The following is a 56,483-nucleotide window of genomic DNA, read 5'->3' as shown; positions in this document are numbered from 1 at the left end:
CGAGCCGGGCCACGGAGAGCCGATCGGATCGGCAGGCAAAGACGTTGGCGACCTGCGCCAGAACGATGCCGGCAAACGTCACGGTTGTCGCCTCTTTATACAATGGAGAGGCCCAATCTAGCGGGGCTCCCCAGGTCCATCCGTTGGCGAACAGATAGAGAAAGAATCCGCCCATTGCCAGCACAGCTGAATTCAAGCCGAGGAAGAAATAGGTTCTCATGAGGAGCCGCCCGGTGAGCAACCGTTCAGTCCGTGGGCGTGGGGGAACATTCATAATGCCAGGCTGCGGGGGATCGGCCCCGAGCGCGATGGCCGGCACCATATCGGTTCCGAGGTCAACCGCGAGCACTTGCGGGATCGTGAGCGCCAACGGCAGGCCAAAAAATCCGTACCCCAGATAGGGGACGACTTCAGGCACATTACTCACGAGCACATAGGTGGCGAATTTGCGGATGTTTTCGTAGACCGTGCGCCCTTCTTCAATGGCATTCACGATGGTGGCGAAATTGTCGTCCAGCAGAATGATGTCCGCGGTTTCTTTGGCCACGTCCGTGCCGGCGATGCCCATGGCCACGCCGATATTGGCTTTCTTGAGGGCGGGCGCATCATTCACCCCGTCTCCGGTGACGGCGACGACTTCGCCCATGTCTTTCAGCGCCGAGACCACACGCAATTTGTGCCGGGGGGCCATGCGGGCGAACACCGGGTCTAGTTCTCCGGATCGAGACGGGGTCAGCATTTGGCGGAGATGGTCGTCGCTCATCTTGTCGAGCTGTGCGCCCTCGATGACCGGGACGAAGCCGGTCGGCTGCTGTGCGGCCTGGTCCGGCATGAGGCCGATCTTGCGGGCAATGGCCAGCGCTGTGAGCGGGTGATCGCCGGTAATCATGATGACACGGATGCCGGCTCGCCGGCAGATGGCGATGGCATCCGGGACTTCCCGGTGGGGCGGGTCCATCATGGCCACGAGTCCGAGGAATGTCAGCCCCTCTTCGATCGTGTCCACTTCGATCTGCTCAGGCTGGTGGGCGACATCGCGCATGGCCACGGCGAGGACGCGATAGGCCTGCTCCGCAAACGACCGGCTCTGGCTCAGAATGCGCGCGCGCTCATCGGGCGTCATCGGCACGGCCGTTCCATGAATCAGGGCGTGGGTGCAGAGGCCCAGCACCGATTCCGGAGCGCCTTTGGTGAAGGCGACCAGCCGGCCTTCGGACCAGTGCAGGGTGCTCATGCGTTTGCGGTCCGCATCGAAGGCGAGCTCGCCCATGCGGCGCAAGGGCGGCCGGTGGGCCAGCCCATGCTCGACGGCAAATTCCAAGAGCGCGACTTCCGTTGGATCGCCGGTGACGACGAATCGCCCATCGGACCGACGGACCCGCTTGGCGTTGTGGCAATGCAGGAGCGCGTCGAAGAAGGATTGCCACTGCTCGGCGTCGGTGGTGCTGACCATGCGGCCTCTGGTGAAGAAACAGCCTTCTCGCGATTCGATCACAAGCCCGTCGGCATAAAATCGATCCACCTTCATCCGGTTTTCCGTGAGCGTGCCGGTTTTGTCCGTGCAAATCACCGTGGTGCAGCCCAGGGTTTCGACGGAGGATAAATGTTTGATTAAGGCGTTGCGCTTGGCCATGCGCTGGCTGCTCATGGCGAGGGAGAGGGTGACCGTGGGCAGAAGGCCTTCGGGTACATTGGCGACGATGATGCCGATGCCGAAGATGGCGCTGATCCAGAAGCCGAGGCCCGTCCATAGCCCGATCCCGAAAAATGTCGCTCCCATTGCCAGCGAAATGGCGGCGACGATGCGGGTGACCTTGATGATCTCTTTCTGGAGTGGACTGAGGCTCGTCTCGACGGTGGTGGTGAGATGGGCGATCTTGCCGAATTCCGAACGCATCCCGGTGGCGAAGACCACCGCGCGGCCGTGCCCGGAGAGGATGGTGGTGCCGGCGAAGACCAGGTTCGGGAGTTCGAGCCAGTGCCCATCCTCCGCGGATTCGGCGGTCCGGCGTTTCGGTTTCGACTCTCCGGTCAGGGCGGCGTTGTCCACGCGCATGCCTGTCGCCTCAATGAGCCGCGCGTCAGCCGGCACCCGTTCGCCTTCTTCCAAGATGAGCAAGTCGCCGGGCACGATCTCATTTCGTGACACTTCCACGGATTGCCCGCCTCTCGCCACCCAGGCTTTGTCCGGCAGCAGGCGGCGGAGCGCCTGAACGGCGTGCTCCGCTTTGTACTCCTGCAAGAAGGCGAACACAGCGTTGATGATGATGACGCCGAGGATGGCCCAGCCCAGCGTGGCCATGCCCTCGTGCGGCCGCATCATATCGGCCGCAAAAGAAAGGCCGGCGGCGATCCAGAGCAGGACGGCGAGGAAGTGGGTGAAATGGCCGGCGAGGCCGCGGAGGAGCGAGTAGCGGTCCGGTTCGAGCAGGACGTTCCGTCCGTAGTGAGCCAGCCGCTGGCGAGCTTCGTCAGGAGAGAGACCGCCGGTGCCGGTTTCCAGGCGGCGTAACACGTCCTCGGCCGGGAGCCGGTTGATGTCGAGATACCGGAAATCAGGCACGCGTTCCTCTCACGATCAGGACCGAGCAGGGCGCATGGCGCAGCAGGCTCTCGGAGACGCTTCCGAGGTGGAGCCGCTCGCTCTTGGTCAACTCGCGCGACCCGATGACCAGCAGATCATCATGGTGGGCCTCCACCTGTTTCACGATGGTGTCGATTACGTGGTTCATCCGGACGGCGGCCGTCACGGCAATCCCCTCTTTGAGGAAATCCTCCCGCAGCGCGTTGACCAGCGTGAGGGCACGGTCCATTCCCGGTTTCGTCAACGCAGCCAGTTGCGAGTCGGATACGTATTGCGCGGCCAAGTCGCTCACCGGACTCTCCACCGACGAGAGAATGGTGACGGTGGCAGTTTCGGGGAGAATGTGTGTCCGCAGGAAGCGCGCGGCGGTGCGGGAATGTTTTGAGTGATCGACGGCGAGCGTGACCCGTCCGAATGTCGGCGTGGGCCGTTTTACGACCAGAATCGGACAGGGCGCGATCGCAGCCACCTGCCGGGAGGTGCTTCCCAGCAAAAAGCCCCGGATGTCGCTCAGTCCCCGCGACCCCATGAGGATGAGGTCTGCTTTCACCCGCCGCGCCTGCCGCACAATGGTCGACGCCAGCCCGCCGTGGGCGAGGATACGCTGAAACTTGGTGCGGGGGGCGGTGGCGGCCTGTCCGAGCGCGACACGAGCCGCGCGCTCTGCTTCGCGGAGGAGGAGGCCTCCGGCTTTTTCCATCGCCGCCAGGGCCCGCCGTTCTGCCACCGGATTGTTTCCCTTGTCGGTTCGAAGAGACACCGTATCCACGGCATGGAGGAGCGTGACCGCCTGGGGTTTCCGGCTGGCGAGTGCTTCAAGAGCCTGCACGCCCCACTCCGAGTATTCCGACCCGTCTACCGCACAGAGAATTCGCATGGCCGATGCCTCCCCTTTCAGTGGATGATCACACGCTAGCAGGTATCGAATCTGCATTGGGTATGCCTGTGATCTCTGGAAGACATTGCGGGAGATTCCCTCTGTTTTAAGGGGCATAGCGGACGGGCGCGGTCCGATTGCTTGTGAGGTGCGGCGTTTTGCAGCAGCGGGGAATTTGTGACTGTGGTGATTAGCGTCAGTCTTTCACGGGTCTATTGCGGTCGAGGTGCCAGGCCTGTTGTTGTTCGAGAAAATACGAAGAAATCTGAGCGCGCGCCTATGGCACCTACCTTGCGAGATCATTTGAAGAAGGAGGAGCAGATATGAAGAAGGCCATCTTGTGTGCTCTGGTGCTTGCCGTGGGTGTGGGTGGAGATCTGAGCCTAGCGGATGGAGGACCTACCATTCGTATGAGTGAGTCGGGCGAAGCCATCGAGTTGACCTATCAGGTCGATGGCAAGGTGCTGCAGCACACAATTCCTCTGTATCGAGCAGGGGCTGTTCGCTATTTTAGCGCCGGTGTTGGCCTAGAAGAACGGGCGGCCCACTATCCGCCGTTTCCGTTGAAGCTGGTATTTACGGCGGGGGGGAAGCCCTTTCTCGCCGGCGTGTCGGTCACGATTCAGCCGGTCAAAGGGGGAGCGGCGGTGACGATCCCTGAGGAACAGGTCGCGGGACCGTGGCTCTTTGTCGATCTGGCCCCAGGGCAGTATGATGTGACCGCCGCGTATGGCGGCAGTCAACAAGTGCTCATGGGCCTCACGGTCGAGGCGAGAAAACAAAAGACCGTCTATGTGCGGTGGAAGGAAGATCGCGGGCTGGGCAGGACATTGCCGGGGGAGTGAGTGCGGAGCGCCGGGGCCAGGGGATCATCGATGGGATTGAGATGAAGGAGGGGTGGGGGTATGCCGACAAAGAAACCGACGGGACGCACGAAGACCAAAAAGGCCACGGACTATGGCCCCATGACCGTCAAGCAGGTGATGGAAAAACGAGTCCAGTTTGCCCATCTGGAAACGAAGGGCGATGTGATGGCGTCGCTCATGATCGAAGGGTTCGGCGCCGTGCCGGTGATCGATAAGCAACGCACGCTGATCGGAATTGTCAGCGAGCATGACCTGTTGGCGGCGATGGACGACGGCCGTCTCCTGGGCGAACTCACGGCCGGGGACGTGATGACGGCCAACCCCTATTCCGTTCGTCCGGAAACGACGCTGGCGACGCTGGTGCATGTCTTGCGGGCGAGCGATCTGGTGCGGGTCCCGGTGGTGGATGCCAAGGACCGGCTGGTGGGGATTATCGCCCGGCGCGATATTTTGCGAATGTATGTAGGGGGCAGTGCCACCCGTAGAAAAAAGTGAGGGAGCGGCCATGCGACAAACAGAATATTTCTTGGCCCCGTGCGATCCCAAGACCCTGACCGTCGGGCAGTTGATGCAGGACGCGGTGACGCGCATCACGCCGCGCACCGATGCGTCGACGATGGCCCATTTAATGACCCATCGCAATTTCGGCAGCCTGCCGGTGGTGGACGAGGAGGGGACCCTTGTTGGTATTGTCAGCGAATACGACCTGCTCCAGGCCATGATCGAGGGGCGGGACTTGCGGAAGATCCTGGCCACGGAAATCATGTCGGCTCATCCCGTGACCGTGACGGAAGATCAAACTCTCGTCCAAGTGGCCGATCTCTTCCAGGATCGCTATCTCACGCGTGTACCAGTGGTGCGGAACAGCAAGCTGGTGGGCGTTCTCGCCCGGCGGGATCTGCTGTTTGGGTATACGAAAGCGTTGCAGCATTGGTCCTAGCCGGCTGCTGAACATGACCGTCAGCGGCGTTCTCGCCTCGAAAGCATCCTCAACGTACCCGAGAGGGTACGCCTCCGGTGCTTTCTTCGGCTGCGGCCTTGCTGGCGATCATGTTGACCAGCCGTGGAAGGCCGGTTTCTTTTGCATTCTCAGGTTTGCACTGAATCTATCTGGCCGCGTGTTCCTGTGGAGGAGTATTGTCACGACTCTGGCTCTGATCGCAGGGCTATTCGGTTCTCCCGAGATCGCTCAAGCGGAACCTCTTAAGAAGCATCCAGGCCCGTGCGCCCTCGTCTATCCGAGCGATTCGACAGTCGAGTGGGACTGCCGGACCTTGCGGCCGGGTGAAACCCTGGAAAGTCTGTTTGGCGATCGTTGGAACGATGTGGCCCGGTTCAACCGGATCGACCGGCGGCACGCGCGCGCCGGCGTGGCGCTCAAAATCCCCAGGCGGATCGAGGAGGTGGCCGCGTTTACCCCGCTGCCGGTACTCTATTCCGCCGCGGAGCAGGACGAGCAGTTCGTGCTGATCGACCTCACGGAACAGTTTCTCGGCGCCTATGAGTATGGCGCGCTGCGATTTGCCCTCCCCATCGCATCCGGCAACGGGCACAATGAAACCCCGGCCGGCATATTTCGCCTGACGGCGGCACGCCGGACCCATCAATCCAATCGCTATACGATCGAGGGCACGGATCGGCCCTACCCGATGCACCACGCACTCCGGTTTTACATCAACCGGGAAGGGGTGTCCTACTGGATTCACGGGCGGGATCTGCCTGGCTATCCCGCCTCGCACGGCTGCATCGGGCTCTACGATGAACCGATGCAGCAGGAGCAGTATGGGGTTCCGAAAGATCCGGAGCTGAACGATGCGAGACGGTTGTACGAGTGGGTGCTTGGCGGTGAGGCCGAGGCCGCCGAGGCGGTCATGCTTCCGCGGGGGCCGGTGGTCCACATCACAGGCGCAGCGCCGGCGAGCGAGCCGTAGAACCCGTGTGATGACGGGCAGCCGGATGAGCGAGGACAGGGGCTGGAGAGACCTACCGTGGAAGGCGGTATGGCTGCGACGATTGATTCCCGCCATTTGGCTCTGGGCGCCCATTTCGGCTCCTGGCATACTGTGTGCCATGGAAGAGGGGGCCTGTCATACGGTGCTCGTGATCGATGATGACGCGCACACGCGGGCGCTGTTCCAGGCGACCCTCGAAGAGGCTGGGTACCGGGTTTTGGTTGCCGGAGGCGGGCTAGAGGGCGTGGAACTATTCCAGGCTCAGGCGGTGGATCTCGTTGTGGTCGACATCTTTATGCCGGAGATGGATGGGCTGGAGCTGATCCGGCGTCTGCGTGCCTCCCATGCGGCCTGCAAGATCATGGCAATGTCCGGCGGTGTCGGGGAGTGGGATTATCTTGAAGTCGCGAAGCGGCTGGGCGCCAATCAGACGCTCAGGAAACCGTGCTCTTCCCGCGAGTTGCTGGAAGCCGTCCGTGGCCAGTTGATCGCGGCGCAGAAGGAGTGATCCGGCTCTTTGCATTTCGTCCACGCTCTCGTCTCATGTTTTCTCCACGCATTGGTCTTCTCCCTGTGGTTCTGGTTCCGGCATTCCGCTTGTCCGGCAGGCGATCCCTGCGCGGGCGTGGCCTTGTCCATGACGGTTGACAGGCCATCGTTCCCTGGTAGGGATTCGCGGCTAGGGCTATTAATCCGGGTCAATCGGCTCTTTCCGTGCTGCGTCGATACTAGTCATACTACGTAACATGACTGAGACGGCTCCTCGCACTCTGCTCGTGATCGACGATGAAGCGCAAATTCGGATGCTCTTCCGGACCGCACTGGAAGCCGTTGGGTATCATGTCCTGACGGCCGAGCATGGGCAGCATGCCCTGAATCTCTTGCTGCATCATGCGGTGGATTTGATTCTCGTGGACGTCTATATGCCTGGCATGGACGGCTTGGAATTGATTCCTCGTCTGCGCGCGTCCCAGCCTGCCAGCAAGATCATCGCGATGTCCGGCGGAACAGGCGAGTGGGACGCGCTCGATGTCGCCACGGACCTCGGGGCCGACCAGACGCTCAGAAAACCATTCAGCCCGCGGGAATTGCTCGACGCGATCAGTGCGCAATTGACGGCGAATAAAATAGATGGACGGTTCTAGGATTTGGGCGCCGTGCCGGTTTCATGGCTCGGTGATGATATGCCCGCCGGTCCGTTCTTCTCCTTCCCCCCATTCGGCAACCGCCTGCGCCATCTCGGCGAGCCGTTGAGCGGCACGGCCGAAGACCGTATCGAGCGGATATTCCCCGTCGATGGCGCGTTCGCCGGCCGGGACGCCGGTGAGCAGTTCCAGGGCCTCTTCCACGGTATTCACCGCATAGACCGCAAAGTGCCCGGACTCCACCGCCTCCACCACATCGCGGCGAATGGCCAGGTGCTTCGTGTTGCGGGCTGGGATGATCACGCCCTGCTTGCCCGTGAGGCCGCGCCGCGAGCAGGACTCGAAGAACCCTTCAATCTTTTCGTTTACGCCGCCGATGGGCTGCACTTCGCCCAATTGATTGACGGAACCGGTGACGGCCAGCCATTGGCGGATTGGCAGGTCGGCCAGGCTCGACAGAATCGCCGTGAGCTCAGCGACGGCCGCGCTGTCTCCTTCGATCTCAGAGTAGGTTTGCTCGAAGGTAAGCGAGGCGCTCATGGCGAAAGGATGCAGCCCGGCAAACTTGCCGGCCAGATAGCCGGCCAGGGTCATGACCCCTTTGCTGTGGATGTGGCCGGCCAATTCGGCTTCCCGCTGAATGTCGATGACGCCTTTGGTGCCCACATAGGTGCGGGCCGTGATGCGGGTGGGCCGTCCAAACGCGTAGTCGCCGAGTTGGTGGACGGAGAGTCCGTTCACCTGGCCGACGACCTCGCCGTCGAGCGCGACCATCAGGGTGCCTTCTTTGATGTCATCCTGGATCCAGTGCTCAGCCAGATTGGAGCGGTGGCGTTTGTGCGTGACCGCGGCGTCGACGTCCCCCCGGGTCACAAACGAATGGTTTTCTTTTCTGGCCCAGTAGCCGGCTTCGCGGATGAGATCGCTGACCAGGCTGAACCGCAGCGACAGCCGGTCGTGCCGGTCGGCGAACCGGAATCCTTGCCGGATGACTTCCGCGACGGCATCCGCGCCGAAGTGCGGCAGCCCCTCTTCACGGCAGATCTTGGCGATGAACCGGGCATATTGCCTGTCCTGCCGCTCGCTGCGGACCACTTCGGTGTCGAAATCCGCCTTCACCTTGAAGAGCTTGCCGAAGTCTTCTTCATAGGCCTGGAGCAGGTGGTAGACCATCGGAGGGCCGACCATGATGACTTTCACATTGACGGGGATCGGCTCGGGTCTGAGCCCCGCGGTCGAGAAGCCATAGAACTCGCCGGGGTCTTCAATCTTGACTTCACCGGTCTTGATCACCCGCTTCAAGGCGTCCCAGGAGAACGGCTGGCGGAGCGCATCCATGGCGTTCACGATCAAGTAGCCGCCGTTCGCCATGAGGACCGCGCCCGCGCGAATCTCGGTAAAGTCGGTATACATGACGCCCAGGTGCGCCCGCCGTTCGATTTTGCCGATCAAGTTGGTATAGGTCGGATGCGATTCGTCGATGACCGGCGCGCCCCCCATCGGATCGTGCTCGACAATGAGGTTGACGAGATAGCGCGTCATGTCGGGCCGGCGGGGTTCCAAGCCGGGAAGGGGGAGATGCGGTCCTTCCTGCGGGAGGAAGTCTTTGTAGTGGTGGACGATGTCCTGCTGCACCCGCTCTAAATACGCGGCGGCGGCCGCCAGATCCTGGTAGGTCCGCCGCAACGTTTCGTAGCGGCCTTCCAAGACATTGGTCACGACCTGGCGGTCGAGGTGGCGCTGCTGGTGCTCGGCCTCTTTATCCAGCGCATGGATGCGGACGTGAAATTCGCGGATTTCGCCTTCGAGCACCTTGCGCCGCTCCGTCAGCTCCTGCTGCTCCTGGTCGGTCATCGCCTCCATTTCCTCGTCCGTCATGGGATGGCCCGCTTTGAGCGGGACAATGCCGAAGCCGACCGGAGTTTCCTCAAAGACGAACCCCTGTTTCTGGCTCAGGTCCGTCAATTCGCGAAAGTGCGCTTTCTTCTTCGATTCGATCTCGTCGTGCAGCTTGGCTTTGGCATCGAGGTATTTCTTGCTGTCAAACGCCAGCGGAATATCCCGCCGCAGTCCGTCGATGAATGCGGCCATTTCCCGCTTGAACGAGGCGCCTTGCCCGGCCGGCAGTGCGAGGCAGGAGGGGCGCGAGGGATCTTGGAAATTGTTCACATAGCACCAGTCGGAAGGAGCCGGCGCGCCCTGCGCCATGCGTTTCACCATTTGGCGAACGAGCGTGCCTTTACCGGTGCCTGTAGGGCCAGACACATAGAGGTTGAATCCGGGGCTCTTCATGTGCAGGCCGAATTCCAGGGCTTCGACTGCCCGTTCCTGCCCAATGATTTCGGTGAGGGGCTCCAACTCGCCCGTGTCCTCGAAACCGAAGTGGCCGGGATCGATCAGGGGAGAGAGCATCGATACCGGCACTTTGAATTTGTCCGTGGTCATTTATTGGCCTTTGGCTGCCATGGGAGGTGGAAGGGTGACGACGGTGGCTTGCGGGCCTTTTTTGCCTTGCTCAAGGTTGAAGACGACTTCCATCCCGTCCTCCAGCTGCTCGAAGGTCAGGCCTTGCAGCGCATGCTCATGAAAGTACACTTCTCCGCCTCCGTCTTGGAGGATGAAGCCGTAGCCCTCTTGCAGGAAGAGCTTGCAGATCACCCCGCGTTCGGGAGGGATGGGCTCTGTGCGTATCTCGGTGTGGGCTTGTTTCTCACGAGACTTGCGGAGTTCGATCGCGACGGCTTGGAAGGCGGCCCTGATCGCTTCTTCGAAGGTCTTGTCTTCCTTACGGGCCGTCAACGTCTGGCGGCCTGGAAGGGTTACGAGCACGAGCGCTTCGGCCACGTTGTCGAGTTTCTTGTGATGGCGGTTTTTCGTGAGCGTGACGCGCCCATGGGTCAGATCGTCGTGGTTGCGTTGCAGGTCTGCCATGCGGGCTTCGATTTCGGTCTTCCATCGCGGGGTCATTTCGATATTGCGGCTTTCGATTTTGAGATCCATCTGGTTCCTCCTATCTGGCCACGAGTTTCTTCCACGCCCTAAGATCAGCAAGCGATGTGCCTGCCATAGCGGAAGGCGAGAGGCGCGAGGCAAGGGGCTTGGGGCGTGAAGATTCTGACCTCTTGCCACTGGCCCAGTGCCTCTTGCCTGCGGCTCAGTGACGCATTTCGCCCCAGAGATCTTTCGGTGACTGAAGCTCAATGCGCCAGTCGTACAGGGGCACGGGGGGTGGGGCTAGAGGCGAGAGGTACGGAGAAGGCAAATTCTAGAAGAATTTCTTTCCCCCCTCTCGCCCCTCGCCTCGTGCTCCTCGCCTGGCCTGCCTAGGAACATGACTTGCGTGCAAAGATCTAACATGCCGGCGTTGAAGAGACGGTCCCTTGAGCGGTACCTCCAGACCCGTTTCGGCCCTGAGGTCGCGCTGGTGTCCTGCGAGGTGATCGGCAAGGCCAGCTCGAAGGGGGCCCAGAAACAATATGGCTATGGGACGCCAGTTAAGGTCACGTTCCGTGTCGGACCCCGCTTGCAGTCGGCGGTGCTTGAGACGATGAAGCCCGGGCCCTTCGGGCATGAGCACATGGCTGATCGCGCGCAGGCCATGTTGTGGGATTACGAGTCCTATGGCCGGCTTCCCCGCCATGTGAAGGCCCTCGACGTGGGCGCGTTCACCGGCCGGCACGAATTGCTCTCGGTGGCAGGGGCGCGGGAGTTTTTCGTCCTGAACCAATGGACGGAGGGCGCGAGTTATCATCTCGATCTTGAACGGCTTGCCAAGGGCAGGGCGCTGCGCAAGCTGGATCGGGAGCGCACCGTGGCACTTGCGCAGTATCTCGCCCAGATCCATGCGCGCAAGAAGCGGGATGCCGATCTGTATCGCCGCCGTCTCCGTGAGTTGCTCGGTCACGGCGAATGCATCATGGGCTTGACCGACAGTTACCCCAAGCGATTCGGCTTTATCACGGAAGACGTGTTGCGGTCGGTCGAGGAATCCTGCAACCGCTGGCGTTGGCGTCTGCGTGGGAAGGCTCGCCGATTGTCGCAGGTGCATGGCGATTTCCATCCCTGGAACGTGCTCTTTCAAAAGGGCGTGAACTTTGCGGTGCTCGATCGCTCGCGCGGAGAGTGGGGCGAGCCGGCCGACGATGTGACGTCGATGACCGTGAACTATCTCTTTTACTCGCTCTGCCGCTGGGGGAAGATGCAGGGGCCGTTTGAGGTGCTCTTTCGCTTGTTCTGGGATACGTATGAGGAGGCGAGCAAGGACGAAGAGATCACCGCCTGCGCCGCGCCATTTTTCGCGTTTCGCGGCTTGGTGCTGGCCAGCCCCGTCTGGTATCCGAAATTGCCGATCCAGGTTCGCCGTACGATCTTTACATTCATGGACAACGTGCTGGCAGCCCCGCGGTTCGACCCGTCGAAGGTGAATGAGTATTGTGCCGCATCGCGGCAGGTGTGAGGCAAGAGGCACGTGGCGAGCGTGAAATTAACGATATCCCTAGCCCCTAGCCGCGCACCTCTAGCCAGGCGGGTCATGAAATGACACGACATCAGCCGTTTGCCATCTGGCTCACCGGCCTGCCCGCGTCGGGCAAGAGCAGCATCGTGCGTGAATTGCGGCCGAGGCTGGAAGCGCTCGGATTATCGGTGGAGGTGTTGGAGTCGGATGACGTGCGGCGCGTGCTGACGCCGACGGCCACCTATTCGGAAGCGGAGCGGGATCTCTTCTATCGCGCCATGGCCTTCATGGGGGCGAAGCTCGTGGCCCATGGCGTGACGGTCATCTTCGATGCGACGGCCACCAGACGGGCCTATCGCGATTTCGGCCGCAGCATGATCCAGCGGTTTGTCGAGGTGGCCGTCGTCTGTCCGCTCGAAACCTGCATGCAGCGCGACTACAAAGGCACCTACCAGCGCGGGCAGCGCGGAGAATCCCTCACCGTCCCAGGGTTGCAAGAACCCTACGAAGTCCCCCTCCATCCCGACCTCACCATCGATACGACGAAGGTCCCGGCGAATGAAGCCGCGGAGATGATCTTGAAGATGGTGCAGGGGAAGTTTTTGAGTAGGTGAGACGTCGCTATCTCGCCGTTGCCCCTTCTCGTGGAAGATACCGCCCAAACCATTTCTCCGCATGTTCCGCCACTTGCTCCAGCGTGCCGGGCTCTTCGAAGAGGTGCGTCGCGCCGGAGACGATGATGAGCTTCTTTTCGCAGGTGAGCAGTTCGTAGGCGGATTGGTTCATCTCAATCACCGGTTCGTCCCAACCGCCGACAATGAGGAGCGTCGGCGCGGTGACTGCTGCGAGATAGGGTTCGGCCAAGTCGGGCCGTCCGCCTCGGGAGACCACGGCGTGGATGTTCGAGGGATCTCTCGCCGCGGCTTGCAGCGCCGCGCCGGCTCCGGTGCTGGCCCCGAAGTAGCCGATCCCCAGGTCCTTCGTGCGAGCCTCTTCTGCCAGCCAGGCTTTGGCCAGCAACAACCGGTCGGCCAGCAGATCGATATCGAAGACTTTGCTCCGATCGTCCGCTTCGTCCGGCGTCAGTAAGTCGAGCAGCAGGGTGGCGAGGCCGTGCCGCTGGAGATGGCGGGCGACGAAGTTGTTGCGCGGGCTGAACCGGCCGCTGCCGCTCCCGTGCGCAAACACGACCACGCCGTGCGGATGGTCTGGAAGCCCGAGTACTCCCTCAAGAGAGACCCGGCCTCGCAGGATCCGTACGGCATGTTCGTGTGGAGCGGTCATCGCGTGCTTTCTTTCTTAAGAGTGGTGCAGGGAGCCGGACGGCTCAATTCCTGCGGCAAGAGGGTCTGTTCATCGACACAGGCGCGGTCGAGTTGGGCCTGTGTCAGTCCGGTCACGGAGGTCAGTGTTGCGCCCCGCAAGTTTGCGCGATACAGGTCTGCGGCCTCCAGCCTGGCGCCGGTTAGATCGGCTCCGGCCAGCGCCGCATCCTGGAGGCTGGCGTCCTGGAGATTGGCGTGCGCCAGATTGGCGCGGGTGAAATTCGAGCCGCTCAGATTCGCGGCGACGAAATTGGCCGATTCCAGATTGGCGTCGCTGAATTGCGCCTGCCGGAGGGACGCTTTCGGCGCATAGACTTCAGAGAGATCGGCTTGCGAGAAGTTGGGGCGTGATCCCCGTGCTCCGATCAAGACCGCCCGGTACAAGTGCGCGTCACGGAAGTCGGCTCCATCGAGGTGGGCGTGATAGAGAATGGCCATCCGGAGCTTGGCCGACTGTAGATTGGTGTTGACCAGCCGTGCCCCTTCCATGTTGGCCCCTTCCAAATCGGCTTGCTGCACACTCGCTTTCTGTAGGTTGGTGTAGCGCATATCCGCTCCGCGCAGGATGGCTTCTCGCAGATTCGCCTCGCGCAAATTCGCTTCATCCAGGTAGGCGCTTTCCAGGTCGGCTTCGATCAGGCGAGCCTGGTCGAGCCGCGCACTGTCGAGCAAGGCGCCTTGGAGATTGGCCTGGGTCATGTTGGCGTTGGTGAGGATGGTGCGGCGCAGATCGGCTCCCATCAGATCGGTTCCCACGAGGGTCGCGCGCTGCAGGGTGGCGCCATAGAAATAACTGTCCACGAAGTTGGCGTCGGTTAGATCGGCGGAGGAGAGGTCGGCGCCTTCGAAATGGGCGCGCTCGAACGTGGACTCTGCCATGCGGGCGCCGGCCAAGGTGGCGTCGTAGAGCGCGGCTTCGTCGCCGATTGCACGGAGCAGGGTTGCTCCGGACAACCGGGCATGCCGGAGGTCGGCCCCGGAGAGATTGCCGTCTTCCAAAATGGCGCCGGTCAGATCGGCTCCGGCCAGACTGGCCTGGCTCAGGTTGCTCTGAGAGAGTTTGGCTTGCCGGAGATTCGCCCCTTCGAGCTGGGCTCGCTCCAGATCGGCCCCGGTCAATGCCGCCTGGTGCAGGCCGGCTTGGCAGAGGTCGGCGCGGTGATAGTCTTGGTTGTTTCGTTGCTCCAGCCATTGCCCATGTGATCCGAGGAGCGCGCGCAAGGTCTTGGCCGGAACGGGTTTGTGCTTATATGGACTGCTGCAAGGTCCCGCATGGGTGGCGGCCGGATGGGTTTGTCCGGCGTGAGTAATGCCGCCGGAGCCGATGGTCAGCCCGAGAATCAGCAGGGTCTGGAGGATAGCCGCACGTGAACTGGCTTGCGTCATCTGGTGTCTCCTTGAGAAGTGAAATTCATCGGTGCGTGACCATGCCATATTTAGAGAGAACGGTCCACGGTTCCGGCAAGTTCCTGTAACTGCGGCGAGATCCGCACCTCGTAGGACGGGGCCTCCTCCAGAGTTGTGAGCGGAGCGGGGAGTTGCGCGAGTTGTGCCGCCACCCGTTGGCGGATGCCGGCCAATGCGGGCGCGGGCGCGAGGCGGCGGCCTGCTGTCATCACAGGCTGAAGCAGCGGGACGCCTTCGGCCTTGTCCTCCAGTGTGGTGACTAGATCGTATTCCCATCCGCCATCGTGACGGCAGTGGCGGTAGACCTGCTTGCGGCCCGGCCAGGTGGCTTTGCCTTCCGAGCGTTTGCGGCAGGGGCGGCTGGCATATTCCTGGAGTTTGTAGGCGCAGTCCAGTGAAGGGGCGTCGGCGGAGGTGGTCATGGCCGTCCCGACGGCAAAGCCGTCGATCGGCGCACGGGTGCCGATCAATGCTTTCACGCGATATTCGTCGAGATTGCCGCTGGCGAGGATCTGTGCGTGAGGCAAGCCTCCCTCGTCAAGAATGCGGCGAACCTTCCTGGCATGGTTGGCCAGGTCTCCGCTGTCTAATCGGACGCCTTTCACTGTGATGCCCTTGGATGTGAGTACGGGCGCCAATGCCACGACTTTGTGCGCGGCGGCTTCCGTGTCATAGGTGTCGATGAGGAGGACGACATTGTCCGGCTGGGCGTGAGCAAAGTGCTCGAAGGCGAGCGTTTCATCCCGGTGCGCCTGTACGAAGGAATGGGCCATGGTGCCGTAGAGGGGGATGTCAAAGGCCATGCCCGCCAGGACGGTCGCGGTGCCGGAGAAGCCGGCCAGATAGCTGGCCCGTGCCGCGAACAGGCCGGCTTCGGCGCCATGCGCCCGCCGCAGGCCAAAGTCGATGAGCGGTTTTCCCTCCGAGATCAGCACTGACCGTGCGGCTTTCGAGGCGATCATGGTTTGGAAGTTCAGAAGATTCATGACGCGGGTCTCGATGAGCTGTGCCTGCGGCAGCGGCGCGACGATCCGGAGAACCGGCTCCTGCGGGAAGAAGACCGTTCCTTCCGGCATGGCCTCCACATCGCCGGTGAAGCGCAGCGTTTCCAGGTAGCGCAGGAGGCCCGCGCTGAACCGTCCCGTCTGTTTCAGCCAGGAGAGTTCTTCCGGCGTGACCTGCAATTCCGAGAGAAAGTCCAGAACCTGCTCGAGACCGGCGGCGACCAGGAAGTTCCGGTGGGGAGGCAGTTTGCGGACGAAGAACTCGAACACCGCCGTCTCCTGCATGTGCTGGTCATGGTAGGCCTGCGCCATGGTGAGCTGGTACAGATCGGTCATCAGTGCGCTGGTTGAGGGGTTCATGCGGCCAGCATCTCCACCCGGACCGGCGCCGCTCCCAGACGGATCATCTCCTCTTCGGCATGACGGCCGTCCTCTTGCTGGAGGTTCACCGCCTTGATGCCGTCTGTCAGCAAGCACACGTCATAGCCCAATCTCCTGGCGTCTTTCACCGTGTTCAGCACGCAATAATCGGTTGCCAGGCCGCCGATGAAGAGCCGCCGCACGCCGATGGCCTGGAGGTGGCGGTGCAGCGGGGTCTCCTGAAACGCCGAGTAGGCCTCGCGGCTGGCGTCGATGGCTTTGTAGATCATGACGGCTGATACGGGCGCATCGAAGGTTGGTGGCGGCAGCGAGCCGGGCGAACCGGCCACGCAGTGCACGGGCCACAGCCCTCCCTGCGCCTGAAACGAACAATGATTGGGCGGGTGCCAATCGCGTGTCAGAAACACAGGGAGACCCCGAGCCTGGAACCGGCGCATGTAGGTCAGCAGGGTGGGAATGATGGCGTCTCCGCCGCTGATCCCGAGGGCGCCGCCGGGCAGGAAGTCGTTCTGGATATCGGCAATCAGCAGGGCATCGTGAGGGGTGAGGGCGATCATGCAAGTATAACGTGCAATATGGCGGTGTGGCGATTGCGGGGCTCGGAGTTTCCCGAGTTCTCCGGGTTTGGCATTTCACCGATACACGAGATCACTCAATCGCACGGTGCCTCAGCGTCCCTGCTGTGAGAGGAGGCGAATGTAGGCGAGGACGTCCTGCATTTCGCCGTCGGTGAGCTGCCCTCTCCAGGCGTGCATGGGACTGAAGACAACGCCGTGTTCGATGGTGCGCAGCAATTCCTCATCCGATTTCAAGAACGACCGGAACCGCTGGAAGTTCGCGGGGGCGACCTTGAGTGCGGCGGCCGATGGCCCGTCTCCCCATCCGCTGGGGCCGTGACAGGCCGCGCAGTGCCGCTGGTAGATGGCTTTCCCTCTGTCCATGTCGGCGGGAAAGTCCTCTGCTGCCGTGTACCCCGGCATCAAGACGATTCCCCAAAGGGCGATTGCGAGCATGTAGGGCATCAGGCGCATGATCAACTCTTCTTGGTGGTGTGAGCGATAAAGGAGGTGAAGATCTGTTTCAGATTGGTGCTGCCGCACTTCGGACACTGCAGACCGCCTTGTTCGTGTTCTTTCAGCGTCACGACGATCAGCGATTCCTTGCCGCAGTCCAGGCATGTGTAGTCGTACATCGGCGTCATCACAGACCCTCCTCAGTGAAACACCAACAGGGGGCACGGAGCATGATGAAGCACGGCGTGCGACACGCTGCCCAGCACCATGCGGGTCAGTCCGTGTCTGCCGCGGGAGCCCATCATCACCAGATCGGCCTGTAGCGCTACGGCTTCCCGGAGAATGGCTTCCACGGGCGCGCCCAGCACCGCCTTGCTCTGAACGGGGTATCCCATCTGGGCCAGTTGGGAGGCGACGGTCTGAGTGAAGGCCTCGGCGCTTGTGAGCGACTGGCTCTCCAATTGCTTCGCCGCCGCAGCATCCACCGGCCAGGGCGGCGTGGTCTGCGGGAGCACGGTCAGAAGGGTGATCGGCACCGATTCACGAAATGGTTTATGCCGCAAGAACAGCAAGGCGCGCTCCGCGTCCTGGGAGCCCTGCAAGGGGAGCAGGACATGCTTCAGGGCTTTCATGAAGCAGGGCAGAATGAGCGTGGCACAAGGCGAAAACGTCAGGACCCGGTGGGACACGCTTCCCATCAACCGTTCCTTGATCGGGCCGAGGCCCCGCGCCCCGACGAGGACGAGATCGATCTGATGCGTGGCGGCATAGTCCACGATCCGGTCGGCGGGGGAGCCGATCGCCAGTTGTTTGGTCGCGGGACCGGTCTCCATCGGCAGGAGCGAGACGATCCGATCCAACAGCCGGTTGCCGTCTTCCCGCATGGTTTGCTCGACCGTGGCGTACAACTCCTGGGCGACTTCCGGCACCATCATCGGATAGGCCGGTGTAGGCACGTCTAATACATGCAGAACGTGCAGCTCCTCGGCGCGGGAGAGATAGGCCAGCGCCCGCACCGCCTCGTACGATTGGTCCGACCCATCGACAGCCAGCAGCACTTTCATAAGGAGCCTCTCTTAGCGACAGTCCGTCGGGCAAAAGAACAGGAGATAGATCCCGATCGCGAATCCGAGTCCGATCGCTCCTATCAGCAGCCATTGGGTGCGCGTCATGTTCTACTCCCCTTATTGTGTTAGGTGAGCAAGTCCAGTGCCGGTCTTGTGTCTGGTTAGGTAAGGGATGAAGAGCACAACACAATGGGTTTTTTGCGTCTCTTGCGCGGCACTCCTCACGCGTCCTGTCGCCTTCTGCTACAGGCCGCGATTCTCCACTGTAGCAGGGCTCCCCCAATTGAGCTGAAGAACGGATGGCGTATGGCTGATGGCAGGATGAGAAAGACATAAACTGCCGGGTCTATGCGGGATCATCCGCTACCGATCAGGTTCTCATGCCGTGGCACTGCCCTTGCGATGATGGGGAGTGACTATGTATGGCGCACCGTTCTCATCCCTTTTGGTTCCGGTCGATTTTTCGCCCTGCTCGGAAGAGGCGTTTCGTGTGGCCTGTGATCTCGCTCGCCTCTGTGAGGCCAAGGTGTTGGTGGCGCATGTGATCGATATGGGCGCCGTGGAGACCCTCAACAAGCTGGGCTTGCTGGCGGTGCCGTCCGATGCCGCGGCGCAAAAGCGCCGGCTTCGCCACTATGCCCGTCTCCATGTTCGGCGACTGCTGGAATCGGATGCGGCCAAAGGGATTGCGATGAAGCGGGTGGTATTGGAAGGAGTGCCGTTCGTCGAGATTGCCAAACTGGCGCGGGTGGAAAAGGTCGATCTGGTGGTGATGGGCAGTTATGGAGGGCGGTCGGGCAGCGTCGATAAGATTTTCTTCGGCAGTACCGCAGAGAAAGTCGTGCGAACAGCCGGTTGCCCGGTGCTGACGGTGCCGTTGCCGGTCAAGGCACGGCCCTGAAGGACGGGCATGAGGCAGGGAGAATAAGGAGGCCATGATGAAACAAGGGCGTCATTCGCTGGGTTGGGTCATCGTTGTGAGCGTGACCTGGGCCTTATGGGGCGGGGTGGATCTGCCGCTCTGGTCACAGTCGGAGCAGGTGGTCGAGGTGACGATCAAGGATTTTAAGTTTATGACGAAGCAGGGGACGCTCCGGCTCGGGGTTCCGACCGTGATCAAGGTCAAAAACGAGGATGCCGAACGCCATGATTTCGGCTCGACGATGTTTGAAGGGATTCCCGCGCAAGTGGAACGGGAGGGCGTGGTGGTCTATGGGCGAGGGGTGGGGGGGGTGTTTCTCGATGCGAAGCGGGACGCGGCGATCCGGTTCAACATGTCCCGTCCCGGCCGCCATGAGTTCCGCTGCTCCATTCATCCCAACATGACGGGCGAGTTATTGTTATTGAATGTGGAGGCAGTGTGAGCACAGATATCGAACGGCCGCATATTGTGTTTGCGACCGATTTCTCGCCTTGGGCTGCTCAGGCGGAGGCGTATGCCCTGTGTCTGGCCTCCACCTGGCGGGCCTCGCTGACGGTGGTGACGGTGCTGGAATTTCAACCGGGTATGAATCCGGAGTATGAGGTCAACCGCTTGTACTTGGACGAGCTGATGAAGTCGGCGAAGAAGGAGCTGGCCGCTCTGACCGAGCGGGCTGCCGCGCGCGGGATCGCCGTGCAGACGAGGATGGCCACAGGGATTCCCAGCGAAGAAATTCTGGGCGCCGCCCGTGCGGAGGATGCGGACGTGATTGTGATGGGGACCAAGGGCAAGACGGGGCTGGCCCACGTGCTGCTGGGCAGTACGGCGGAGCGGGTGATCCGGTCGGCCTCCTGTCCGGTTCTGGCGGTGCGGGCGGAACTGTCCGACGGGACTCTCGTCGATCCTCATCCTTGTGCCGGAGTCAGTGTGCGCCGGATTCTGGTTCCGGTGGATTTCTCCGATTGTTCGCTCGAGGCGCTGGAGTATGCGGCGTGGCTGGCGCAGCGGTCGGGGGCATCGCTGTCGCTGCTTCACGTGCTGGAACCGATTTCCTATGGGCTGGACTTTACGCTGTCGCATGAGCCCAAGCGGGAAGAGATGCGCGCGCGGGTGACGCAGCGGCTGGCCGGTTTTGTGGAGGCGCTGGCCGGGGCGAAGATTGCCGCCGATTCGCATGTGCGGGGAGGGCTTCCCGCCGATTCCATTCTGGACAGCGCCCGGACGCTGCCGGCGGATGTCATCGTGATGGGCACGCATGGCCGCCGGGGCTTGTCCCATCTGCTGAGCGGCAGTGTGACCGAAGCCGTGCTGCGGCAATCGCGTTGCCCTGTCATGACCGTGCGCAGTCCGAAATATGCGGCCGGTCATCGCCGCGTGATTCCCGTGTCATCGTGAGCGGTTGGAATGTGCCACAAGGAGGTGTCTCATGACAGCGATGGCGAAAAAACAGAGCGGCTCGTCTGCGGCGAGGGCGGCACGGAGGCCGGGCGCGGGGAAGCCGATTGAATTGCCCGATGGGATGCGGGATCGCATTGCCCAGAAGGCCTATGAACTGTGGGAGGAACGCGGGCGCCGGGCGGGACGCGATCTGGAAGATTGGCTCGATGCCGAAGCCATCGTGATGGAAGAAATTCATGAAGCTCGCGAATGAATCGGCAGCCGGCCTCTGGGCGCCCTTGCCTCCCGGGCTGGACGGGCTGATCGCCCGGCTCGAAGCCCTCTCCCTTTCGCCGATGTTTCAGGCGCAGCGGGATCTGGCCTTGCGCCAGGCGTTGCGGCCCTATGTTGAGGGAGGGGGCGTTGCGCCGCTTCCGCCCTACGCGCAGGAAGTGGAGTTGGCGGCGTGGACGGTCTATGCCGATTATTATCCGCAAGACGGGCAGCTCACGCTGATCGAGCAGCTCCGGGATGTGATCACCGAACATATTCCGGAGGAAGAGCGGGCCTGGATGGATCCCCTCAAACATTCGTATTTGGATCTGACTGAGATTGTTCCGTCTGAGACGCCGAATACGGTCTTCGCCTGCCGCTCGCTGGGCGATCGCCGTGTCTATCAGGTGCGCGGAGGCGATATTTCTCAGCCGGTGCAGCCGGGGCAGGTGTTGCTGACGCGCTTCGTGCAGATGCCAGGCGATCCCGAGACGAATGACGTGGTGATTGGCGGATGCGCGTTACTGCTGACAGCGGCGGAAGGGCGGATACTCTTGGAGGCGGTGAACGGCTATCGCCGCGAGATGGAAATCAATGCCGGCTCATTCGAACTGGGCGATTGGCATGAATTTGCCAAACGCTTCGGCCACATGTTGCTGTGGATCTACGCGCAGATGCGCCTGGGGACGCTGCTCAAGGTGGTGGCGGATATCCGCTATGGCACGGCGGATGGCGCGCGGCATCTCTACGCGCTGGCGCTGTACGAACATCGCGAATTGGCCCTTCTCCGTGACCGGCTGGCCGGGTTTGAAGGGATGGACGCCGATCCGCCGGGCGGGTCAGGGGAAACACTGCGGTGGATTCTGCGTGGCGCCTCCGCGGAGGATCAAGGGAGCGTCGTGGCGCGGTTCACACTGACGCCGACGCAACTCTGGGTGGAGGCCGATTCTCGCGAACGGCTCGACGCGCTTAAGCATCAGCTGGCGGCGGCGTTCGGGTTCTCGCTCCATTTCCGCGGAGAGGCGACCGACCCGGCGCCGCACCGTTTGAGCGCGGATGAACTCAATGCCGATCAGCCGGTGCAGGTCGTGGTCACGCCGGACCAGGATGAAGCCCTGTTGCACGCGTTTCTGGAAACCGCCTATCTGGATTGGAGCGACCGGGAGGCGCCGGTGCTGGGCGGGAAGACGCCGCGCCATGCCGCGACGACTCCGGCCGGCCGCGAACACGTCGGCCGCGTGATCGATGAGATGGAACGGTCCGATCTCGGGTGGCGGCGGATCGGCAAGCCGGCATTTGACTATAACGTGCTGCGCGGGCATGTTGGGCTCGAAGAGGTACGCCGTGAAGATGCTCCCGCCGAACGATCTCGATGACCTATTAGCCCGCGTGCGCCCCGCGTCAGGCCTGCCGCCGAATATTCTTCAGGTGCTCCACGCCGTGCAGGACCGGTACGGCTCGGTCGATCCCGGGCTGATTCCAGCCATCGCGCATGCGCAGGGGGTGACCGAGGCCGATGTGGCCGGGGTGCTGTCCTATTATCCGTCCCTCAAGACGTCCCCATCCGGCCGGCATCGCATTCAGGTGTGTCAGGGCGAGTCTTGTTTCGCCAACCGGTGCGGCCGGGTGTTGCAGGCGATCCGCGCGTGCCTGGGGATTGATCTGGGCCAGACGACGCCCGACGGACGGTTTACGCTCGAGCCGATATCGTGTGTCGGGAACTGTGCCGTGCCGCCCAGCGTGCGAATCGACGGCGAGTTGCACGGCCGTGTGGCGCCGGAAGATGTGGCCAACCTGTTGGAGCGGTATCGATGAATCCCGTGAGGCTCTATCTGTCCAACGATACCTCGTCGCTCGCGGCGGGGGCGCGGCGTCTCACCGAGGCCTGGCAGCATCGGCCTGACGTGTGCCTTGTCCGCACCTCGTCGCGGGGCGCGTTTTTTCTGGAGCCGATCGTCGAGCGCGATGGGCCTGACGGGCGGGTGGCCTGGTGCCGCGCCACGCCTGACGACTTGCCCAAGATCCTTGCGGGTGTCGGGGGCACTCCCCTGTCGGCCATCCCATTTTTGACGGGACAAACGCGGCACACCTTTGCCCATTTCGGCCTCACGGAGCCCTTGGCGCTCGATGCCTATGAGGCCCAGGGCGGATGGTCCGGCCTGCGCGCGGCGAGGCGGATGAGTCCGGCGGCGATTATCGAAGAGATGAAGCGCTCCCGGCTGCGTGGCCGGGGGGGCGCGGCGTTCCCGGTCTGGAAGAAATGGGAGGTCGCGGCAACCACGCCGGCGGACCGGAAATATGTCGTGGCCAATGCCGACGAAGGGGATGCCGGAACCTATTGCGACCGGATGGTGATGGAAGGCGATCCCTTCCGCTTGATCGAAGGGCTGTTGATTTGCGCCAGAGCCATCGGGGCTGAGGCTGGGTATGTGTACTGCCGCCAGGAATATCCGGCCGCGGCGGCCAGCCTGCGTGAGGCGATTCATGCGGCGGACGCCGCCGGTCTGCTGGAGTCCGATGGACGGCCCTTTCCCATCGACGTGGTATCCGGTGCCGGTTCGTATGTCTGTGGCGAGGAAACGGCGTTGCTGGAATCCCTCGAAGGCCGGCGCGGAGTCGTGCGCGCGCGCCCGCCTCACCCGGCGCAATCCGGTCTGTATGGCAAGCCGACCATCGTGAGCAACGTGCTCACCTTCGCCATCGTGCCCACTATCCTCGCGCGGGGCGGCGCCTGGCATGCGTCGCTTGGCACGGAGGGGTCGCGCGGCACCGCCGTGCTCCAACTCGGCGGGCGGGTGAAGCAGCCGGGACTGATCGAGGTGCCTTTCGGACTCACGTTGCGCGAGGTGCTTGATCAGTTCGGCCAAGGCATGGCGGATGGCGCGCGAATGAAAGCGGTGCAGGTCGGCGGGCCGCTGGGCAGCCTGTTCACCGAGGCGCAGCTGGATATTCCGATCTGTTTCGAGGCCTTCGCGAAGGCCGACGCGATTCTGGGGCATGGCGGGATCGTGGTCTACGACGACGAGACGGATATGCTGGAGCTCTCGCGCCATCTCATGGCCTTTGTGGCAGACGAGTCCTGCGGGAAGTGTGTGCCCTGCCGAGTAGGGTCTCTGCGGGCGCGTGAAATTCTTGAATCTATTCAGCAAGGGCGGGCGACGGCAGCGGAGCTGGCCCTCTTGGCCGAATTGGGCGACACGATGAAGGCGACGAGCCTGTGCGGTCTTGGCGCACGGGCGCCCTATCCGGTCTTGTCGGCGATGGCGCAATTCCCGGAAGAATTCAGGCGAGGGGCCAGAGGCTAGGGGCGAGTGGCGACGATGAAGAACGAATCAGAACTCCGGAGTCCTTCCTCAGGCCTCGTGCCTCGCGCCGCGCGCCTGTCAGAGGTGGCGCTGACCATTGATGGCCGGCGTGTGACCGCCATGGAAGGCGACACGGTCTTCACGGCGGCCAAACGGGCGGGTGTGGCCATGCCGGGCCTCTGTGCTTCCGACCATCTCAAGCCATTCGGGTCCTGCCGCCTCTGCGTCTGCGAGGTGGAGGGGCAGAAGGGGACGCCGGCGTCCTGCACGACACCGGTGCAGGACGGCATGGTGGTGCGGACGCAGACGGATCGGCTGACTCAGCTGCGCCGGAATGTGGTGGAACTCCTGCTGTCTGAGCAGCCGGCCGATGGGACCTTGTCTCCCGCTGTGCAAGCATTGGCTCAATCGGTGGGGCTTGAGCGGGTCCGGTATCGCCAGCCGGCCGTCCGGGCCGATGTGCAGGACCGCTCCAATCCCTTTTTCGTGTTCGATAACACCATCTGCATTTCCTGCGCGCGCTGTGTGCGCGCCTGTGACGAAATCCAGGGCACCAATGCGCTGACGATGCTCGGCCGTGGATTTGAGTCCAGACCGGCTGCCGGAGGAGCTGGGCTCTCAGCCATCGGCCATGAGCCGTCAGCCGAGGGGTTTGCCGAGTCGAACTGCGTGTCGTGCGGCGCCTGTGTGAAGGAATGTCCGACCGGTGCGCTGGTCGAGAAGCGGCGGGTGCAATTGGGCAGTCCGACACAGGTTGTCCGTACGACCTGTGCCTACTGTGGCGTCGGCTGCGCCTTCGATGCCGGGGTGCGCGACGGGGAAGTGGTCACAATGGTGCCGGCCGATGATGGCCCTGCCAATGAAGGGCATGCCTGCATGAAGGGGCGGTTTGGCTGGACCTATATCGATGCGCCGGATCGGCTGACGATGCCGCTGCTGCGCAACGGGCACGAGTGGCAGAAGATTTCCTGGGAGGCGGCCCTGGACCGGATCGCCCAGGAGTTCACGCGGATCAAGACGGAGCAGGGGCCCGATGCGCTGGCGGTGGTGTCCTCCAGCCGCGGGACGAATGAAGAAAATTATCTCTTTGGCAAATTTATCCGCTGTGTGATGGGGACCAACCACATCGATAATTGCGCGCGGGTCTGCCACAGTGCGACGGTCACCGGCATGATGGAAACGCTGGGCGCGTCGGCCGCGACGAACTCGATCGAGGATCTCGATCAGGCCCAGTTGATCATGGTGGTGGGCGCGAATCCGACCGAGTCGCACCCCGTCGTCGGCGCGCGCATCAAACGGGCGCACCGGCGCGGCGTGCCGCTGATCGTCATTGATCCCCGGCGGACGGAACTGGCGCGGCTGGCGACGCTGCATCTGGCCCTGAGGCCCGGCACGAACGTGGCCCTGTTGAACGGGATGGCCCATGTCATGGCGAAAGAGGGGTTGCTTGACCGGCAGTTTATCGAGTCTCGGACCGAAGGGATCGACGAGTGGCTGAAGACGGTCGAGCCCTGCACGCCGGAATGGGCGGAGCAGATCACCGGCGTCTCCGCGGACCTCATTCGCGAGGCCGCCCGGCGCTATGCGGCGAGCGGCGCCTCGCTCTGTGTGCACGGCCTGGGCATGACGGAGCATCGCTGGGGGACTCACGGCGTCATCGCCCTGGTGGACCTGGCGCTGGCGACGGGGAATATCGGCCGGCCCGGGACCGGCATCAATCCGCTGCGCGGCCAGAACAATGTGCAGGGCGCGTCGGACGTGGGCTGTCTGCCGACGTATTTTGCCGGCTATCAGCCGCTGGACGATCCGACGCTGGGGGCGCTGCATCAGCAGGTCACCGGCCGTCCCTTGCCGACGAAGCGGGGGATGAAGACGCCTGATATGTGGGACGCGGCGCTGGCCGGCCGGTTACAGGGCTTGTGGATCATTGGCTATGACGTGGCCCAGACTGATCCCAATTTGAAGAAGGTGCACGAGGCATTGAGGCGCGTGGGGTTTCTCGTCGTGCAGGATCTCTTCTTGAGTGAAACGGCGAAGTTTGCCCACCTCGTGCTGCCCGGCGCCTCGTTTTTGGAAAAAGACGGCACCTTCACGAATCTCGAACGGCGCATCCAGCGGATCAGGAAAGCGGTCGATCCGCCGAACGGCATTCTCCCGGATTGGCAAGTGGTCTGCGAGGTGGCGACTCGCATGGGCTATCCGATGGCCTATCGCCATCCCTCCGAGATTATGGAGGAGATTGCCAGGCTCACGCCGATGTTTGCGGGCGTGTCCTATGACCGGCTGGAGTCGCCGTCAGGCGTGCAATGGCCGGTGCCGGCTTCGGGGCATGCCGGGACGGCGCTCATGCATCGCGAGACCTTTCCCAAAGGCAGGGCGCAATTCGTGGGGGTGGACTACTTGCCGCCGGGAGAATCGCCGACGGAGGAGTATCCCTTTACCCTGGTCACCGGGCGGATTCTGCAACATTACAATTGCGGCGCGCAGACGAGACGGACAGACATTCTCAAGGTGGTGGATGGTGATGCCTTGGAAATGCACCCGGATGATGCGGCCAGGCTTGGGATGGCGGACGGGGATCTCGTCAGGCTGGTCAGTCCGAGAGGCAGCGCGGTCTTGCCGCTGGTGGTCAGCGAGCGGGTGCAGGCCGGACAGCTCTTCACCAGCTTTCATTTCCCGGCCAGCGAGGTGAATGTGCTCCTTTCGTCGAGCGCCGATGAGCGGTCGCAATGTCCGGAATATAAAGTATCGGTCGTGCGCGTTGCCCCCTTCGATCGGGAAGAACTCGATGCCGAGGACGAGTCCGAACTGGCCGCGGTTCATATACGCCTGATTTCATAATCGTCGATGATAGATATTCCACCGAACGCCACGCCGCTGACCGATGCCTACGCCCCCGCGCAGGTGGCGGCACGGGTGCGTGACGTGGGTGTCGCGAAGGCCACGGCTTCTGCGGCCACACTCGTGGCGCTGGCGGTGCTGGCCGGCGCGTTTATCGCGCTGGGAGGCCTGTTCTACACCGTCACGATCACGGCCGGGCCGAACCAGGCCGGACATTTCGGATTGGTTCGTCTTGCCGGCGGCATCACGTTCAGCCTCGGGCTGATCCTGGTGGTGGTCGGGGGAGCCGAACTGTTCACGGGGAATAATTTGATGGCGATGGCCTGGGCGGCCGGCCGGGTGACGACGCGGCAGGTGCTGCGCAACTGGGGCTTGGTGTATCTGGGGAATGTGGCCGGCGCGCTGGGCACGGTGCTGCTGGTGCTGTTGGCCGGGGTGCACACATTCGGTGAGGGCACGGTCGGAGAGACCATGATCCGGATTGCGCGGGCGAAGGTCTCGCTCGATCCGGTCTCGGTCCTCGCGCGGGGCGTGCTCTGCAATGTGCTGGTCTGTCTGGCCGTGTGGCTCTGCATGGCGGCGCGGAGCGTCACGGACAAAATTCTGGCGATCGTGTTTCCGATCAGCGCCTTCGTCGCCTGCGGGTTCGAACATTCCGTGGCCAACATGTTTTTTCTTCCGCTGGGGATCGCCTTGACGGCGTCCGGCGCCGAGGCCATCTCCTGGTCCGGTGCGCTGGTGAATCTGGGCCTTGTGACGGCCGGGAATCTGATCGGCGGGACCGGGCTCGTAGCGCTGGTCTATTGGTTCGTGTATCTTCGGGGGGAAGGCAAGGGGCCTGAGGCGAGAGGCTAGCACAACGCGTGGCGCCACGAACTCGTCTGTCTGTTCCGGTCGCATGATCGCCGATGATTTATACCATTACACTGAATCCGGCTCTGGATCATTTTCTCGATGTCGAGGAATTGCGTGTCGATGACGCGAATCGCGTGACGCGCGAATGCCTCTATGCGGGCGGAAAGGGCATCGATGTGTCCCGCGCCATCCGGCACTTGGGCGGCGACAGCATGGCGCTGGGTTTCATCGGCGGGCATACCGGCCAGGTGATGGTGGATCTGCTCAAGGCCGAAGGGGTGACCTGTTATTTCACCCCGATCGCCCAGGAGACGCGGCGCAATATTATCGTGTCGACGCAGCGTGCTCGGACCCAGACCATGCTGAACTCACGAGGGCCGGTGGTGACGCGGGTTGAATGGGACGCCTTCCTGACCCATCTGACGCTGCTCGATCTTCGGGATGCCTATGTGGTAGTAAGCGGGAGTCTTCCGGTCGGGGTGCCCTCCGATGCCTACCGGCGGATTATCGAGGTGGTGCAGTCGCATGGCGCGCGCGCGGTGCTGGATGCGGATGGGCCGTGCCTCAAAGCCGGATTGCGGGCCAAACCGTTTGCGATCAAGCCCAATGTGAAAGAACTGCAGCGGTTGACCGGCAAGCCGCTCCGGTCGGAATCCGATTTGCTCCGCGTGGCCGGGCGGGTGCAGCGCAGCGGAGTCGAGGTGGTGCTGGTGTCTCGCGGCGCGAAAGGCGTGGTGCTCGTCGGCCCGCAGGAGCGGTATCGCGCGGTCCCTCCGGTCGTGACGGTTCGCAGCACCGTCGGCGCGGGCGATTCGACCGTGGCGGGCTTTGTCATGGCCCATGCGGCGGGCAAGGGGCTGAAGGATTGTGTGCGCTTGGCGACGGCGGCGGGCACCGCGGCGACGCTGGCGCCGGGCAACCAGCTCTGCCGCGTCAAGGATGTCCGCCGGCTCCTCTCAAAGATCACAGTCATGTCGTGTTAACCTGGTTGGTGATGGAGGCTTTATGAAAGTGCTTGTGGCCACCGATGGATCGAAGTACGGGCGATGGGCGATCGAATGGGTGGGGCAGTTTCCTCTGACCGTGAAGCCGGTGGTGCGTGTGCTGCATGTGGTCGATGTCGCCGCGCTCCGGGCGCCGTTTATGATTCAGCCGGTGGTGGCCGGGACCGAGCGTTATATTCAGCAGGAAATCAAACGCATGGAAGACGGCGCGAAATCCGCCAAGAAGGAATCGAGCGCGCTGCTGTCGTCGCTGGGGTTGAGCGGCACGGTCACGGTCGAGCGCGGAGCGGTCGCGCCGACTCTTGTGAAGCATGCGGCCAGGGGCGTGGGGATGCTGGCGGTCGGCTCGCGTGGGTTGGATGCGCTGGACCGGTTCATGTTGGGTAGTATCTCGACCCATGCGATTCATCATGCGGCCTGTTCCGTGCTCGTGGTGAAAGAGGCGGCTCGCCCGCTCAAGCAAATCGTGCTGGCAATCGACGGGTCGCCCGCGTCAGACAAGGCGGTGCGGTTCCTCATCCGGAATGTGGCGCCGCAAATGAACGGGCCGGAAGAGGAGCCGGTGCAGGTCGTGGTGGTGCATGCCATGCCCTTTCTTAAGTATCCGGAAGTGCGCGATGCGGGGAAGGCGATTGTGCAGCGCTATGCCGACAAGCTGGCGAAGGCCGGGTTCCAAGTGCTGGAAGCGCCGAAGCTCGGCAAGCCGGCCGATGAAATTCTGAAGGTGGCCAAACAACATAAGGCTGATCTGATCGTGACCGGTGCGAAGGGGCTTGGCGCCATCGGGCGGGTGTTGCTGGGGAGCGTGTCCACTCGGGTGGTGCAGCACAGCTCCTGTTCCGTGCTCGTGGTCCGGTAACGGGGCCCTTTCCCGGCGCGTCGTCACGCGCTCCACCTGCCGCGCTCCTCTCATTGTTCAGACGCAGAGGGGGGCGGCAGGCCGGATGCCGGCCGTCTGAAATACCATACGGAAACAACAGGATAGCTTGACTCGATGGGGATCTTCACTCAGACTAGGCCTCCATGTACAACCAGCCGGAAGCCGAACTGCTTTCCCTGCTAGCTGAACGGGCGGGCATCGCCGCCGAATACCACGACATCGCCGGCACGCGCCACGTCACGACCGATGAAACCCGGCGGGCCATTCTGTCGGCCATGGGGTTTCGTGTTGCCGATCGCGGGGCGCTGGTTGAAGAACTGGATGCGTGGGACAATCGTCCCTGGGTGCAGGGGTGCGATCCGGTGCGCGTGCTGCGTGTCGGCCAGCCGCCCGGCCTGTGGCCGCTCCATGTCCGGTGCGAGTCTCAGGATGATGCGCGCCTCCAAGTGCACTGGGTGTTGTATGCGGAAAATGGAGAAAAACGGCATGAGCGGCAGGAGGGGCCCGGCCTGCCGATTGAAGAGACCCGGATTGTCGCGAATGCCCGGTATGTCCGGCTGACATTTCCGCTGCCGGACGATTTGCCGATCGGCTATTACGAGACGAAGGTCTGGGTGCAAGGCGGGGCGTCGGTCGCGGAAGCGCAATTCCGGATCATTGTCGCGCCAGACCGGTGTTATGTGCCGGAGACGGTGCAGTCGGGGGCGCGTCTCTGGGGGCTCGCGCTGCAACTGTATTCGCTCAGGAGTGAACGCAATTGGGGTATCGGAGATTTCCGCGATTTGTCCGCCGTGGTGGAGTGGGCTGGCAAGACCCTCGGGTGCGGCCTGCTGGGGCTCAATCCCCTCCACGCCTTGAAGAATACGACTCCCTACCATATCAGCCCCTATTCCCCGAATAGCCGTCTGTACCTGAACGAGCTCTATCTCGATCTTGAACAGGTCGCGGAGTGCGCAACGGCTCCGGAGGTGCAGAAGCGGCTGGCCGATCCGTCGTTCCGCGCGCAGGTGGAGGCCACCCGGAAGAGTGAGTTCGTCGCGTATGAGGCGGTGGCGGCTGCCAAACGCAGTGTGCTGGATCTCTGCTACCGGGCCTTTCTCCGTGACAATTTCGATGGCGCGGAGCCGGATCTGCAGCCGAAGACGGCGCGCGGGTGGTTTTTTCATTCGTTTGTCCAGCGCGAAGGCGAGCCGCTGTTGCAGTATGCCTTGTTCCAGGCGCTGGAGGACGAGCGCCAGTTTGTGCAATCGCGCTCGGCCGTGTGGGCCGATTGGCCGGAGCAATACCGGACGCCGGCGTCCAGCGCCGTTGCCGAGTTCAAGCGCCGCCATATGAAAAGAGTGCGGTACTTTCAATATGTGCAGTGGTTGGTGGCCGAGCAGTTGTCGGGTTTGCGCCGGCAGACCGGCGACGCGGGCATGCCGATCGGGTTCTATCATGATCTCGCCTTGGGCAGCGACCGGTATGGGGCGGACGGCTGGCGGTTTCAGGCGGTGCTGGCCCTCAAGGCGGATTGCGGGGCGCCCCCCGACGCCTTCGCGCCGGAGGGGCAGAATTGGGGCCTGGCCCCCGCTGACCCTCTGCGGCTTCGGGCGAGCGGGTACCAGTATCTCATCGAGCTGCTGCGCCATAATCTCCGCTACGGCGGCGCCGTTCGCATCGATCATGTCATGGCGTTGTTCCGCCTCTTCTGGATTCCTCGGGGCATGCCCGCGTCCAAGGGGACCTATGTCCATTATCCGGCAGACGATGTGCTGGCCATTCTGGCGCTGGAAAGCGTCAGGGCCAAGGCGGTGGTGGTCGGCGAGGATTTGGGCACCGTGCCCGATTGGGTGCGGGCGCGTTTGACGGCGGCCGGGGTGCTCTCGTACCGCGTGTTGTACTTCGAACGGAATGGGGATGGCAGCTTCAAGCCGCCGGATTCGTATCCGGCCCAAGCGCTCGCGGTGGTGACGACGCACGACCTGCCGACCCTGAGCGGCTATTGGGAAGGGGCCGATATTGACACGCGCGCGAAGCTGGGGCTGTTTCCCAATGACGAGGCCAGGCGCGCGGTGCTGGCGGAGCGGCAAGTCGACAAGGTCCGGCTGCTGGCGGCCTTGAAGGCCGAGGGGCTGTTGCCGGACGGACTGTCCGATGATCCCATCCATAGTCCCATCATGACGCCGGAGCTGGCGGAGGCCATTCACCTGTATCTGGCGCGCACACCGGCCTGGTTGGTGCTGGCCAATCTGGAGGATGTGATCGGCGCGCGCGAGCAAACGAATGTGCCGGGGACCGTTGATCAGCATCCCAATTGGTCCCGGAAGTTGGATTGTTCAGTCGAGGATCTCCTGCGGGATTCCCGCTTCACATCGCTTGCCGCCCAGTTGCGCGCTGTCCGTCCACTTGTGTAAGTACTAGTCGGAGGCTGAAAAAGCCCGCCAGCGGCGTTCGAGGCTATGGCCTTGTTGGGGCCGCATATTGAATTCTTGTGTGCCGCTCAGTTTTTCTATAACCTGCTATCTCTGTACAACGGTCGCGGTACTGCAAGTGCCGTTTTCCGTGGTTCGTCCATCCTCGTGTGCCGCACCGGAGTGAGTGGGTTACGATGAATATCCGCAACCGATTGGTGCTGAGCATTGCGGCCGCCTGCTTTCTCATCATTCTCATTGTCGAGGAGTTTGCGCCGGCCAACGTGGTCGGCGCCTATGGCTATGTGCTGCCGATTCTCCTGGTGGCCATTCTCCGGAACCGCCGCTTGATGCTGGTGACCGTGCTGGCCTGCATCGTGGCCACCTATGCCGGCTTGTTGCAGCCCACGAAACCGGGCCGGTTCCAGGCGGCGGTCATCAACCGGTCGGTGGTGGCGGGGGTTTTGCTGATCGTGGCCTATTTCGGGATGAGCTGGGAGGAACGGAAAGCACGGGAAGAGGCGGCGCGCGCGGCGTTGGCGCGTGAGACCGAAAGCCTGCTGCGGGCGAATGCGCAATTGGCCGAAGTCAAAGATCAACTCAACCGGTCCGAGCGATTGGCGGCGGTGGGGCAGATGGTTGCCTCGGTCGCGCATGAGGTGGGCACGCCGCTGCATTCCATCGCCTGGCATGTGCAGGCGCTGGCTGAGGAGCCCAGTGTGACGCCGGACATGAAGAAGCGGATCGAGGTGATCGACGGGCAGCTGGCTCGGGTGGTGCGGATTATTCAGGATCTGCTGTCCTCGACGCGCCAGCGGAAACCTGATCCGATCTGGCAGCCGGTCGATCGCGTCGTGAGTCCTGTGGCGGCGCTCATGGAGCCGGCCTTCCAGGCCAAGGGTGTGACCCTGCGCGTCGATGTGGCGCAGGCGATGCCGATGGTCTGGGCCGATGCGGAGAAGCTGCATCAGGTGCTGGTCAATGTGCTGGCCAATGCGCTGGCGGCGACGGGGGAAGGCGGCACGGTGACGGTGGCGGCATCGGCCAGGCCCGCATTGCCGGATGAGGCGGATGTGGGGCAGCGTGTGGCACAGGCGCCGGTCACGACGATGGTGACGGTTGCCGTGCGCGATACTGGTTGCGGCATGCCGGAGGCCGATCTCGAAAAGGCCTTTACCCCATTTTTCACCACGAAAGCCATCGGCACGGGCACGGGCCTCGGATTGTTTCTCAGCCGGGAGACGGTGGAGGCGCATGGCGGGACGCTGACCTTGGAGAGCGCAGTGGGGAAAGGCACGACGGTTATGATATCGTTGCCGGGGTCGAGTTCCGTGGCGGTCTCAACGGCATAGGAGTGCATGATGGCGGCAGTCGCAGCGAAGATTCTGGTGGTAGACGATGACGCGGTGGCGCGCGAACTGCTGGCCGACGCGCTGAAGAAAGAAGGGTACGACGTCGAGGCCTTTGCGAATGGCGCCGATGTGATCAGCCGCGGGAAACAAGGGAAGATCGACCTCGTCCTCACGGATATTCGCATGGGCGCGGTCGATGGATTGACCGTGTTGCGGGAGTTCAAGCAGTTCAGCCCGGATACGTCCATCGTGCTGCTTACCGCGTTCGGATCGTTGGAAGGGGCGATCGAGGGCATCAAGCAGGGGGCGTTCGATTATCTGGCCAAACCGTTTCGCAAGGAAGAAATCAAGCTCGTCGTGCAGCGCGCGCTGGATCACTGCCGCCTGGTGCGGGAGAACGCGCGGTTTCGCGAGGAGCTGAAGGGGAAAGACGAATGGTCTCCGCTCGTGGGCAGCAGCCCGGCGATGCTCGATGTCTATAAGCTGGTCGCGCGGGTGTCCGAAAGCAAGAGCACGGTGCTGCTGCAAGGAGAAAGCGGGACGGGCAAGGAGCTGATTGCCCGGGCGATTCACGCGAACAGCCCGCGCCGCGACAAACCGTTCATCCCGGTCAATTGCGGGGCCTTGCCGGATGCGCTGCTGGAGTCGGAAATGTTCGGGCATGAGAAGGGCGCGTTTACCGGCGCCGTCGGGATGAAGGCCGGCTTGTTCGAAGCGGCGAACGGCGGCACGCTTTTTCTCGACGAGATCGGCGAACTCGGCATGGCCTTGCAGGTGAAGCTGTTGCGCGTGATGCAGGACCACGAGGTGCGGCGGGTCGGGAGCACGGCCTCGGCCAAAGTCGATGTGCGGATCATTGCCGCCACCAATCGGGACTTGGAGCAATTCGTCAAGGATGGCAAGTTCCGGGACGATCTGTACTACCGGCTGGCCGTGGTGAAAATTACGCTGCCGTCGCTGATCGATCGAAAAGAGGATATCCCGATGCTGGCCCACCACTTTCTCCAGAAGTGCGCGGCCGGTGGGCCTTTGGCGGTGCGCGGATTTCTCCCGGAGACGATCGCGCTGCTGAAGCAGTACCGGTGGCCCGGGAATGTGCGGGAATTGGAGAACGCGATCGAGCGCGCGGTGTCGCTCAGCCATGGCCCGCTGCTGACGCCGGATGATTTGCCGGAATCGATCCGGCAGAGTGCGGGACAGCCGGCGGAGAGCAAGCCGGCGGCCGGCCATGAGGGAGAGGACGTCTGTCTGACGCTGGAAGAAGTGGAGAAACGCCATTTGGTGCGGGTGCTGAAAGAAACCAAGGGAAACAAGGTGAAGGCAGCGAAAATCCTCGGGATTGACCGGCGGACGCTGTATCGAATGGCGGAGCGGTTCGGGCTTGATCTGGGCGATGAGCCGGACGGCGCGGAGAAAGACACGGCGTAAGGGTTATAATAGCTTCAGGGCGTTCTTGAGCCGCCGCACTTGATTGTCCGCGCTTTGCGGAAGGGCGCTCGGGACGTCTTCCCAGCTGGTCAAGATTCCGTCTTTTCCTTCGGAGAGCACTTCCAGATTCAATCTCGTGCCGTGGTCGGTCTCCGCGGCGATGGTGGCCTGCACCCGGCTCTTGATGGTGCCCAACCGCCAGCGATAGAGCCAGTTCCAGGGGCCGTGTATTTCTTTGCGGTAGCCGGTAGTCAGGGTCTGTTCGTCACTCCAGTCCACATCATATCCGTCTTCAGTGAGCACCTGAGTGAGCGCGGCTTTGACCTGGTCGAGTGGCGCGGCCAACCGCGTTTCAATACGATCATCCTGCAGGGGGTGCAGCGCGGCACTGCAGCTCAGCGTGAGCAGGGATGCGGCGAGAACAAATCCTATCCGTGCACTCATGTGTTCGGGCTTCCTGTCGGGCGGTAGACGAGATGCGTGTCGGTTTGCGTCACGCCTTCGATGGCGTGAATCCGGCTCAAGACCAATTGCGTCAGCGCATCCTGATCGGGCACATCCGCGACGGCGATGATGTCGGGTTTCCCCCAGCAGGGATCGATGGTCTTAATCTCCTGGATCAACCGCAGGGCCTTCACGACGCTGGAGGTGAGGCCAGGCATCACATTGATCATGATATAGGCACGATCGGACATCAGTTTCTCTCCGGAAGCAGGCGCATGAATCGTGAACGGCACCGCCGGTGTAGCGGCTTGCGGGGCAACGTAGCGAACTTGCGGCGGGCCTGTCAACACGGGAGCGGCGCTGGCTGAGGCCGTTGTGCGGGATTTTGGTTTTTTGGTCATGGTCTCACTTTGGCGCGATGAGGACTTCTACCGTGAAGGCGTCGCTCACGCTGGTTAGGTCCGTTTCAAGCCGCTTCGGACTTCCGATGCGTCCCTCCGGATCGTAAATAAAGCAGAACAGGGTGGCGCAGTGGGTTCGCGCGGCATACCGCTCCGTGTCGGCGGCGACTTGCTCCGCCAGCTCTTTGGGCGTCAGGCCGGACCGCGTTTTTTTCGCGATGACGGCCACCCGGTCCTTGTCGATCAGGAAGGCGGTGCGAGGAGACCCTGCGGCATAGGGCGGCGTCCATTCGTCAGATCCGACCTCGTCAAATTCCAATCTGAGCAGGGCGCAGAGCAGGTCTTGCAAATCGTAGTCGTCTTCCACCTCCAGTGTCGTTCGATAATCTTTTCGCAGCCGCAGTTGCCGGGCGACGGCGTGAAAGCGCATGCAGACTTTGCGGAGCGCGTCGAGCGGATCGGCGTCCGGCTGGAGGCTGCTGGTGGCAGATGGCATGGCGATGGGAGCGGGCGCTGGGGCCCGCTCAGGCAGACTCGGCGGCGCGGGCGGTGGTTCGGTCTGAGTCAAGGGACGCGCAATGGTAGCAGTCTCGCTGGCCCAGGCCGGATTGGCAGGCGTCTTCTGAGGGGATGCCGGTTGAGCCGGTGGCTCAGGATTGACCGGGGCTGTGTCCGGGCCGGCCTTCTTGGGAGGCATGGTTTCCCAGATGGGGGTGAATGCCGCTATCGGCTCCGATGGATGAGTGGCCGCTGGTACGGGGGGCGGCGTGGCGGCCGGAGCTGGTTGTGCCTCGGGCAAGGGCGCAAGGGGCTGTGTCGCCGGCGAGACCTCGTGAATTGGTGCTGTGCTCAGATGGGCCGCAGAGATAGAAGCCGGGGCGGCCGGCATCGGAGCCGGAAGTGGTGGAGGGTCTTTCCATAACGGCGATGGATCTATTTGCGCCGGAGCAGGTGCCGGCGTTGGGGCGGAATGCGTCTGTATCGGCGTGGCGGCCGATGGAATAGGTGGCACGGTCTCCGCAGCGGCCGGCTCGCTGTCCGTGACCGGGGCCAAGGGGGCTGGCGCGGGAGGCACTAACGTCATCTGCGGTTTGGTCTGAGCGGGGGCGGCTGCTGGCTCTGGCGCCGGAGGCGGGGCGGCTCCTTGCAGCTCCAGTTTTTTCTGCTCCAATGACTCGATGAGCGATTTGATCAACTCGATGCTGTGCTTGGTTTCCGCCGGGTTTGAGATATGGAGCTTGTGATTCCGGTGCGCCTGAAATTCCGGTGACCGCTCCCCAAAGATCCGCCGAATCGTTTCCCTCAGTTGTAGCTCGGCCTTGGCTCTGGTGCCATCCCGGTAGGGAAACCCGTCCTTGTTGCAGTCGTCGATCGTCGCGAGGATGTCAGAAAACTTCGCAATGCCACGGGAGATCTCATCGATCAGCGCGGATTTCGATTTGGCGCGGGGGCTGTCTGCGGCTCGTGGACGTGCCATAGGTGAATGAAAAAAGTCTAGCCCAGGGGGTGCAACCTGGCAAGGAAACGAGTGATTTTGACGGAGTGATCTGCGAGAGCAAAGTGTCTACGGAGAGGATGGTGGAGGTGTCTATCCGCTGGCTATGATGACGATAAACAGAAAAAGAGGCCAGCGGAACGCACGAAGTGCGGTTTGGTGCCCCCGATACGAATTGAACGTACGACCTACGGTTTAGGAAACCGCTGCTCTATCCAACTGAGCTACGGGGGCGTGGGACCTACGATACTGAAAGGGCGGACAAATGTCTAGGCGAGCAGCGGCGAGAGCGCCGCTGGCGGATTTTTCAACAGTCTGCTAGCGTCTGCCGGGCAGACCTATGCTAGAATCGTCGGGAAAGCAGGCAATGATGAAGAATCGAGAAGATGTTCTCAGCCTCATTGAGCAGAATCAGGCGGCCCTGAGAAAGCTCGGCGTGCGCCGGCTCGGTCTGTTCGGATCCTGTGCGCGGGGCGAAGCCACCGAGGAGAGCGATCTCGATTTTGTTGTCGAGTTTTCAGACACATCTTTCGACCTCTATATGGATCTCAAGAGTTTTCTCGAAGAACTCTTCCAGTCCCGCGTGGATCTGGTGACCCTCCGCTCCATCAAGCCGCGACTCCTGCCGATCATCCAGCGAGAAACCGTGTATGCCCCGGGATTCTAGGGTCTACCTGGAAGACATTCTCGATTCCACGCGAAAGATCACGGCATATACCGCCGGCCTTTCCAAATCGGCGTTTCTTGAGGATGAGAAAACTCTTGATGCGGTCGTTCGGAATCTTGAAGTGATTGGGGAAGCTGTCAAAAAACTCCCTCCGGAACTTCGCGCAAAACACCCTGTGCCGGACTGGAAGAAAATAGCCGGCCTTCGAGATATTCTGATTCATGAATATTTCGGTCTCGATGCGGAGATCGTCTGGGATATCATCCAAAATAAAGTGCCAGCACTCGATCAAGAAGTGCGAAAAATGCTGAACCCCTAGGGCTGTAGCGCGGTTCTACTGAAATGACGGCTAGGCGAGTTGGCGGCGCGGAGGTAATCCGCGCCGCCTCGACGGTTTATGCGGCTTGTGGCTGTTCGGCGTTTGCCGAAGGGACTGAGGTGCCTGGTGCGGCTGCATCGTGGGGGACGCAGCCGGCCAGCTTTTCCTGGTCGCGTTTCATGTGGTCTGCCGCGTTGGACACGGTGCGCATGATCTGCGGGGTCTGCTGCGCTAGGGTGTCCAGCACCTCGATGACGTGGCTGAAGCCCGCGAGTTCCCCTTTGGTCTCTTCGATGTGTTTTCGGACGTCTTCGAAGATCGAGGCGAAGATGCCGTTTTCGGTCAGGCGCGAGGCTTCGACCCGGCCTCCGACGTAGGTGACCTGGAGCGACAACATGGCTTTGCGCAGCTCCTCGATCTCGACGGAGAGGCCGTTCAGTTCTTTTGCCAGCCCCTGGAGCGATTCGTCCGTCCGCTCGATCGTCTGGCAAAAGGCATAGCGCAGATCGGCCAGCCTGCCCAGTTCCGAGGCGGCCGCCATCTGGCCGCCGCGCTCGGCGAGCAGGCCCAGGATTTCGTGATAGTAGACGATCACCATTTCGAACTGCAGGCGGGCCCATCCGAGGCAGAAGATAGTTGCTCCCAGCCAGCGCGACATCTTGCCCACCTGTGTGGTGAGTTGGGCGACGATGTCGGCGACCCGCGAGGAGGCTTCGCCCAGGTGCGTGGAGATGACGCTCAGGGTATGGCCGGTGTCGCCCAATCGGCTTGATGTGACGGTCAGATTGAGGCAGATGAGCCGGAACTCACCGGTCAGTTTGAGAATGGCTTGTGAGCGGGCACTGAGCTGCTCGTTGAGCCGGGCATATTGATCGAGCTGGGTATACAGGCCGTTGATCTGTCCGTACACCTGTTGCGACTCGCGATATAGCTCGCGCAGCACGGCGCCGAGGTCCCCTTCGTCGGCGCGGTGCGGCGGCAGCGTGGGAAACATGGCAAGGTGCTCATGCGCGAGGATGCCGTCGCGGCTCTTCAGTTCCTGCAGGAGCATCGCTTGCATGAAGGCATCGTAGTCGGCGAATCCCTTGGCTTGGAGGATTTCGCCCAGCCGGGCTTCGGCTGCCTGCATGCCGGCCTTGGGGCCATCGCCCCGGTCTTCGTGGGCCTGTTCGATGGCGCGCAATTCGGCATAGACTTCCGAAACGATGGTAAACAGCTCGCTCGACGGCTTGAACCGCACGGAGAGGAAGCCGCCGTCTTCAACCGGCGCGGCAAGCGCAAGCACCCAATAGTAGCGTCCGTCTGAGGCCATGTTCTTGACATAAGCGGCGATCGGCTTGCCTGCGAGGAGGTAGTCCCAGAGCAGCTTGAAGACGGCCCGCGGCATATCCGGGTGCCGGATGAGGTTATGCGGCTTGCCGAGCATCTCCTTGATTGGATAGTGGCTGACGCGGGAGAAGACCGCATTGCCGGAGGCGATGATGCCCTTGCGGTCGGTCGTGGAAAAGAAGAGTTCGTTGATCGCAAAGTCTCTGGGGGCATTGATGGGAACAATCTTGCTTTTGTGGTTCATGTCGCTGGTGTCCAGTCGGTTGTGTGGTGGAAATGGTGCTGGAATCGTGGTGGTCTATTTCTTGGGAGTGGTAGTCATCTCGCGCAAGTCTATTTCGGCGTAAGTGTTCGAAACTTTAGGAAAAACATGGACGTGTCCATACAGCCTTTTGCCTGGGCCGGTAGGGAGGATTGTCCCTAGTGAGGCGAGTGTCAGGGAGTGAGGATTGGGCCGTTGGCGCGGTTATGGTGTGCCGGCGCCCGGTTCTTTTTGAGCGGCCAAGAGTTCGTTCTTGGAGGGGATCTGGCTGAGCAGATCGGGGCGGACTTGGAAGACGCCCTGGAGGCGTTCCCCTGTGGCATAGACGAGGTTGTTGACCTGGCTGCCCAGCGTCAGCCGTCCGGCGATTTTTCCGTCTCGTCCTGTCGCCACAAATTCCGCGGTGGGGGCGACCAGCCCGTAGGGCGCCAGCGGGCCGGCTTGTTTGATGACCCGTTCTTCGGCGGGCAGATTGGCGACGCGGCTGACGAAGAGGTTGGCCGCTTCCTGGCTGAGTTTGTCCGTGGGCCGGTCTTCCAGCACCCATTCGCCGTTTTCGTTGATCAGCACATAGTGCTTGTCGCGCGTCTTCACGGAGAGCATGGCGATGTCGTCGGGCGCGACGCCCAGGAGCCGTTTGTCCTGGAGCGCGAACAGGTCGCGCGCGAGATCTTTGATGACCAAGGGATTGATGCGATAGAGCGGGGCGCTTGGGCTGGTTTCGGCAAAGGCTTCGCCGCTGTCCGGGTCCGGCTGGTAGAGCTTCACGGTTTGATCGCCCTCGGCGGTGTGCAGCGCGATCTTTAATTGCGGATTGGTCAAGGTCTTGGTGATGGCGTCCCGTTCGGGGCCGGGATCGATCATGCCGAGGGCCTTGAGGTCTTCCAGTTTAAACAGGAGCGACCGGACTTCGATTTGATCCGCTTCGGCTTCGATGGGGTAGCGGATTTTCCAGTTGGGTTTCGGTTTGTCCTTCGACATGTTGTAGAGGACGATCTCGGTCGTCGGGTACGTGAGGCGTACGCGTTCGAGGTCGGCCTGCACAAAGTGCAAGAGGTCTTTCCGGCGGAAGGTGAGCAAGGTTTTGTTCACAAAGCTCTTCGTGGTGAGGTCGGTGAGGACCACGCTGTGGGTGGATTGGCGCAGCACGTAGAGCGTGGAGGAGAGGGGGCCGTTGTCCCCGATGGCCAGGGTGTCCTGCTGGGCGCCGGCGGTGACGGTGATGGTCGTCACTGGCTGTTCCAGGCCGAACGGCGCAAGCGCGCCGGGCTTCTCTTCGATCGTGCGGAGGATTTTCCCCGTCACCAGGGCGCGGACCATGGCCTGCACCTCGCGCGCGTCGGCTTCCGTCTGGAGCGGGGCCACAATCATCCAGACCCCCGCGTCGCTCCGCTTCATCTCCACGGTGCCTTGGGGGGTGGTGACGCTGAGTCCGGTGATATCGGATTCGGGGAGGGACAGCAGGGCCTGCTGCTCGACGGCGTGTTTCTCCTCAGTCTGCTTGGCCGGGAGTTCGACCCAATAGAGGTAGCCTCCCAAGCCTGCGAGAATGCCCAGCAGTAGTATCGTCGGCCAGTAGCGCATAACGTGTTACAAACGGCGGCGTTTTCTCCAGACCATGATGCCGGTCACGAAGGTCATGATCGGAAGGAAGAGGACCTGAATGTACAGCAGTGTCCGTTCTTGCGTGGGATTGGGGATGAAGGGCCGGAGCGCCGGTTCCTTGGGCGCAATGGAAATGAGATCCCGTTCTTCGGCCAGCCAGCCGGCGGTGCGCAGGAAAAAGTCGCTGTTGCCGGGGAAGTTGAAGAACGCGTTCGTGGCGAACGCGGAATTGCCGACGACGACGAGCGTCGGTCTGGGCTTCCCCTCTTCCGGTTCCTTCTTCGGCGCGAGCGCCGCCGCCATGGGCAACGGTCCTTTAATATCTTCCCCCTCGTTGAGGCTGACGACACGGCCCTGCAGATTCGTTTCAGCCCAGCTGTTCGGCGAGGTTCTGGCCAGCGGCACGTAATCCCAATCCTTGCCGGCCTGCTCGTCGAAGGTCAGGTGGCGGGACAGGGGAAAGAGCACCGCAGAGGTTAGGTCCTGGGTGATGTCATGTTCTGTAAACGTGCGGACCAATAACGCGGTCAGGTCGCCCTGCGCCAGCCGGTCTTGCAGGTCTACGAGCACGCCGGGGCCGAGCCCCAGGCCGTAATGCGCGAGCAGCGGTCCCAACTCCGTCTGGGTATCGGGATCCACCATCAAGAGCAGATGGCCGCCCTTGTCGACATAAGCTTGAATCCGGTCCTGCTCGTCCTTGGTCACTTGGCGCTGAGGCCCCGCAATCACGAGTACTGACGTGTTCTCCGGCACGGCCGTTTCCTTGAGAAGCGAGACTGTGGCGATTTCATAGCCCTGCTTGATCAGCGCCTCTTTCGCCGACGAGAGCCCGTTCCGTTCTTTGTCTTCCAAGCTGCGCTCGCTATGGCCTTCAAGGAAGACGATGCGCTTCTTGGCGTCTTTGGAAATGCGTAGCAGCGCGCCGGTGAGTTCGACTTCCGAGGGAGAGGTGACGCGGATGGTCTGGCCGTTGCTCTCGAACACGGCGGTATCGGTCCGGAAGATGCCGTAGTTCTGCGCGATCTTCGGCTGCCGCTCGGGATCGACGAATTCGACGGTCAGTTTCGTCGCGGCCTGGCGATAACTTTCCAGCCGTTCTTTGTAGCCTTGATAGCCCGGGTCTTTTTCCCGCGTGAAGACCGTCACTTTGACGTCGTGCGGCAGGTTGCGCAGCACGCGGTGGGTTTGGGGCGCCAGGGTGAAGTTCTGGTTCTCCGACAGGTCCCAGCGCATCGAGTGCCGCGAGGCCAGGAAGTTCACGATCACCAGAATGGCCACGACGAGCAGGATCATCAGGATGCTATTGGCGCCCATGTGGGTGGAGCGGCGCGCGGAAAAGGCTTTCACGGCTTCGAAGTGGAAGATGAAGAACAGCATCAGGCAGAGCAGCCCCAGTCCTTCAGCGATGGTGACAGGCCAGAGCCAGTCGGGCCTGAGGCTGTAGCCCACGAGGCCGGCGACTGAGAGCAGGATTCCGATGATGCCGAGCGGCAGGGTTTTGAGTCTCATTTCCACCGCGACGATTCCACCACCCGGTGGGTCAGAAAGAGCATGAGCACGAGGCTACTGAAGAAATAGACCAGATCCTTGGTGTCGATCAGGCCGCGCACGAGGCGGTCGTAATGCTCCATGAACGACACGTAGGAGATCACTTGTCCGAGCGTGGTGTCGCCCATGAGCGTGCCCAGGCCGGAAATCAGCCAGATGATCAGGAGCATGCCGAAACTCAGGAAGGCCGCCACGATCTGATTTTCCGTCATCGCGGAGGCCAGGAGGCCGACGGAGAGAAACAGGGCGCCGAGCAAGGCCATGCCGAGATAGCCGGTCCAGATGGGGTTCCAGTCGAAATCGCTGAAGAGCATCAGGGTCGTTGGGACCAGTCCGGTCAAGCCGAGGAGGCCCAGGAAGACCAGGAAGACACTGACAAACTTGCCGGCCACGATCTCATTGATGCCGATGGGGGAGGTCATGAGAAATTCAAACGTGCGCAATTTCCGTTCTTCGGCAAACAGGCGCATGGTCAGGATCGGCAATATGATCAGCAGAACGAAGCGCATGCTGGCGAAGAGGTTGCGGAACACGAGATCGTTCAAGTTCAGCTGCGCCTGCCCGCCCTGCATCTGCATGAGCTGGATGGCCTGATAGCCGGCAAAGACGACGTAGAGGTACGACAAGAGCCCGAAGATCAACAGAAAGATGGCGCCCACCACGTAGACGATCGGGGAGACGAAGTAGCCGCGCAGCTCCTTGGCGATCACCGCTTGGACGGGGGTCATGAGGCGGCCTCCTGCACGGCGCCGGGCTGCTCGGTCACGAGCTGGGCCGGATCTGAGAGGCCTTCTTCATGCCTGGTGAGTTGGAGGAAGACGTCCTCGAGTGTCATGGAAATGGTTCGCAATTCGAGGAGCCCCCACTGATGCGCAATGATAAAGCGGGCGATCTCGTCGCGCTTGTCCTCGCCCAGCGCACATTCTAAGAGAAAGGTGCCGGCCGGCTGCGCGGGGAAGACATGGAGAATGCCCGGGATCGTCTGCAGCGCGGCCAGGCAATCGTCCGGAGGATTTTTAATGGTGACGGAAATCTTTTCCGAATGCCGCAGCCGGGCCGAGAGCTGGTCGGGCGTATCTTCGGCGACGATTCGGCCGCCGCTGATGATGACGACGCGCTGGCAGACGGCGGTCGCCTCGGGCAGGATGTGCGTGCTGAGAATCACCGAATGGGAGCCGGCGAGGCTCTTGATCAATTCACGGATTTCGATGATTTGTTTCGGGTCGAGTCCGACCGTCGGCTCGTCGAGGATCAGCACGGGCGGATCGTGCAAGACGGCCTGCGCGAGGCCGACACGCTGCCGGTAGCCGCGGGACAGGTTGCCGATCAGGCGGTGGCGGACATTTCCCAGGGCCAGTTTTTCGATGGACCGGTCAATGCCGGCGGTCAGGGCCTTCCCCGTCATGCCGCGCAGATTGCCCACAAAGGTGAGGTATTCGGAAACGGTGAATTCCTGGTAGACCGGCGGGGTCTCCGGCACGTAGCCGATACTCCGTTTGACGTCCATTGGCTGATCGGCGCAATCGAATCCCGCCACCCGCGCCGTGCCTTCCGTGGCCGGCATAAAGCAGGTGAGGATGCGCATGGTGGTCGTTTTACCGGCGCCATTGGGGCCGAGAAAGGCCAACACTTCGCCCTTGGCCACGGAAAACGTGACCCGGTCGATGGCCGTGATATTCCCATACCGCTTGGTAATGTTGTGAACTTCGATCATGGATGTGATGGTTGTGCGATCAACGCTGCGGGGTTTGGCAGTTAGTGAACGTTCCCGTGTTGGATCTTACTGAGTCCGGGGGATTCAGTCAATACGGCCTGGAGTTGGCCTTGCCTGGTGAGGTCGGATTGATCGTGGCGAACTTTACAGGGACGGGGTGTCCTGCTACAGTTTTTCGCGCTTGATCTTACGGAGAGCTCGAACGGGCCTTTTACCATACTGTGATCTGATTTATTTTGTGAGGAGGAGGCGCCTGTGAAACACGCCATGTGGGGAACGGTTCTGCTGGGTACGGCGGTCTGGTTAAACGGATGTGCAAGCAAGGGCGATGCGGTGCCGATCAATGTGGGCATCAAGCCTCCGGCTACACCGGTCGGGTCGGTTCCCGCCAGTGGGGGCAAGGTGGCCGTGACCCCCTTTCAGGATGACCGGTCTGATCGGACCAAGCTCGGGAACCGGCACTCATTCTGGGGCACGGACGAGCCCTATTCAGTCAAGAACGGGACGGTGGGGGAGGCCACGGCCAAAGCCTTGGCCGAGTATCTGACCCGCAAAGGGTGGCGGGCGTATTATGCCGCTTCTCCCGGTGAGGTCAGCGGGGCCGATGTGGTGATCTCGGGCAAGATTCAGGACCTCTCGGCTGATGCCCATGGGGCGTTGGGATCCACGGACATCGCCGCAAAAAACAAAGTGACGATCCATGCCGTCAATCAAGCGGACCGAAGCTCTTTGACCAGCACGACCAGCCATACCGGCACCTATACGGTATTTTGGTACGGCCCTGAAGATGGCGAAGAGATCCTCAGCGAAGTGCTGGAACGGAACTTTGAAAAGTTCGTGGGGCAGACCAAATTCGATGGGGCTGGACTGCGCTTCCGGTAGCGATTGCCAGGGAGGCGGGAATCGCGCATCCCGCCTCCTTCGGCCGCCGCAATCCATTTTCAGCACCATAGTGCTCGTTCTTGTCGGTTGACTCTCCGCGTCTTCTCCATTATATAGGCAAGACTCTTTACCCCTGTCGTGCGCCTAACTTGTTCATTATTGTACTTCGGCTGAGGTGTTTTATCTTCATACGAAGGTAGGGGAAGAGGCTACGCAGTCGGTATTGTTGGGACCTCCCGGCCTCCCGTAGGCTGTGATCGTGAATGGTTGGTTCAGCCTGCAGCGGAGGATGAACGTGATGATGAATCGAGTCCTACAAACACGCAGACGGATGTATCACCTGATTGCCGCACTCTGCTGTCTTTCCCTGGGAGCCTGTTCGTGGGTTCCCAAAGGGGAGTCGCAGCTGGACGTCGGGATCAAGGAGCGGGGCATTGCGTCCTGGTACGGGGAGCAGTTTCATGGGAAACAGGCTGCGAACGGGGAGATTTTCGACATGGGCGCCCTGACGGCGGCTCACCGGACCCTGCCTCTCGGGAGCATGATTCGGGTCACCAATTTGACCAACGGCAAGCATGTGCGGGTCCGCATCAACGATCGGGGCCCCTATGTGAACGGGCGCATTCTCGATCTGTCTCTGGCGGCGGCGGATCGTTTGGGCATGGTTGCTGGGGGCCTGTCTGTGATTCAGCTTGAGGTGATCGGGGATCGCCGGCCGGACTTCATGCTGGCAGCGGAAGAGTCGGCGCAGTCCACCTCTCCCCTGTTGAGTGTGCATCGTCTCAATCAGCCGGAGTTGCGGGTTCTGCCGGTCTCGGTGCTGGCCCATGCGGACCCCACCATGACGCCGGTCCATCGGCTGCCCCCCACGGATATCCTCTTGCAGCGTCGTCTCCGGCGGGTGGGATCGATGCTGGCTGCCGACCATACCGCCCACACGGAAAACGTCACATTGATTCTTGGCTAGCCGCGGTTGACAGTACCGGAACCACTCCTCTACACTGGGTCGCCCACGTTCAGATGGTGGAGCCCTCAACCAGTATCGATTCGATTACAAGGAGTCAGACGGTATGGCGAAGAAAACCGCAGCAGAGTCCGATGAAACCAGATTGAAAAAGAAGCTCAGCACGACCGGCAAGGACAAGGCCAGCGGCGATGCCGCCGTGCGGGCGTTGCGCAAGCGTCTGAAGCGGGAACAGCGCCGTCGGCGCGCGCTCGCATTGCGGAAAAAGCACGCAGCCGGAAGCAAGGGCGACGCGAAGGCCTCAGCATAGTCATTCTTGAGCAGGACGTACGATGGAACACCAAGGCGACGATTCCCATACAGCCAATCCTTCTTCAGCCACTCCTGCGAGTGATGAATTGACCGATCAGGTGGCCGACGCGCTGGCGCTCGGCGAGGCCCCTGTGGGCGCGGAGGCGGCAGCCACGGCAACCGACACGGTGGCGCTCGAAGAAGAGCGGGTCAAGGATGAGATCGAAATCCAAATCGATCTGCTCAGCGATCCGGACTGGGTCGTGCGCCGGGAAGCGGTCATTACACTGGGGGAAATGGGCGATGAGCGCTGCGTGGAGCCGTTGGCTCGCGCGCTGCGTGACGGAGACTGGCAGGTCCGCGAAGTCGCCATTGAGGCGCTCGGGCAGGTCGGTTCTCCGGCCGTCGACACCTTGCTCAAGTTGTTGCGTGACTGGGATGTGCGCAAGTATGCGATCGGGGCGTTGGGCAAAATCCGCGACGAACGCGTCCTGGACCCGCTCATGCAGCAGCTCAAGAACGACGAGTTTAAAGACGATGCCATCAATGCCTTGGTCGAGCTCGGCGCGCCGTCGGTGCCCAAGCTGGTCGCGGCGCTGAAGGATAAGGACGAAATGGTCCGCCAGCAGGCCGTCTTGGGCCTTGGCCGGATCAAGAGCGCTGAGGCCATCGATCCGTTGATCGCCATGTTGCAAGATAAAGATTGGTTCACGCGCCTGACGGCAGCGGCGGCGCTCGAATCGATCGGCGACGAGCGGGGGCGCGAGGCGATCAAGCCGATGCTCAAGGATCCGGATATGGTCGTGAAGATGCGTATCGAGCGGATTCTGGCGAAGTGGAAGAAGGCCCCGGTGTCCCAGCCGGCGAACGCCTAGTCTGCTATTTATTAAGCTGCCGGTCGAGCGCCTGCTGCAGCTCATCCAGTTTCTTCATCGGGATCAGTTGCCCCTTCGTGACGTCTCCACGTAGCGCTTTCATTTTGGCGGCAAGGCCGCGCATCTCGCTATCCGCTTGCTCCTCTTTCACCGCTTGTTCGAGCGCGTCTCCAGCCTGGGCCAGTTCCTTGGCCGCAGCCCCAAAGTTCCGGTCGAGGACTTGAATTTTCGCCTGTACGAGGTGGGACTTGGCTTCGACGAGGCCTTGCCGGCGTCGAAGGTCCCGTTCGATTCCGATCGTCGTATCCACGACATTGTGCGAGAGATTTTTGATTGATTGCTGGAGTTCGGCAATGGTTTTCTGGGAGACCGTCCACCGTTCGGAAAGATGGGAAACGGTTTGTTGAAGGGTGCCGACAGGCCGTTGCCCGAAATAATACCCCGCGCCAAACGACGCCGCGAGCAGGATCAGCATCATCAGAAATTTGAACATACGTTCTCCGGTTCTTACGGATGGCGCGCCGATTGCGTGGCGCGGGTCGTCTGCCGCAAGAGGCTGCCGGCGGCGGCTATCCGCACGGCCTCGTCAGAGTCTTGCAGGCCTTTCAACAAAATCGGAATGACCGGCCCGGAGACTTTTCCGAGCGCCTTGGCGGCCATCAGGCGCGGCAGGGGTTGCTGGTCTTGCAGCAGCGCTTGCAGGACGGAGAGTGCCTGTTTGTCCGAGGTCGCGCTGAGGGCTTGCGCGGCCGCGCCACGGATCGATGGATCGGGATTGCGGGCGAGATCCGCCGCCAAGAGCAGCACCGACGTGTCGCCCAGGCGCAAGAGGCTTTCCGCTGCGCTGGCCCGGACCTGGATGCTGGGATCGGTCGTGAGGGCTTGCAGCAAGGGTCGGTTTTCTTTAAGGCCCAGCCGGCCCAGGCTCCCTGCCGCGACCCCCCGGACCATGGCCATGTCATCGCCCAACGCATGCGTCAGCGGCGCCACACCGCCGGGCGATCCGAACTCTCCGAGCGCTCCTGCGGCGAAGGCGCGGACGGACGGGTTGGGATCATAGACGGCCTGGCTCAAGACGGCCAGGCTCGCGGGCCGTTTCAGCCGGCCAAGGACGCCGAGTGCCGCCATGCGCACTTCCGCATCCGGGAGGGTGGCTGCATTCGTGATGTCGATCAGGGTATCGGTTTGTCCCAGTTTATAGAGCGCGGCATAGGCGAAGATGGCCTCAGCGCCTTCTTCGGTGCGGCCGATATGGATCAGATGCGGTTTGATGTCCGCGACGCGGGCATCGCCCAGCGCATTCATGGCCGCGATGCGGACACTGGGGGCTTCGTCGGTGAGGGCGCGCTTCAGCGCGCCCGATTTCGCGGCCAGCCCCGCTTTCCCGATGGCTTCCGCTGCGCGGGCGCGCACGAGGATGGAGGAGTCCAGCAGGCCGTCTTCCAGCACCGATGCGGTCTCCGGCAAGCCGAGCTCCGCAAGCACCGTGTAGGCGGCAATGCGCACATGCTCTTTGGAGTCGCGCACACGGCTGGTAATGAGACTGAGGGCCAGCGGACGGAGGAGGCTCACGTCATCGGGTTGCCCAGCGGTTTTCATGCGTGCATAGAGCTTGAGGGCGTCTTCGCCGCGTCCAAGCTTCACGTAGCTCTGCAGTGAGAGCCGGAGGAGTTCTTTCGAGGGGATGGCGTCCGCCGGAAGGTCCTGAAAGAGTTTGACGACGGCGGGATAGTCTCCGGACTTGAAGTGGGCGGCCGCTTCCTTTTCTGACGCTGAGGCGGCGGCCGCCAGGCCTGTCCCGAATGTCAGGACCAGGGCGACGGCCAGGCCTGCCACAAGAGAGGTTCTGGTCGTGTGTGGTGAACCGTCCCGCATACCGGACCTTACCACGAGCGGGGGGTGCGTGCCGAGGCCCCACTGTACATGGTGCCGACGTAGTCCTTGACCATGCGCTTGGTGCAGAATTGCGGGGCCACGGTTCGGATGCATTCTTTCACCATCTGCAGCCACCCGCGCGGGGTGCCATCGAGATCGCGCTGGTAGTAGAGCGGCACCACTTCTTCTTCGAGTAGCCGGTAGAGTTCTTCGGCGTCATGTTCGTCCTGCTGCTGGTGGTCGTCCGATGGCGGCAGCGGGTCAATGCCCCAGCCGTTCGCCCCGTTGTACCCTTCTTTCCACCAGCCATCGAGCACGCTGCAATTGATGACGCCGTTCAGCGCCGCCTTCATGCCGCTGGTGCCGCTGGCTTCCAGCGGGAAGCGGGGAGTATTGAGCCACACATCGACTCCCTGCACGAGGAACTTGGCCATGTGCATGTCGTAGTCTTCGAGGAAGGCGATGTGGCCGCCGAGCTTGTGATCGTGGCAGAAGTTCACGACTTCATGAATGAAGTAGCGTCCCGGCTCGTCGGCGGGATGCGCCTTGCCGGCGAACACCAGCTGCACCGGCCGCCAGTGATTCTGCAAGAGCCGCTTGAGCCGCTCCAGGTCACGGAAGAGGAGCGTGGCCCGTTTATAGGTGGCAAAGCGGCGGGCAAAGCCCAGGGTGAGCGCTTCCGGATCGAGCAACGTCCCTCGGGCAATGACCTGCGAGGGCTGGAGCTGGCCGTGAATCCAGCCCGTCCTGGCGCGCTCCCGGATGAAGCGCATCAGCTTGCGGGTCATGAGTTTCCGCACCGCCCAGAGTTCGTGATCAGGAATATCGCGCACGCGTTGCCACAGGGCCTGGTCGTCGCAGCGCTCGGCCCAGTCCGGTCCGAGAAACTTGCTGTAGAGCTGGCTCATCTCCGGTCCGATCCAGGTCGGCGCATGGATGCCGTTGGTCACGCTCCGAATCGGGACGAGATCGGCCGCCAGTCCCGGCCACATATGCTGCCACATGTGGCGGGAGACCTGGCCATGTTCTCGGCTGACGCCATTGATATGGGCGGCCTGGCGAATGGCGAGGGCGGTCATGTTGAATCCCTGCCCGCCCGAATCCGGGGTGTCCCCCAAACGAAGAAATTCATCGCGGCTGAGTCCGAGCTGCTCCCAATAGCCGGCGAAGTAGCGATCCATCAGATGATGCGGGAAGACATCGTGGCCGGCCGGAACGGGGGTGTGCGTGGTGAAGACGGTGCTTTGGCGCACGAGTTCGCTGGCCTCGGCGTGGGTCGAGCCCTTCTGGACGAATTCGCGAATGCGTTCGAGCGTCAGAAAGGCCGAATGCCCCTCGTTTGCATGGAACACGGTGGGGGCCATGCCCAACTCTCTGAGCATGCGGACTCCGCCGATGCCGAGCAGGATTTCCTGGCACAGGCGGATTTCCTGATCGCCGCCGTAGAGACGCGCCGAGAGGGCCCGGTTCTCCGGGCTGTTTTCCGGCACATCGGTATCGAGGAGATACAATGCGACGCGGCCGACATCGACTTTCCACACCTGTGCGGCGACGGTCCGATGGCCCATGACCACGGAGATTTTGCAGGGGGCGCCGGAGGGAGTGAGCGCCGGGCGAATGGGCGATTCTTCCCGGTTAAACGGCGCGTAGGCGGCTTCCTGCCATCCTTCGGGCGTGATCCGCTGGCGGAAATAGCCCTGCGGGTACATGAACCCGATGCCGACGAGCGGCACACCGAGGTCGCTGGCTTCCTTGCAGTGGTCGCCCGCGAGAATGCCGAGGCCACCGCTATAAATCGGGATAGAGATGTGCAAGCCGAACTCGGCTGAAAAGTACGCGATGGAAGGAGTTTGGGGCTGGCCATAGGCCTTGCCGAACCAGGTTCCCTGTCCCTGGCGGTATTCGTCGAAGGTTTTCATCACGGCCGAGTATTGCCGGAGGAAGGTCGGATCTTGGGCCAGTGCCTGAAGCCGTTCCGGCGTCACTTCCGCGAGCAGGCGGACAGGGTTGTGATGGGTGAAGTACCAGAGCGTGGGATCGATCAGCTCGAAGAGCTGCCGGGCCTCCAGTTTCCAGCTCCACCAGAGATTTTGCGACAGCTCGGCCAGGCGGATCAGGCTGAGCGGCAGGTGTTTCGGCGCAGGATTGGAGGACTCAGCAGTATCCACACGGGCTCCTTTTCGAGCAGCAGGGTGCAAGCGTTACGAATAGTGGAATGGAGTGTGCCGATGCTGGCGAAACGCGGTCAGGCGTGTCCGGCCTTATGCCATGAACTCCACTCTTCGGAGAATGCCACGGCGGCGTAGCGTTCGCCAAGGATTTTCGCCACTCGGTTCAGCAGTTTCGTGAGTTGCTGCAGTTCGCTGGGTGACAGATCCTGGCGAAAGCGCGGGTGGAGGCCCCAGCGGGTTTCCACTTCCTCGCCGGTGACGGTGGACATGAGGCTCACAAGCTTGATGTCCTGGCCCGTCGGACCCTTCTTGGCCGGCTCCCTCTGTGCGGTGGCGGCAACAGGCTGCTGGATCGGAGTGGAGGGTGCGGCGGCTGGAGGCGCCTGGCCCTGGAGCACGGCACTGATGGCCGGGATGATGGCGCTCGCGCAGAGGGTCGCCGCCGCGATGACCTGGCCGTTTTGCGGGGTGCCGAGGAGCTCCGCCACCCGTTCGGAAAACGTCTGGAACATCTCGTGCTTGGTCTTGGAGTCTTCGGTGATCAGGAATTTGTACTTCTCGTAGGTGTCACGGCTTTCCGCCACGGCGTTGCCGATGGTCAGCATGATTTCCATCTGGTCCGCGTTGTTGCCGAACGCCGGTTCGAGCACGGTCTTGAGCTGGGTGGTCACCGCATCCTCGAGCCCGTTCATGAAGTCCAGCTGGTCCTTGATCGGGATGTGCAGGGCCGAGAGCCGGTCCGTCACGTTGAACATGATTTTCAGAAACTCGAGGTAGATGCCCCATTCATCCTGCCGCTTCAGCTTCATCGCCTCCGCGGGGGCGCTGCGTTTCATCATGGAGACGGACTCCCCCGAGACGGCGAGCATGAGTTCGGCGAGCTGGCGAAGTTGTGCTTGGTATTCTTTATTGGCGGTTCCCATAGGTGCTCCTGTTCAAGGAGCGCGATTATAGCGGAGGGATGTTTGGGGATGAAAGGGGTGGTTTCATGGACGTCCCTGTGAGGCGGGCTCGTTGAGAAGGGGTTTAGTGGTATGTTATACAGCCGGACCGTCTGATCGGCGGCTCTTCAACCTCTCTCCCCCTCAGGTCCATGGAACGAGAAATTAAAACCTATGTCCTGAAGCGCTCCGATGATGAAGCTGCGCCGCGCAAGCTGTCGATCGACTATGCCGCGGCGTTGAACCAGCAGCAGTTGGCCGCGGTCACGGCAGGTGAAGGTCCGTCGCTGGTGATCGCCGGGGCAGGGAGCGGTAAGACGCGCACGCTGGTGTATCGCGTGGCTTATTTGATCGACTCGGGTGTCGATCCGTCGAATATTCTCCTCCTCACGTTCACCCGCAAATCGGCGCAGGAAATGTTGCAGCGGGCCGGCGAACTGATCGGCGCGCGCAGCGAGCGGGTGTGCGGGGGGACCTTCCACTCTGTCGCCAATCTCTTGCTGCGCCGTTATGGCCGGTCGATCGGCGTGGAGCCGGGGTTCACGATTCTGGATCGCGGCGATGCGGAGGATTTGATCGCGCTGGTTCGCTCGCAGCTTGGATTGAATGAGAAAGATAAGCGCTTCCCCCGCAAGGGCACGATCATGGAGATGATCAGCAAGAGCGAGAACACGCTCCGCTCGCTGGAAGAGATCATCCTCGAAGAGTTCAGCCACTTCGGCGACCATATGGATGACCTGAGCCGTCTGAAGCATGCCTATCAGGCGGCGAAGCGGCAGAAGCAGCTTCTGGATTATGATGATCTGCTGGTGATGCTGCGCCAGCTCTTGCTGATGGATGAGTCGGCGCGGGCGACGATCTCGCGGCAGTACCGCTATATTCTTGTCGATGAGTACCAGGATACGAACCGGTTGCAGGCCGAGGTCGTTCGGAAGCTGGCGGCGTCGCATAATAATGTGATGGTGGTCGGCGACGATTCGCAGTCGATCTATGCGTTTCGCGGGGCGACGTTCAAAAATATTATGGAGTTCCCGCAGCTCTTCCCCGGCACGCAGATGTATAAGCTGGAAGAGAACTACCGCAGCACACAGCCGATTCTCAATTTGGCGAACTGCATCATTGAGGAAGCGGCGGAGAAATACACCAAGCGGCTCTTCACGCGGAAGATCGACGGGCCGTTGCCCTCGCTGGTCGAGGCGGCGGGGGAGAATGCGCAGTCGCGGTTTATCGCCCAGAAGATTCTGGAGTTGCGCGAAGAGGGCGTGCCGCTCAGTGAAGTGGCGGTGCTGTTCCGCTCCAGCTTCCATTCGTTCGATCTGGAAATCGAGTTGTCGCGCAAGGGCCTGCCCTTCATCAAGCGCGGGGGCGTCAAATTTATCGAGACGGCGCATGTGAAGGATCTGCTCGCGCATGTGCGGGTGATCGCCAATCCGCTGGATACGGTGAGCTGGAATCGGGTCTTGATGCTGGTCGAGGGCGTGGGGCCGAAGAAGGCGCATGACCTGCTGGCGGCGATTGTGAAAACCGGTCAGCCGTTCGATGTGTTACGCGGGGTGAGCGGCCGGTCTGGGCCTGGGCTCAAGAATCTGGCGAATACGCTGGAGAGTCTCTCGGGGGCCGACGATCGCTCGCCCGCCGAACAGGTGAATCATATCTATGAATATTATCTGCCCCTTCTGAAGGAGCAGTACGACGATTACCCCAAGCGCACGCGGGATCTCGATCATCTTCACACCATCGCGGAAGGGTACCCGGCGGTGGATGCGTTTCTGGCGGACCTCGCATTGGAGCCGCCGGACGGCAGCGCGGCGGATGTCGAAGCCCCGGACCGTGACGATGAGCGGCTGGTGCTCTCCACGATTCACTCCGCCAAGGGGCTGGAGTGGCAAGCAGTGTTTGTGATCTGGGTGGTGGACGGGAAGTTTCCGTCGGTGTATTCCTTCGTGGCGGATGAGGATCTGGAGGAAGAGCGGCGGTTATTTTATGTGTCGGTGACGAGGGCGAAACGCCACCTCTTCCTCACGTACCCGATCAACGTGTACGACAAGACCAGCGGGATGTTGCTGTCGAAGCCGTCCCGTTTTCTCGATCACGTTCCATCGGATCTTTTCGACACGCTTGCGCTGGTCGAGGAGGGCGGACGGGGCGATTGGGGCAGCTATCGGGACTCTGATTATTAAGTGGTGGGCGTTCCTCGAAGTATCTTCTCTTTTTTTCATCATGACGATGCGCGGGCACGGGACTTCTATAGCCTCGAAGATTGCGGTTGCCGCGCTGCTGGTCACGTTGGCCCTGTGCTCTGCTTGGGCGGCTCTGGCAGAGGAGCGAAGCGGGGATGCGGCCGCGGGCCGTATGTGGGGGCAGTTGATCAGTGGCGCGGAAGGCCTGCATTTGCCGGTTGGCTTTCTGAAGGCGATGCCCCCGGACTTTGTCCATTTTGAATTCGACGATCTCCGCGCGTATGCCGCGGAGTACCATCCGGGCGAGCACCGCATGGTGCTGAACCGAAGTTTGTCTTTCCATGCGGCTGGCCGGGATCTGCGGTCGCTCAAGAACATGACCTCCAAAGAGCTGGAGGTGCTCTACCACGAGCTGTTCCACGCCTATATGGACTTTCTGGAGTCGCGTGAAGAGACGGTGTCATCTGTGGCAGGGGCTTCAGCCGAGGATCTCTTGGCCTTCGCTCGGGCCCTCCAGATCTGTCGCTATCGGGAAGTTGCCATTACCCCGGTGGTTCAGCGGAGCCGGGAAACGGAGGTGCGATACCTGTCCGATCCTGAGGCCTGGGAAGCGCTGAATGAAACCTGGGCGGTCTTTGTCGGATGGGCTATTTGGAATCAGCTTGAGATTGAAAAAAAGGGGAGCGGGTTGTTGGCGGGATCCCCCAAGCTGGCCGAACAGTGGATGGCGCGGTTGCAGCAAGCCATGCAATCGGGAGAACTGCGCGGCTATTATGTTCCGCAAGATCCTGATGAACGGCGAGTCACTCAGAAGCGGTTTTTAGCCGCGAGTGATCGCATTTCGGCCGGTGAGGCGATGAGGCTGATGAATCAAGTCATTGGTTTGCCTGATAAATTTGTTGGTAAGGCGGTGGCGCGTGTGCGGCAGGTCGATAATTTTCAGGCTCGACACCAATGCGCATCTGGCATGCTGGTTGAGGGAAAAAAGTAAGCGTGAGCCCCATTCTCCTCTTGACTTCGCATGACTTCGTCAATAGAATCGAGCGTTTCCTAAACTAGCCTGGTTCGCCAGATCAGCCGTTCCTCTTTTGAAGAAGAGGGGAGAGAGCTGTGTGCGGACAGGCTTACTCTAGTTTTTCGTGCCTGGTTATTGTGGAAAAGTCTGCTGGTTTTGTGATGGGTTTGGAGTGAGTGGATCAGCAGGGGCGGAGGATGGGCAGGTACCCAAGCGGCCAAAGGGGGCAGACTGTAAATCTGCTGGCTTATGTCTTCCAAGGTTCGAATCCTTGCCTGCCCACCATTTTGAATTGAATATGGTGTTGGGTGTAACGCGAGATGTGCGCGGGTTGTGATAATCGGATGGCGGTGAACTTTCAGGGGAACTAGGGCGGGCGTAGCTCAGTGGTAGAGTTCCAGCCTTCCAAGCTGGCTGTCGTGGGTTCAAATCCCATCGCCCGCTCCATCGAGATGTGTGCGTCGGGTGTCGTGAGATGAAGGGGAAGGCCCACGTAGCTCAGTTGGCAGAGCACGTCCTTGGTAAGGACGAGGTCACGCGTTCGATCCGCGTCGTGGGCTCCATGTTACGCTGGTCCCGATCCGGAGCCCTTTCGGCGGTTCTCGGCCACGGGGGTGGCAGGTGTCGGCGTTGTTATTTGACGTAAGGAGACGAGGTTATGGCGAAGGCGAAATTTGAGCGGAAGAAGCCGCACGTAAACATTGGGACGATCGGGCACGTGGACCATGGCAAGACGACGCTGACGGCGTCGTTGACGAAGATTTGCGCCGATCGCGGCATGGCGAAGTATGTGCCGTA

The 56,483-nt window shown here is 61.9% G+C and carries 54 protein-coding genes and 4 tRNA genes (1 of these 58 running past the window's edge); 34 read left to right on the top strand and 24 right to left on the bottom strand.

Annotated elements, in window-relative coordinates; genetic code table 11:
• Positions 1-2,563 carry the 5' portion of a cation-transporting P-type ATPase gene (locus RI101_09225; protein ID MEC4890224.1) on the bottom strand. The gene continues 239 nt to the left of window position 1, outside the view, so the window shows 2,563 of its 2,802 coding nt (coding positions 1-2,563); its start codon is at positions 2,561-2,563; its stop codon lies beyond the left edge, outside the window.
• A complete protein-coding gene (locus RI101_09220; GenBank protein ID MEC4890223.1) occupies positions 2,556-3,461 on the bottom strand; it encodes a universal stress protein in 906 nt (301 codons plus the stop codon). The genes RI101_09225 and RI101_09220 overlap by 8 nt, the downstream gene beginning before the upstream one ends.
• A 323-nt stretch (positions 3,462-3,784) precedes the next feature.
• Here RI101_09220 and RI101_09215 point away from each other — a divergent pair, with 323 nt between their 5' ends.
• From RI101_09215 to RI101_09190, 6 genes are all read left to right on the top strand, one after another.
• Positions 3,785-4,306 carry a hypothetical protein gene (locus RI101_09215; protein ID MEC4890222.1) on the top strand — a complete coding sequence of 174 codons (522 nt, stop codon included), beginning with the start codon at positions 3,785-3,787 and terminating at the stop codon, positions 4,304-4,306.
• Between the two features lie 60 nt (positions 4,307-4,366).
• Positions 4,367-4,822, top strand: coding sequence for a CBS domain-containing protein (locus RI101_09210; protein ID MEC4890221.1), 456 nt, complete (start codon positions 4,367-4,369; stop codon positions 4,820-4,822).
• A gap of 10 nt (positions 4,823-4,832) precedes the next feature.
• Positions 4,833-5,267, top strand: a complete 435-nt coding sequence (locus RI101_09205; GenBank protein MEC4890220.1) for a CBS domain-containing protein — start codon at positions 4,833-4,835, stop codon at positions 5,265-5,267.
• A 334-nt stretch (positions 5,268-5,601) separates the two neighbouring features.
• Positions 5,602-6,258 carry a L,D-transpeptidase gene (locus tag RI101_09200; protein MEC4890219.1) on the top strand — a complete coding sequence of 219 codons (657 nt, stop codon included), beginning with the start codon at positions 5,602-5,604 and terminating at the stop codon, positions 6,256-6,258.
• Positions 6,259-6,397: 139 nt separating this feature from the next.
• Positions 6,398-6,787, top strand: a complete 390-nt coding sequence (locus RI101_09195; protein ID MEC4890218.1) for a response regulator — start codon at positions 6,398-6,400, stop codon at positions 6,785-6,787.
• A 238-nt stretch (positions 6,788-7,025) separates the two neighbouring features.
• Positions 7,026-7,424: a response regulator gene (locus tag RI101_09190; GenBank protein ID MEC4890217.1), complete on the top strand. Its 399-nt coding sequence runs from the start codon at positions 7,026-7,028 to the stop codon at positions 7,422-7,424.
• Between the two features lie 21 nt (positions 7,425-7,445).
• On the opposite strand, the gene RI101_09185 is transcribed toward RI101_09190, so the two are convergent.
• Together RI101_09185 and RI101_09180 are read right to left on the bottom strand one after the other, a co-directional pair.
• On the bottom strand, positions 7,446-9,869 hold the full coding sequence (locus RI101_09185) for an ATP-binding protein (GenBank protein ID MEC4890216.1): 2,424 nt from the start codon (positions 9,867-9,869) through the stop codon (positions 7,446-7,448).
• Complete coding sequence (locus tag RI101_09180; GenBank protein ID MEC4890215.1) at positions 9,870-10,424, bottom strand: HPF/RaiA family ribosome-associated protein; 555 nt, start codon at positions 10,422-10,424, stop codon at positions 9,870-9,872.
• A gap of 355 nt (positions 10,425-10,779) precedes the next feature.
• Between RI101_09180 and RI101_09175 the strand changes: the two genes are divergently transcribed.
• Together RI101_09175 and RI101_09170 are read left to right on the top strand one after the other, a co-directional pair.
• The gene (locus RI101_09175) at positions 10,780-11,880 is read left to right on the top strand and encodes a phosphotransferase (protein MEC4890214.1); all 1,101 of its coding nucleotides are present in this window, start codon (positions 10,780-10,782) and stop codon (positions 11,878-11,880) included.
• An 80-nt stretch (positions 11,881-11,960) separates the two neighbouring features.
• Positions 11,961-12,494, top strand: coding sequence for an adenylyl-sulfate kinase (locus RI101_09170; protein MEC4890213.1), 534 nt, complete (start codon positions 11,961-11,963; stop codon positions 12,492-12,494).
• A 7-nt stretch (positions 12,495-12,501) separates the two neighbouring features.
• Here the strand turns inward: RI101_09170 and RI101_09165 are convergent, their stop codons facing one another.
• The 7 genes from RI101_09165 to RI101_09135 form a co-directional block, all read right to left on the bottom strand.
• Positions 12,502-13,164, bottom strand: a complete 663-nt coding sequence (locus RI101_09165; GenBank protein MEC4890212.1) for a dienelactone hydrolase family protein — start codon at positions 13,162-13,164, stop codon at positions 12,502-12,504.
• Positions 13,161-14,591, bottom strand: coding sequence for a pentapeptide repeat-containing protein (locus tag RI101_09160; GenBank protein MEC4890211.1), 1,431 nt, complete (start codon positions 14,589-14,591; stop codon positions 13,161-13,163). The genes RI101_09165 and RI101_09160 overlap by 4 nt, the downstream gene beginning before the upstream one ends.
• Positions 14,592-14,641: 50 nt before the next feature.
• Positions 14,642-15,976 carry a nicotinate phosphoribosyltransferase gene (locus RI101_09155; GenBank protein MEC4890210.1) on the bottom strand — a complete coding sequence of 445 codons (1,335 nt, stop codon included), beginning with the start codon at positions 15,974-15,976 and terminating at the stop codon, positions 14,642-14,644.
• Entirely contained in the window at positions 15,973-16,554 is a 582-nt protein-coding gene (locus RI101_09150) for an isochorismatase family protein (protein ID MEC4890209.1), read from the bottom strand. Before RI101_09150 ends, RI101_09155 begins: the two co-directional genes overlap by 4 nt.
• 111 nt (positions 16,555-16,665) lie before the next feature.
• Positions 16,666-17,028: a cytochrome c gene (locus RI101_09145; protein MEC4890208.1), complete on the bottom strand. Its 363-nt coding sequence runs from the start codon at positions 17,026-17,028 to the stop codon at positions 16,666-16,668.
• Positions 17,029-17,030: 2 nt separating this feature from the next.
• Positions 17,031-17,198, bottom strand: coding sequence for an FmdB family zinc ribbon protein (locus tag RI101_09140; protein ID MEC4890207.1), 168 nt, complete (start codon positions 17,196-17,198; stop codon positions 17,031-17,033).
• 12 nt (positions 17,199-17,210) lie between these two features.
• Entirely contained in the window at positions 17,211-18,074 is an 864-nt protein-coding gene (locus RI101_09135; GenBank protein ID MEC4890206.1) for a universal stress protein, read from the bottom strand.
• Positions 18,075-18,495: 421 nt separating this feature from the next.
• Between RI101_09135 and RI101_09130 the strand changes: the two genes are divergently transcribed.
• The 14 genes from RI101_09130 (at position 18,496) to RI101_09065 (ending at position 34,707) form a co-directional block, all read left to right on the top strand.
• Complete coding sequence (locus tag RI101_09130) at positions 18,496-18,978, top strand: universal stress protein (protein MEC4890205.1); 483 nt, start codon at positions 18,496-18,498, stop codon at positions 18,976-18,978.
• A gap of 34 nt (positions 18,979-19,012) precedes the next feature.
• Positions 19,013-19,441: a cupredoxin domain-containing protein gene (locus RI101_09125; protein ID MEC4890204.1), complete on the top strand. Its 429-nt coding sequence runs from the start codon at positions 19,013-19,015 to the stop codon at positions 19,439-19,441.
• Positions 19,438-20,394, top strand: a complete 957-nt coding sequence (locus RI101_09120; GenBank protein MEC4890203.1) for a universal stress protein — start codon at positions 19,438-19,440, stop codon at positions 20,392-20,394. The genes RI101_09125 and RI101_09120 overlap by 4 nt, the downstream gene beginning before the upstream one ends.
• 31 nt (positions 20,395-20,425) lie before the next feature.
• Positions 20,426-20,650: a DUF2934 domain-containing protein gene (locus RI101_09115; protein MEC4890202.1), complete on the top strand. Its 225-nt coding sequence runs from the start codon at positions 20,426-20,428 to the stop codon at positions 20,648-20,650.
• Complete coding sequence (locus RI101_09110; GenBank protein MEC4890201.1) at positions 20,634-22,025, top strand: hypothetical protein; 1,392 nt, start codon at positions 20,634-20,636, stop codon at positions 22,023-22,025. The genes RI101_09115 and RI101_09110 overlap by 17 nt, the downstream gene beginning before the upstream one ends.
• Complete coding sequence (locus RI101_09105) at positions 22,000-22,464, top strand: NAD(P)H-dependent oxidoreductase subunit E (protein ID MEC4890200.1); 465 nt, start codon at positions 22,000-22,002, stop codon at positions 22,462-22,464. Before RI101_09110 ends, RI101_09105 begins: the two co-directional genes overlap by 26 nt.
• Entirely contained in the window at positions 22,461-23,954 is a 1,494-nt protein-coding gene (locus tag RI101_09100; protein ID MEC4890199.1) for an NADH-ubiquinone oxidoreductase-F iron-sulfur binding region domain-containing protein, read from the top strand. Before RI101_09105 ends, RI101_09100 begins: the two co-directional genes overlap by 4 nt.
• Before the next feature lie 15 nt (positions 23,955-23,969).
• Positions 23,970-26,795, top strand: coding sequence for a formate dehydrogenase subunit alpha (gene fdhF / locus RI101_09095; protein MEC4890198.1), 2,826 nt, complete (start codon positions 23,970-23,972; stop codon positions 26,793-26,795).
• 6 nt (positions 26,796-26,801) lie between these two features.
• On the top strand, positions 26,802-27,650 hold the full coding sequence (locus RI101_09090; protein MEC4890197.1) for a formate/nitrite transporter family protein: 849 nt from the start codon (positions 26,802-26,804) through the stop codon (positions 27,648-27,650).
• Positions 27,651-27,703: 53 nt separating this feature from the next.
• Positions 27,704-28,633, top strand: coding sequence for a 1-phosphofructokinase (pfkB, locus tag RI101_09085; GenBank protein ID MEC4890196.1), 930 nt, complete (start codon positions 27,704-27,706; stop codon positions 28,631-28,633).
• Between the two features lie 22 nt (positions 28,634-28,655).
• Positions 28,656-29,513 carry a universal stress protein gene (locus RI101_09080; protein MEC4890195.1) on the top strand — a complete coding sequence of 286 codons (858 nt, stop codon included), beginning with the start codon at positions 28,656-28,658 and terminating at the stop codon, positions 29,511-29,513.
• Between the two features lie 164 nt (positions 29,514-29,677).
• The gene (malQ, locus tag RI101_09075; GenBank protein MEC4890194.1) at positions 29,678-31,930 is read left to right on the top strand and encodes a 4-alpha-glucanotransferase; all 2,253 of its coding nucleotides are present in this window, start codon (positions 29,678-29,680) and stop codon (positions 31,928-31,930) included.
• Positions 31,931-32,124: 194 nt separating this feature from the next.
• Complete coding sequence (locus RI101_09070) at positions 32,125-33,279, top strand: ATP-binding protein (GenBank protein MEC4890193.1); 1,155 nt, start codon at positions 32,125-32,127, stop codon at positions 33,277-33,279.
• Positions 33,280-33,285: 6 nt separating this feature from the next.
• Positions 33,286-34,707: a sigma-54 dependent transcriptional regulator gene (locus RI101_09065; GenBank protein ID MEC4890192.1), complete on the top strand. Its 1,422-nt coding sequence runs from the start codon at positions 33,286-33,288 to the stop codon at positions 34,705-34,707.
• Positions 34,708-34,710: 3 nt separating this feature from the next.
• On the opposite strand, the gene RI101_09060 is transcribed toward RI101_09065, so the two are convergent.
• From RI101_09060 to RI101_09045, 4 genes are all read right to left on the bottom strand, one after another.
• Positions 34,711-35,151 (bottom strand): hypothetical protein, encoded by a 441-nt coding sequence (locus RI101_09060; GenBank protein MEC4890191.1) that lies wholly within the window; start codon positions 35,149-35,151, stop codon positions 34,711-34,713.
• A complete protein-coding gene (locus RI101_09055; GenBank protein ID MEC4890190.1) occupies positions 35,148-35,552 on the bottom strand; it encodes an Lrp/AsnC ligand binding domain-containing protein in 405 nt (134 codons plus the stop codon). Before RI101_09055 ends, RI101_09060 begins: the two co-directional genes overlap by 4 nt.
• A gap of 4 nt (positions 35,553-35,556) precedes the next feature.
• On the bottom strand, positions 35,557-37,029 hold the full coding sequence (locus RI101_09050) for a hypothetical protein (protein ID MEC4890189.1): 1,473 nt from the start codon (positions 37,027-37,029) through the stop codon (positions 35,557-35,559).
• A gap of 175 nt (positions 37,030-37,204) precedes the next feature.
• Positions 37,205-37,281, bottom strand: a tRNA-Arg gene (locus RI101_09045).
• 133 nt (positions 37,282-37,414) lie between these two features.
• Between RI101_09045 and RI101_09040 the strand changes: the two genes are divergently transcribed.
• Together RI101_09040 and RI101_09035 are read left to right on the top strand one after the other, a co-directional pair.
• Entirely contained in the window at positions 37,415-37,714 is a 300-nt protein-coding gene (locus tag RI101_09040; GenBank protein ID MEC4890188.1) for a nucleotidyltransferase family protein, read from the top strand.
• Positions 37,698-38,033: a DUF86 domain-containing protein gene (locus RI101_09035; protein ID MEC4890187.1), complete on the top strand. Its 336-nt coding sequence runs from the start codon at positions 37,698-37,700 to the stop codon at positions 38,031-38,033. Before RI101_09040 ends, RI101_09035 begins: the two co-directional genes overlap by 17 nt.
• Positions 38,034-38,109: 76 nt before the next feature.
• Here the strand turns inward: RI101_09035 and RI101_09030 are convergent, their stop codons facing one another.
• The 5 genes from RI101_09030 to RI101_09010 all read right to left on the bottom strand — a co-directional run bounded on the left by RI101_09030 (position 38,110) and on the right by RI101_09010 (position 44,491).
• A complete protein-coding gene (locus RI101_09030) occupies positions 38,110-39,606 on the bottom strand; it encodes a PAS domain-containing protein (GenBank protein MEC4890186.1) in 1,497 nt (498 codons plus the stop codon).
• Positions 39,607-39,828: 222 nt separating this feature from the next.
• On the bottom strand, positions 39,829-41,208 hold the full coding sequence (locus RI101_09025; protein MEC4890185.1) for a DUF4340 domain-containing protein: 1,380 nt from the start codon (positions 41,206-41,208) through the stop codon (positions 39,829-39,831).
• A 6-nt stretch (positions 41,209-41,214) separates the two neighbouring features.
• Positions 41,215-42,738 carry a DUF4350 domain-containing protein gene (locus tag RI101_09020; protein ID MEC4890184.1) on the bottom strand — a complete coding sequence of 508 codons (1,524 nt, stop codon included), beginning with the start codon at positions 42,736-42,738 and terminating at the stop codon, positions 41,215-41,217.
• Positions 42,735-43,505, bottom strand: a complete 771-nt coding sequence (locus RI101_09015) for an ABC transporter permease subunit (protein MEC4890183.1) — start codon at positions 43,503-43,505, stop codon at positions 42,735-42,737. Before RI101_09015 ends, RI101_09020 begins: the two co-directional genes overlap by 4 nt.
• Positions 43,502-44,491 (bottom strand): ATP-binding cassette domain-containing protein, encoded by a 990-nt coding sequence (locus RI101_09010; GenBank protein ID MEC4890182.1) that lies wholly within the window; start codon positions 44,489-44,491, stop codon positions 43,502-43,504. The genes RI101_09015 and RI101_09010 overlap by 4 nt, the downstream gene beginning before the upstream one ends.
• Before the next feature lie 255 nt (positions 44,492-44,746).
• Between RI101_09010 and RI101_09005 the strand changes: the two genes are divergently transcribed.
• The 4 genes from RI101_09005 (at position 44,747) to RI101_08990 (ending at position 47,503) form a co-directional block, all read left to right on the top strand.
• The gene (locus tag RI101_09005; protein MEC4890181.1) at positions 44,747-45,373 is read left to right on the top strand and encodes a hypothetical protein; all 627 of its coding nucleotides are present in this window, start codon (positions 44,747-44,749) and stop codon (positions 45,371-45,373) included.
• 298 nt (positions 45,374-45,671) lie between these two features.
• Positions 45,672-46,340, top strand: coding sequence for a septal ring lytic transglycosylase RlpA family protein (locus RI101_09000; protein ID MEC4890180.1), 669 nt, complete (start codon positions 45,672-45,674; stop codon positions 46,338-46,340).
• 103 nt (positions 46,341-46,443) lie between these two features.
• Positions 46,444-46,647, top strand: a complete 204-nt coding sequence (locus tag RI101_08995; GenBank protein MEC4890179.1) for a hypothetical protein — start codon at positions 46,444-46,446, stop codon at positions 46,645-46,647.
• A gap of 22 nt (positions 46,648-46,669) precedes the next feature.
• On the top strand, positions 46,670-47,503 hold the full coding sequence (locus tag RI101_08990; protein MEC4890178.1) for a HEAT repeat domain-containing protein: 834 nt from the start codon (positions 46,670-46,672) through the stop codon (positions 47,501-47,503).
• A 4-nt stretch (positions 47,504-47,507) separates the two neighbouring features.
• Here RI101_08990 and RI101_08985 read toward each other — a convergent pair whose 3' ends face one another.
• The 4 genes from RI101_08985 to RI101_08970 form a co-directional block, all read right to left on the bottom strand.
• Complete coding sequence (locus RI101_08985) at positions 47,508-47,996, bottom strand: hypothetical protein (protein MEC4890177.1); 489 nt, start codon at positions 47,994-47,996, stop codon at positions 47,508-47,510.
• Positions 47,997-48,010: 14 nt separating this feature from the next.
• Positions 48,011-49,339, bottom strand: a complete 1,329-nt coding sequence (locus RI101_08980; GenBank protein ID MEC4890176.1) for a HEAT repeat domain-containing protein — start codon at positions 49,337-49,339, stop codon at positions 48,011-48,013.
• 47 nt (positions 49,340-49,386) lie between these two features.
• Positions 49,387-51,546 carry an alpha-glucan family phosphorylase gene (gene glgP / locus RI101_08975; GenBank protein ID MEC4890175.1) on the bottom strand — a complete coding sequence of 720 codons (2,160 nt, stop codon included), beginning with the start codon at positions 51,544-51,546 and terminating at the stop codon, positions 49,387-49,389.
• Between the two features lie 77 nt (positions 51,547-51,623).
• Positions 51,624-52,472: a hypothetical protein gene (locus tag RI101_08970; protein ID MEC4890174.1), complete on the bottom strand. Its 849-nt coding sequence runs from the start codon at positions 52,470-52,472 to the stop codon at positions 51,624-51,626.
• A 170-nt stretch (positions 52,473-52,642) separates the two neighbouring features.
• Here RI101_08970 and RI101_08965 point away from each other — a divergent pair, with 170 nt between their 5' ends.
• From RI101_08965 to RI101_08940, 6 genes are all read left to right on the top strand, one after another.
• Positions 52,643-54,670 carry an ATP-dependent helicase gene (locus tag RI101_08965; GenBank protein MEC4890173.1) on the top strand — a complete coding sequence of 676 codons (2,028 nt, stop codon included), beginning with the start codon at positions 52,643-52,645 and terminating at the stop codon, positions 54,668-54,670.
• A gap of 46 nt (positions 54,671-54,716) precedes the next feature.
• A complete protein-coding gene (locus RI101_08960; GenBank protein ID MEC4890172.1) occupies positions 54,717-55,661 on the top strand; it encodes a hypothetical protein in 945 nt (314 codons plus the stop codon).
• Between the two features lie 223 nt (positions 55,662-55,884).
• Positions 55,885-55,970: transfer RNA gene (locus RI101_08955), tRNA-Tyr, on the top strand.
• 87 nt (positions 55,971-56,057) lie between these two features.
• Positions 56,058-56,132: transfer RNA gene (locus tag RI101_08950), tRNA-Gly, on the top strand.
• 40 nt (positions 56,133-56,172) lie between these two features.
• Positions 56,173-56,248: transfer RNA gene (locus tag RI101_08945), tRNA-Thr, on the top strand.
• A 95-nt stretch (positions 56,249-56,343) separates the two neighbouring features.
• Positions 56,344-56,483, top strand: a 140-nt coding sequence (locus tag RI101_08940) for a GTP-binding protein (protein MEC4890171.1), incomplete at its 3' end; no start/stop codon positions are given.

This window comes from Nitrospira sp., assembly GCA_035968315.1.
GTDB lineage: Bacteria > Nitrospirota > Nitrospiria > Nitrospirales > Nitrospiraceae > Nitrospira_D.
The sequence above is the reverse complement of the archived record's forward strand: the minus strand, read 5'-3'. Positions and strand labels throughout refer to the sequence as shown.

Coding starts and splice junctions, on each gene's coding strand:
- RI101_09000 (MEC4890180.1), top strand. CDS start 45,672: ATGATGAATCGAGTCCTACAAACACGCAGACGGATGTATCACCTGATT.
- RI101_09145 (MEC4890208.1), bottom strand. CDS start 17,028: ATGCGCCTGATGCCCTACATGCTCGCAATCGCCCTTTGGGGAATCGTC.
- RI101_09175 (MEC4890214.1), top strand. CDS start 10,780: ATGCCGGCGTTGAAGAGACGGTCCCTTGAGCGGTACCTCCAGACCCGT.
- RI101_09155 (MEC4890210.1), bottom strand. CDS start 15,976: ATGAACCCCTCAACCAGCGCACTGATGACCGATCTGTACCAGCTCACC.
- RI101_09090 (MEC4890197.1), top strand. CDS start 26,802: ATGATAGATATTCCACCGAACGCCACGCCGCTGACCGATGCCTACGCC.
- RI101_09070 (MEC4890193.1), top strand. CDS start 32,125: ATGAATATCCGCAACCGATTGGTGCTGAGCATTGCGGCCGCCTGCTTT.
- RI101_09180 (MEC4890215.1), bottom strand. CDS start 10,424: ATGGATCTCAAAATCGAAAGCCGCAATATCGAAATGACCCCGCGATGG.
- RI101_09210 (MEC4890221.1), top strand. CDS start 4,367: ATGCCGACAAAGAAACCGACGGGACGCACGAAGACCAAAAAGGCCACG.
- RI101_08985 (MEC4890177.1), bottom strand. CDS start 47,996: ATGTTCAAATTTCTGATGATGCTGATCCTGCTCGCGGCGTCGTTTGGC.
- RI101_09130 (MEC4890205.1), top strand. CDS start 18,496: ATGTATGGCGCACCGTTCTCATCCCTTTTGGTTCCGGTCGATTTTTCG.
- RI101_09165 (MEC4890212.1), bottom strand. CDS start 13,164: ATGACCGCTCCACACGAACATGCCGTACGGATCCTGCGAGGCCGGGTC.
- RI101_09105 (MEC4890200.1), top strand. CDS start 22,000: ATGCTCCCGCCGAACGATCTCGATGACCTATTAGCCCGCGTGCGCCCC.
- malQ (MEC4890194.1), top strand. CDS start 29,678: ATGTACAACCAGCCGGAAGCCGAACTGCTTTCCCTGCTAGCTGAACGG.
- RI101_09060 (MEC4890191.1), bottom strand. CDS start 35,151: ATGAGTGCACGGATAGGATTTGTTCTCGCCGCATCCCTGCTCACGCTG.
- RI101_09040 (MEC4890188.1), top strand. CDS start 37,415: ATGATGAAGAATCGAGAAGATGTTCTCAGCCTCATTGAGCAGAATCAG.
- RI101_09030 (MEC4890186.1), bottom strand. CDS start 39,606: ATGAACCACAAAAGCAAGATTGTTCCCATCAATGCCCCCAGAGACTTT.
- RI101_09100 (MEC4890199.1), top strand. CDS start 22,461: ATGAATCCCGTGAGGCTCTATCTGTCCAACGATACCTCGTCGCTCGCG.
- RI101_09110 (MEC4890201.1), top strand. CDS start 20,634: ATGAAGCTCGCGAATGAATCGGCAGCCGGCCTCTGGGCGCCCTTGCCT.
- RI101_08965 (MEC4890173.1), top strand. CDS start 52,643: ATGGAACGAGAAATTAAAACCTATGTCCTGAAGCGCTCCGATGATGAA.
- RI101_09220 (MEC4890223.1), bottom strand. CDS start 3,461: ATGCGAATTCTCTGTGCGGTAGACGGGTCGGAATACTCGGAGTGGGGC.
- RI101_09205 (MEC4890220.1), top strand. CDS start 4,833: ATGCGACAAACAGAATATTTCTTGGCCCCGTGCGATCCCAAGACCCTG.
- RI101_09190 (MEC4890217.1), top strand. CDS start 7,026: ATGACTGAGACGGCTCCTCGCACTCTGCTCGTGATCGACGATGAAGCG.
- RI101_09125 (MEC4890204.1), top strand. CDS start 19,013: ATGATGAAACAAGGGCGTCATTCGCTGGGTTGGGTCATCGTTGTGAGC.
- RI101_09080 (MEC4890195.1), top strand. CDS start 28,656: ATGAAAGTGCTTGTGGCCACCGATGGATCGAAGTACGGGCGATGGGCG.
- RI101_08995 (MEC4890179.1), top strand. CDS start 46,444: ATGGCGAAGAAAACCGCAGCAGAGTCCGATGAAACCAGATTGAAAAAG.
- RI101_09170 (MEC4890213.1), top strand. CDS start 11,961: ATGACACGACATCAGCCGTTTGCCATCTGGCTCACCGGCCTGCCCGCG.
- pfkB (MEC4890196.1), top strand. CDS start 27,704: ATGATTTATACCATTACACTGAATCCGGCTCTGGATCATTTTCTCGAT.
- RI101_09115 (MEC4890202.1), top strand. CDS start 20,426: ATGACAGCGATGGCGAAAAAACAGAGCGGCTCGTCTGCGGCGAGGGCG.
- RI101_09215 (MEC4890222.1), top strand. CDS start 3,785: ATGAAGAAGGCCATCTTGTGTGCTCTGGTGCTTGCCGTGGGTGTGGGT.
- RI101_09035 (MEC4890187.1), top strand. CDS start 37,698: ATGCCCCGGGATTCTAGGGTCTACCTGGAAGACATTCTCGATTCCACG.
- RI101_09140 (MEC4890207.1), bottom strand. CDS start 17,198: ATGACGCCGATGTACGACTACACATGCCTGGACTGCGGCAAGGAATCG.
- RI101_09050 (MEC4890189.1), bottom strand. CDS start 37,029: ATGGCACGTCCACGAGCCGCAGACAGCCCCCGCGCCAAATCGAAATCC.
- RI101_08990 (MEC4890178.1), top strand. CDS start 46,670: ATGGAACACCAAGGCGACGATTCCCATACAGCCAATCCTTCTTCAGCC.
- RI101_09160 (MEC4890211.1), bottom strand. CDS start 14,591: ATGACGCAAGCCAGTTCACGTGCGGCTATCCTCCAGACCCTGCTGATT.
- RI101_09020 (MEC4890184.1), bottom strand. CDS start 42,738: ATGAGACTCAAAACCCTGCCGCTCGGCATCATCGGAATCCTGCTCTCA.
- RI101_09135 (MEC4890206.1), bottom strand. CDS start 18,074: ATGAAAGTGCTGCTGGCTGTCGATGGGTCGGACCAATCGTACGAGGCG.
- RI101_09065 (MEC4890192.1), top strand. CDS start 33,286: ATGATGGCGGCAGTCGCAGCGAAGATTCTGGTGGTAGACGATGACGCG.
- fdhF (MEC4890198.1), top strand. CDS start 23,970: ATGAAGAACGAATCAGAACTCCGGAGTCCTTCCTCAGGCCTCGTGCCT.
- RI101_09025 (MEC4890185.1), bottom strand. CDS start 41,208: ATGCGCTACTGGCCGACGATACTACTGCTGGGCATTCTCGCAGGCTTG.
- RI101_08960 (MEC4890172.1), top strand. CDS start 54,717: ATGCGCGGGCACGGGACTTCTATAGCCTCGAAGATTGCGGTTGCCGCG.
- RI101_08970 (MEC4890174.1), bottom strand. CDS start 52,472: ATGGGAACCGCCAATAAAGAATACCAAGCACAACTTCGCCAGCTCGCC.
- RI101_09150 (MEC4890209.1), bottom strand. CDS start 16,554: ATGATCGCCCTCACCCCTCACGATGCCCTGCTGATTGCCGATATCCAG.
- RI101_09055 (MEC4890190.1), bottom strand. CDS start 35,552: ATGACCAAAAAACCAAAATCCCGCACAACGGCCTCAGCCAGCGCCGCT.
- RI101_09010 (MEC4890182.1), bottom strand. CDS start 44,491: ATGATCGAAGTTCACAACATTACCAAGCGGTATGGGAATATCACGGCC.
- RI101_09195 (MEC4890218.1), top strand. CDS start 6,398: ATGGAAGAGGGGGCCTGTCATACGGTGCTCGTGATCGATGATGACGCG.
- RI101_09185 (MEC4890216.1), bottom strand. CDS start 9,869: ATGACCACGGACAAATTCAAAGTGCCGGTATCGATGCTCTCTCCCCTG.
- RI101_09015 (MEC4890183.1), bottom strand. CDS start 43,505: ATGACCCCCGTCCAAGCGGTGATCGCCAAGGAGCTGCGCGGCTACTTC.